Raw genomic sequence first — 57,671 nt, 5'->3', positions numbered from 1 at the left:
CCGCCCATCGCGATCTGCTTGCCACCCTGATCGATCGGGCCGAGATCGACGGGCTCGGCACCGAGGTCGCGGATCAGTGCGGCGACCGCGGCATTGGCCTCGGCATCGCTGCCGGCCAGGAACAGGACCTTGGCATCGTCCTGCGGCGGCAATGCCTTGTCGAACAGGAAGATCGGCTCATGGTTGAAGGCCTTGACCAGACGTGCGCCCGGAACGTGGTCCGCGACGATATCGCTCGACAGCGCATCGCCGATATCGATCACGTCCGCCGGCGTCGGCCCCAGCCGATTGTTGGTCGCGTCGATCACGATCCGGCCCTGCCACGACAGGCCGTCGGTCGCCGCGGCCAGCTGGGGCCAGCGGATCGCCAGCAGCACGATATCGGCCTGCGCGAGCATGTCCGCCGGAGTCGCCGCGACGACGTCGCCATCGATACCGTCGACCAGCGCCTTCAGCGTATCCGGTCCGCGCGAATTCGACAGGATCACCCGCCAGCCGGCCTTGGCGGCTTTGGGCGCCAGCATCTGTGCAAGACGGCCTGCACCTAGAAAACCGAGAGTCTTCACCGAACATATCCTTTGCGTGAGGGTCGGCGGCGACCTGTCCATCCGGGGCGCCGGCCAGCAATGGCCACGCCCCGGCCGTCCGGCTGGTGTACGGCGTCAGGCTGCGAGCCGCGCCCAGCCCGGTCCGCCGCCCGGACCGGGGGCGGCGCCGGGGATCAAGTCGCGCAGGCTTTCCTCCACCCGGTCCCGCGCCGCCATGAGCGGTCCGCCGAGCTGGTCGCGCGCCTCGTCGAACGTCAGTTCGGCGGCATGCCAGACGACGTTCATGCAGGCGACGACGTCGCCGCCGACGCGGACCGGCACCGCCATGCTCGCGCACCGGCGATGCGCGAGATCGTGGCAGATGACGAAGCCGTCACGCCGTCCGTCGCCAAGCGCGCGTTCGACCGTCGCCCGGTCCGCGAACGCATCCTCCGCCGTGGCGGTGGCATAGAGATCGTCGAGTATCGCGTCGCGCGCCGCATCGCCGCAATGGCTGAGATAGGCGAGGCCGAGCGGGCTGACGAGCATCGGCCGCGATTGCCCGATCATGCCGATATCGGCGGACATCGAGCTGATCCGGTGCGTCGATTCGACGATCAGCATGGCATGGTCCTGCGGCACGGCGATGTCCGAAGGCCAGACGACCTGCGAGGTCAGCGCGTGCATCGCCGGCCATGCCGCGTGGCGGATGAGACCGAACTGGTCGCGCGACTGCGCGAGCTCGCGCACCTTCGGCGACACGCGGAATTCGCGCGAGAACGGCCCCTGATAGATCAGGGTGAGCTCGCCGAGCGTTTCGAGGATGCGGTGGACGGTAGGGCGCGGCAGATCGAGGCTGCGGCAGATGTCGCTGGGATGCGCACCGTCGACGGTGTTCAGATAGCGCAAGACCTCGATGCCACGCGAGAGTGACCGGATATGCTTGTATGTCATAACCTCTCCAGGTTCTTTTATGGCGGAGAGACTAGCATGGCGACGGGCGGGCCACAAACGGCGGGCAACCCGCCGTCATCCGCACAATCAGCTTATGACGTTGTTTTAATTGGATAAGATCGATGTACACGGACCGGACGATCGGTCATTCGTCCGATCCGTGTCGCAGCGATGTCAGGCCGTGCCGAACTTGTCGGCGAGCCCCTTGAGCGCGCCGGCGATATCGCCCCCGATGCCCTTCTCGGCCATCTCCTTCATGGCATCGGGGATCTCGACCGCGATGCTGTAGTCGACCTGCGAGCTCTCGCCCGCCGCGTTGACCTTGAACGTCGCGAGGAACCCCTCGAGGCGCGGCACGCCGGGCGGCAGGATCTGGTCGGGCACCATCTCATAGGCGAGGATGCGCTGGTCGTCGTCCAGCGTCGCGATGCGATCGAGCACGGTGTTGCCGCGCGCCATCTTGACGACGCGCTCGCCATCCTTCTCGCCCTTTTCGGTGGAGACGATGTGCGGCTGCCATTCCTCGAAATTGTAGAAATCACGGACGTAGGTCCACACCGTATCGGCCGGCGCCGCGAGCTTGATCGACTGGGATATCTTCACGTCACTTCTCCTTTGGGGATTCGTTCAATCGCGGACCGACGCGGCCCGGGCCGGCGCCATCGGCGCGAACCGGGGCAGCGATGCCTCGTCGCCCGCGTCGTGGAACACGACCTGCACCCGCTGCCCGATCGCGACGTCGGCAGGGTCGATGTCGACGATGTTGGTCAGCACCCTCGGCCCCTCGTCGAGGTCGACGAGGGCGAGAACGAAACTGCCGGCTTCGCGATAGGCGCCCTCGCCGCGATGGACGTGGCTGTGGCTGTAGACGGTGGCGAGGCCCGACGCCTCGCGCCAATCGACATGCATCGACCCGCAGGCGCTGCAGAACGCCTTGGGATACCAGATCGCCACGCCGCATCCGGTGCAGAACGGCAAAACCAGACGGCCCGCCTTCGCCGCCGACCAGAACGGCCGGGTCTCGGGCGAGACATAGGGCGCCGGCGTCGGCAGGCCGGCGCGTGTCGTCGGATCGGCCATCATGCGTCCTCCCGTCCGAGTATCAGCGAGACGCTGGCTTGCCGCGACATGCCGCCGCCGGTGCCGTGCGCGATCGCCAGTTCGCAGTCGCGCACCTGCGTTTCGGCATGCGCCTCGCCGCGCAGTTGCCGCACCGCCTCGACGATCTTGACCATGCCGCCCTGATAGCCGGGATGGTTGTTGCACAGGCCGCCGCCGTCGGTGTTGACGGGAATGGCACCGTCGCGGCGCAGCGCGCCGCTGGCGACGAACGCCCCGCCCTCCCCCTTCTTGCAGAAGCCGAGGTCTTCCAGCGTCATGATGACGGTGATCGTGAAGGAATCGTAGATCGACGCATAATCGATGTCGGCCAGCGCGACGCCCGCCTCGGCCAAGGCGCTCGGCCCCGATATCGTCGCGCCGGTACTGGTGAAGTCGATGGCGCCGCGACCGCCATGCCGGATCGCCTCGCCATGGCCGAGGACCGTCACCGAACGGCGTTGGAGGCTGCGCGCAATCTCCGGCGCGACGACGACGATCGCGCCACCGCCATCCGTGACGACGCAGCAGTCGAGCCGGTGCAGCGGGTCGGCGATCATCGGCGAATGGACGACGTCGTCGACCGTCACCAGCTTTCTGAGCAGCGCGGCGGGATTGTGTTGCGCATATTCCGAGGCGGTGACCTTGGCGGCGGCGAGCTGCGCCGCGGTCGTGCCATAGTCGTGCATGTGGCGCCGCGCGGCGAGCGCATAGATGCCCGCATTGGTCTCGCCATATACCGTCTCGAACGGAAATTCTGGGGTGTCTGCGGTATGTTTGTTGCCACGGATGACGCCGCGCACCTTGGCGCCCTGGGTGATGAGCGCGACGCGGCATTTGCCCGCCGCGATCGCCGCCGCCGCATGGCCGACGTGCGACAGATAGGACGAGCCGCCGACGAACGTCGCATCGACATAGCGCGGCGCTAGGCCGAGATATTCGGTCAGCGAGACGCCGCCGAAGCCCAGTTGCCCGGTCGAGAAATAGCCGTCGACATCGCGGATCGACAGCCCGGCATCGGCCAGCGCGCCGATCGCGCATTCGGCATGGATCTGCTGCACCGAATGATCGGGCAGATCGCGCCCGGGATGTTCGAAGACCCCGGCGATATGGGCCTTGCCGCGAATGCTCATCGAAACTCCTCCAGGGGGCGGGTCATGCGGCGAGCCGGCCGAGCGACGGCAGCGGATCGCGGACGCCCGCCTCGCGCAGGCACCACCAGATCATCGCCTGATTGCTGGCCATCACCGGCATGCCGAGGTCGCGCTCGAGGTCGGTGATGATGCCGAAGACCCGGATCGCGGTGCAGCTGAGGAAGCACAGGTCCGCGCCGCTGCCGGCCTGGTCCATCGCCTGCCGATACCATTCGCCGGGCTCGACCGAGGACATCGCGCGCCCCTCCTTCAACCCCATGCCGGAGGCGTGGACGACCTCGACGCCGCAATGCCGGAGGAACGCCACCTCGCGCTCGACGACCGGCGCGATATAGGGCGAGATCATCATGACGCGGCGCGCTCCCAGCGCCCTGATCGCCGCGACGATGCCGTCGGCGGTGCTGATCGCCGGGCGTCCGGCGACCGCCTCCATGCGCAATCGCAACGCTTCTCCCATCTCCGGATCGAACGTCGAGACCGCGGTGCAGTTGAACAGCAGCCGATCGATCCCGGCGTCGCTCAGCAGGCCGACCGCCGCCTCGACGCCCTCGGTCATGCCGAGAAGGTCCTCGCGCGTGCTGCCCGCCAGCTTCAGCCGCGTCGTGTTGAGCGAGACGCCGGGGGGCAGGATGCGCGTGATCTCGGGCTCGGCGACCGGATTGCTCGACGGCAGCAACATGCCCAGCCGCAGCCGCCAGCCGAAGCCCTTGCCGCGCGAAGGGTCCGAGGCCCGCGAGGGGTCCAAGTTGGTCACGTCGCCCCTCCAATCGAGCCCGTCGTGCCGTGGTCCGGCACCTGTTCCTCGCTGTGCTGGCGCGCGTGCGGCAACGCCAATGCCTCCGCGGCGACGTCCGCCTGGTGTATCCCGGTTTCGTCTGGTCTCGGCTCGGGCGGAGGCTTACATCCGCGTGATGAACGAGAATATCCGCGCCCTGTTCAGGGGGATAAGCGCGCTGCGCATCGTCAGCGACACCGGCGGCACGACCTGCCAGCAGATCGCCAACGAACTCGGCCTGTCGCGTCCCACCGTCTACCGCATTCTCGAGACGCTGGTCGCCAGCGGTCTGGTCTCCGTCGACGGGGACAAGGTCTATCGCCCGACCTTCGCGGTGCGCGCACTGGAGAACGGCCTCACCGATCGCGCCTGGGCGCTGTGGACCGCGACGCCGACGCTGGCCGAGTTGCAGAAGGAAGTCGTCTGGACGTGCGAGATCGCGACGTTCGAGGATTATGCGATGGTCCGTCGCGACTCGATGCATCTCGAAAACCCGTTCCGCATCGACGTGCGCAACTTCGACGATCGACCGCGCTCGATGCTGACGAGCGCGCTGGGACGGGCTTATCTGGCGTTCGCGCCCGATCAGGAGACCGACCTGATCCTGCGCCATATCGAGCGGTTCGGCGATCCGGTCGATCCGGAGGCACGGGTGGGCACGCAGACGCGCGCGCAACTCGCGACGGTGCGCGAGAAGGGCTATGCGCTCGAACAGCGGCTGGCCTATCCGCACGTCACCTCGATCGCCGCCCCCGTCCGCTTCCGCGGTCGCGTGCTCGCCTGTATCGACGTCGCCTGGATCTCGCGCGCGATCAAGGTGCAGGAGGGGATCGACCAGTTCGTCCCCGCATTGATGCGCGCGCAGACCGAGATCGAACGCAACCTCGAACGCGACGCGCGCGACTGACGCCGCCGGATGGCCGCGGTTCACCCCGCGGACGCCATCCCGATGCGGATTTACGGCGCCCTCCCCGCCCGCCTAGCTCGCCGCGATCAGACGCACGTGCCGAGGGCATCTGCGCGCATCCGGAGGGTAGACGTCATGGAAGTTGGCCACGTCGGGCTTTACGTCAGCGATTTCGACCGCATGCTGACCTTCTACCGGAAGATCTTCGGTTTCGCGGTGACGGACGAGGCGCGCAGCGACAGCCGTTCGATCGCGTTCCTGACCGCCGACCCCACGTCGCACCACCAGCTCGTGCTCGTCACCGGGCGGCCCGACAGCGACCAGCATCTGATGAACCAGCTGTCGTTCCGTCTGCAGACGCTCGCCGAATTGCAGCGCGTGTACAAGAAGCTGGTCGACGAAGGCGTGCCGAACCTCGAACCATTGACCCACGGAATCGCCTGGTCGGTGTATTTCCCCGATCCCGACGGCAATCGCGTCGAGGCCTATGTCGACACGCCCTGGTACATCACCCAGCCGCATCGCACGACGATCGACCTCGCCGCGCCCGAAGACGAGATCGTCGCGCAGACGGAGGCGATGTGTCGCAAGGCACCCGGCTTCACGCCGATGCGGCAATGGAGCGCCGACGTCGCGCGCGACATCGCGACGCTCTGACGCCCTCGGATCGCCGCGGGGCAACGATGAACGCAATCTACGACGTCGCCGTCATCGGGTGCGGCCCGGTCGGCGCAACGCTGGCCAATCTGCTCGAGCGGCAGGGCCGGCGGGTGGTCCTGGTGGACCAGTTCGCCGAGGCCTATCCCCTGCCGCGCGCCACGCATATCGACGGCGAGGCTTTGCGCATCCTGCAGACCGCGGGCGTCGCCGACGCGCTGTCGCCGCATCTCGGCATCTATCGCCGCATGCGGTTCGAGGATGCCGATGGCGCAATGCTGATCGACTGGCCGCGCCCGGTCGAGCCGGGGATCCATGGCTGGCGCGACAGCAATCGCTTTCACCAGCCCGATCTCGAAGCCGCACTGCGCGCGCGTGCCGCGACCGTGGCGGGCATCGACCTGCGGCTCGGCTGGACGATCACCGGCATCGCCCAGGATGACGACGGCGTCACGCTCACCACGTCCGCCCCCGATGGCGCGCTCGCGCCTATCCGGGCACGTTATGCGGTCGGCTGCGACGGCGCCCGGTCGCGCGTGCGACAGGCGATCGGGGCGGAAACCCGGACGCTCGCCCCGTCCGAACGATGGCTCGTCGCCGACCTCATTCTCCGCCCGGATGCCCCCGATCTTCCCGAAGGCACGGTGCAATATTGCGATCCCGCCCGTCCCTTCACCTATATCGAGGCGGTGGGTCGACGCCGGCGCTGGGAGGTCATGCTGCTGCCCGGCGACGACCCCGCGGACTTCGCCCGGCCGGAAAACGTGCATGCACTGCTGGGCCGCTGGCTCGCGCCCGACGATGCCGCGCTGGAACGTGCGGTGGTCTATGCCTTCAATTCCGTCATCGCATCGCGATGGCGCAGCGGCCGGCTGCTGATCGCCGGCGACGCCGCGCATCAAACGCCCCCCTTTCTCGGCCAGGGCCTGTGCGCCGGTCTGCGTGACGCCGCCAATCTGTCGTGGAAGCTGGCCTGGGTGATCGACGGTCGCGCAACGCCGGCGCTGCTGGACACCTATCAGGCCGAACTCGCCCCCCACGTCACCCACTATATCGCCGAGGCCAACCGGATCGGCGCGATCATCCAGGAACGCGATCCCGATCGTGCCCGCGTGCGGGATGCGACGTTGCTGGCGCGACCGCAGGTGCTGGTGCCGATCCGACCGCGGCTCGGCGGCGACGCGGCGACGGCCGATCCGCTCGCCGGCACGCTCGCGCCCCAGCCGCGGCTGGGCAACGGCATGCTGCTCGACGATGCCGCACCGCTGCGCTTCGTGCTGCTCGCCCGTCCCGACATCGTCGACACCGTCGATCCGGCGACGCGCGCCATCTGGTCGAGGGCGGGCGTGGTGATCGTCACCGACGCGGCGCACGACTATCTCGCGACCATCGATGCCGCGGCGGTGCTGATCCGCCCGGACCATTATATTTTCGGCACGGCGCGCACTGCCGAGGCGCTCGACGCCCTGACGCGCACCATCCCGCTCGCCGGCGCCGGCTGACGCCGGCGATGCCTGCGCTGCTGGAACCCGCCGGCCGGATCGGGCGCGACCTGCGCCGGCCGGAATGCGTGCTCGTCGCCGCAGACGGCACGGTGTTCGTCTCCGACGCGCGCGGCGGGGTGACGCGGATCGACGCGATGGATCGCTGCACGCACCTTTCCTGTCCCGGCGGCGCCACCAACGGCGTGGCGCAACGGCGTGATGGCACGTTGATCCTCGCCGGCATCGACAGCGGCACGGTGCACGCCCTGCGGCCCGACGGCAGCAGCGTGCCGTTGATCGACCGGTTCGACGGCGAGCCGCTCGGCGCGGTGAACTTCCCCTATTGCGACCCGCGCGGCGATCTCTGGCTTACCGTCTCGACGCGAACCGTCCCGCGCTCGTGCGCGATCGATGCGCCGATCCCCGACGGTTATGTGTTGTCGCTGCGCGCCGACGGCCCGCGGCTGATGGCCGAGGGCCTGTGCTTCGCCAACGAGCTGCGCATCGATCCCGCGATGCGATGGGCCTATCTGGCCGAATCCGCGCGCGGCCGGGTCGTGCGGATGGCGATCGGCGCCGACGGCACGCTGGGCCCGGCCCTTCCGTTCGGACCCGACCCGCTGTTCGCGAACGCCATTGTCGATGGTCTCGCCTGGGATGTCGAGGGTGGGCTATGGGTGACGGAGGTCACGCGCAACGCCCTCTACCGGATCGCGCCGGACGGTGCCGCCCAATGCCTGTACGAGGATCCGGACGCGTCGTTGCTGGATTTCCCGGCGAGCATCGCCTTCGGCGGGCCGGACCGCCGCACGCTCTACGTCGGATCGATCCGGATGGACCATGTCCTGCGCTTCCGCAGCCCGGTCGCCGGCGCGCCGATGTGGCACCATCGGCGAGACGGGCGACGCTGACCGCCGCCCGCCGTGCCGTTTGATCAGACGGCTTCCGCCTTGATCGGGTTGCTGAGAACGCCGACCTCGGTGATCTCGACCTCGACCACGTCGCCGTCCTTCATGAACAACTTGGGCTCCCGCCGAACCCCGACACCGCCCGGCGTGCCGGTGACGATGACGTCGCCCGCTTCCAGCGGGATGAAGGTGGAGCAATATTCGATCAACTCGGGGATCTTGAAGATCATGTCGCTGCTCTTGGCATTCTGCACCTCCACCCCGTTCAGGCGGGTTTTCAGGTGCAGGTCCTGATCGTCGGCGATCTCGCCGCGCGTCGTCATCCACGGGCCGAACGCGCCGGTCTTGTACCAGTTCTTGCCCGGTCCCCACTGCGGCGTATGGCGCTGCCATTCGCGGATGCTGCCGTCGTTATACGGCGCGTAACCGGCGATATGGTCCCAGCAATCCGCCTGCGAAATGCGCCGTCCGGGCTTGCCGATGATGACCGCGATCTCGCCTTCATAATCGTAGGTCCCGGATTCGGGCGGCGCGATCATCGGCTCGCCGTGACCGACCTGGCTGATCGGGAAGCGCGCGAACACCATCGGCTTGGCGCTCGGATCGCGGCCGATCTCGTTGCGGTGCGTCTCGTAGTTCACGCCGATGCAGATGATCTTGGGCGGGTTCGGGATCACTGGCAAAAACTCGATGTCCGCCAGCGCGTGATCGCCGGTCGCGCCCGCGACGGCCCGGTCCAGTTCGCCCAGAGCGTCGGCCTTGAGCGCGTCGACGATGGTCGCGAAGCGGCCCTCGAACCGGCGGCCGAGATCGACGACCTCGTCGCCGACCACCGCGCCGAAGCTTTCGCGCCCGTCGATCTTGAAGCTCAACAGTTTCATCAGGATTCCTTTGCTGAAATGGAGGGGGACGGCAGCGGGAAGCGGTCGAGATAGCGGACGTATTCGGGCTCGAGATCGATCTCGATCGCCGCCATGACCCGGACGAGGCCGTTATATTCCCCGATCGCGACGAGCAGATCGACGAGCTGATCGGTGGGCAGCGCCGCCGCCAACGTGTCGAACAGCGGCTGGGGCAGGATTAGGTCGTCGGTCAGCGTTCGCGTCGCTGCCAGCACGGCCACCGCCAGCGGCTCCAGATGCGAGGTTTCCCCCGCGGTCTCGGTCGCGATCGCGCGGATATCGTCCTCGGTCACGCCGAACGACAGCGCGACGTCGACGTGATGCGCCCATTCGTAGGCGGAACGCGTCGAATAGCCGACCTGGAGGATCGCCAGTTCGCGCAATCGCGCGTCGAGCCCGCTGTCGTGGCGCAGGTACATGCCACGCCCCGCGACCAGCCGCGCGAGCTTCGGGCTGTGCGCGACGGCGCGCGTGATGTTCGACTTCATCCGCGGAATGTCCTGGAATTCCGGGGCGAGATCAGCGTTGTCGAGATAGCGGAGGCGCCCCATCGTCAGGCCGCCTCGGCCTGCGCCTGGCGCACGATCGAATAGGGATCGAGATTGGCCGAGGCGAAGTCGACGAGATCGCTGTGATAGCCTTCCTGCGAACAGGTGAGGAATTCGCCGCTGACCAGCCCGTCGACGAACGTCTGCGCGGCATGGTCGGCGGTCGCGGGCCGGGCGCGCCGCGCCGGCACGCCGCGACGGAAATCGTCGAGGGTGGGCGCGCCGACACCCGCCGGCGGCGGTCCGCCGGGGCGGTCCGATGTCGCGGTCAGGCCCGGACAGAAGACCGACAGCGTCACGCCCGTATCCTCGAGCGCATGCGCGAAGGCATAGCTCATCGCCAGCTGCGCGCCCTTGGAGGCGATGTACGGCCCCATGAAGCGCGTCGGCGGATCGGGCAGCAGCGCGAGACCCGACGCGGTGTTGACGATCCGCCCCGTGCCGCGCGCGACCATATGCGGCAGGAAGGCGCGGATCATCCGGACATAGCCCAGGACGTTGACGTCCAGGGCGTCGCGCCACACCTCGATATCGGTGTCGGCGAGCGGCCCGGTCACCGGCGGCTTGGCCGCATTGTTGACCAGGACGTCGACAGCGCCGCATTCGGCGAGCACGACGGCGCGCAGCGCGTCGACGTCGGCGTCGCTGCGCACGTCGCAGCGATAGCCGCGCGCATCGCCGGGCAGCGACGCGGCGGCCGCGACCGCGCCCTCGCCGTCCAGATCGACGATCACCAGACGCGCGCCGAGATCGGCCAGCTTGCGGGCGGTCGCGCGCCCGATCCCGGTCGCCGCGCCGGTGATCAGGATCGTCTGGCCATCGAAACTCGTCATTGCGTCGTCCTCACGTCGGCAGCGGTCATCTGGTCGTCGAGCAGATGCAGGAAGGATCGCCAGGATCGCCGGTCGGCGGCGGCGTCGTAGGCGAAGCCCGGCATGGTCGGTGCGTCGCGGTCGGTGAAGCCGTGGCCGACCCCGCCATAGACGCACAGCTGGTAATCGACCGGCACCCCGCGCACCGCGGCGCCGAATGCGGCAAGCTGGTCGGCCGGCACGAACGGATCGGCATCGCCGGTACAGACCAGCACGGACCGGCCGATCAGGCCGTCGACGCCGCGCGCGCTGGCGACCGAGCCGTGGAACGAGGTGACGCTGCCCGCCGCCGCGCCCGAGCGCGCCAGTTCGAGCGCGCACCAGCCGCCGAAACAATAGCCGGCAAGCACGACGCGTCGATCGTCGACACCGCATCTCGCGACCAGCGTGGCAAGCGCCGCTTCCATGCGCGCGATCAGGGTCGCGGGATCGGCCTTCAGCGCCTCGACCCAGCGGCGGGCCTCGTCATGCCCTTCGGCCAGTCGCCCCCTGCCGTGCAGGTCCGCGCCCAGCGCGGCATAACCGGCCGCGGCGAGCGCATCGACGCGCCGTCGCACATGGCCGCCGATGCCGGGCGCCTCGGGAAAGACCAGCACCGCACCACGGATGTCGCGCGTCGCCGGTTCGGCATAATAGCCCCGGGCGGACACGCCGCCGCCGGCATAAGCGAGGTCGCTTCCCATCGTCACGAATCCAGCTCGGTGAGATCGTTGATGATCGGCAGCGCGAAGACCATCGCATGGATGCCCATGCTGGAGATCAACCGCCCGACGTCGAGCACTTCCTCGACGCTCGCCCCGTGCGCGATCGCCGCGCGGGCGTGATGTCGCACCCCGGCCGCGTTCAGCTGCGTGCATTGCGCATGGACCGCGAGCGAGATGAGATGCGCCTCCTTGGCCGACAGTCCCGCTTTGGCGCCGCGCACCGGGGCGGCGACGAAGTCGAGCCAGTGAAGGTAGAAGTCCGGATCGACGCGAACCGCGACGTCCACGTCGTCCAGAACCTCGCCGAACAGCGCGGCATGCGCATCGAACGCCCGCTGGTTCGCATGCGGATCCGCCCCCGTCCCCGCCTCGGGCACCAGATCGGCCACCGCCTGTGCGGTGAGGAGATAGGAGTGGATCCCCATCGCGCTCACGGTCGCCGCCACCGACAGGAGTTCGTCGCGGGTGACGCCCAGCGCCAGCGCCTGACGCGCGTGATTGCGCAAGCCGCGATCGAACATATGTGTCGGCGTGCAATTTGTCGCGACGTACAGCAGTTCGATGAACCGCGGCGTCAGCGCGCCGCGCTCCGCCGCATAGACCGAGAAATCGAGATAGGCGGCGACATAGGCCGGCGAATAGGCGAGCATCGCCTCCCAATCGTCATGCCAATGACCACGGCGACGGCGGAATTCGTCGCGCACGTGATCGGGGTCCGGCGTGGCGCCGCCGGCGGTCGGATCCGATACGATGGCCACGGCTCAGAACGGCGTCAGCGGCGACAGGCCGAAATGCAGGCGGGCGGCGTTCACCGCAGTGCGCGAGCGCTGCTGGACGAAATGCGTCTTCTGCACGCTGGCGTCGCGATAGATGCGCGCCAACGTCGAATCGCGCTGGCCGATGCTGGTTCCCGCGGTGGTGAAGATGATCTCCAGCGCATCCCAGGCCATCTTACAGGCCTCCTGCGCGGCGGCGAACAGCCGGCGATCGGTTTCCTCGCTGAAGTCGCCACCGGTGACCGGATCGGCACTGCACGCCTCGACGTAGTGCTCGGTCACCTTGAGCAACAGCGCCTCGGCCGCATCCAATTTGGCTTGGGCGTCGCCGAAATATTGCTGAAACTCATGGCTTTCGTACAGGAACACCTTCGGCGGGAAGCGCATCGTCTTGGTGCGACAGATATCCTCGTACAGATCGAGTGCACCCTTGACGGTGCCGACGACGACCGCGCCCAGCTCGATGAGGAAGAACGAGCCCTTGCGGCCGTTGTACATCGGATTGGCGTGCGCGGCATTCTCGCCCCGCGCCAGCCACATCGCCATCGGCGCGGTGCGATAGCCGGGCACGAACACGTCCTTCACCACGACCTGCCGCGATCCGGTGCCCTGCATCCCCATCATGCGCCAATTGTCGACGATCGTATAGTCGGCGCGGTCGACCAGCATCAGGCGCGCGGTCATGCCGCCCTTGCCATCGGGGATCAGGCCGCTGACCATCGCATGCGTCGATATGTCGCAGCCTGAGGTATAGTCCCACGCGCCGCTGACGCGGAAGCCGTCCTTCTCCGGCTTGACCGGCACCGGCGAGCCGACCGACGGACAGCGATAGTCGCCGTTGTCGCCATAGGCCTCTTCCTGCGCGCGCTCGTCGAAATCGGCGAGCATGATCGGATGGCCCGACACCAGCGCGAGCACCCAGCCGCTCGACGGGCAACCGCGCGCGATCTCCATCATGACGCGGACATAGGTCGGCAGCCCGAATTCATAACCGCCGAAGCGGCGCGGCTGCACGATCCGGTAGAACCCCGCTTCCAGGAAGTCGCTGTTGGTCTCCTCGAGCAGGCGACCCGCCGCCTCCGCCTGGGCCTGCCGCCCGCGCAAAGTCGGAATCATCGCATGCGCACGCGCGATCATGGCCTCGGGCGTCAGTTCGGGTTCGGGCGGCACGAGGGCGCGAAGCGCGGGTGCAATTGCGGTAGCCATGGAAAACCTCATCCTACTGCCCGAGTATGTGCTCGGTCGTTGGCGTGATGGTAGGTCGATCCGGGGGGCGGCGACATCGGCAACCGGGTGGCGTCCGTATCGTGTACGCGCCGGTACCGAGCCGGCGGCCATCGGTTCAGAACGTCCGCTTCACCGAGAAGAACGCGGTCCGCGGCCGCGCCGGCGTCGCGCGGGTCGTTCCCGTCCCCTGATACGTGTCGTCGATGTTCACGAAATAATATTTGTCGGTGACGTTGGTGACCGCCATCGAGAACAGCCAGGCCGAATCCCGCGGCGCATAGCTCAGCTTGGCGTTGAGCACGGTGAACGCCTGCAATTTGTTGCGATCGTTGTTCACCGCCTGCGTGTAGAGCGAGGACTGGTAATTGACGTCGAGACGCGGCGTCAGCACCCCGAAGCGATCGAGGTCGACCGCATATTGCGCGCCGAGGCTCGCCTTCCACGACGGGGTGAACGGCGACACCATGTCCCTGGTCAGCCCCGAGGCGAGCGCATCGGCCGACAGGCGCGTGAAGTCGAACTTGATGTAGCTTACCGAACCGTCGAGCTGCAGCGCGCCGAACGGGCGCGCGTTCATTTCGAGCTCGACGCCCTTCAGCGTCGCATCGCCCGAATTGACCGGCACTGCCGAGATCGGGAAACCGCCGTAGCCGCTGGTGATCGTTTCCTGGATGTCGTTGTAGCGATCGTAGAACGCGCTGGCGTTCAACCGCAGCCGCCGGTCGAAGAGATCGGTCTTCATGCCGATCTCGTAATTCTTGAGGCGCTCCGGTCCGAATGGCACGACCTGGCTGGCCACGAACGGACGGGGATTGATGCCGCCGCCGCGGAAGCCGGTGGAGAAGGTCGCATAGGTCAGGATCTGGTTCGACCAGCGATAGTCGAGCGTCGCGCGGTAATCGTTGGAGTTGCCGCGGAACCGGCTCGTCGTGCCGTTGATCGACGCCGCCAGATCGGCCGCCGGGGTATTGGCGGTCCGGTTGAACGTATAGTCGCGCGCGTCGTGCGTGCGGCGATAGCCGAGCGTCAGGTTGAGTTTGTCGTTGAAGTGATACACGCCGTGGACGAAGCCCGCGAGGCTGCTCGCCGTGATGACGTCGTTCTGGTTGAAATCGGACAATTGCGCGAAGGGCGGAAACGGCACCCCGACGTAACCGACGTTCTGTCGCCCGGCCTGGACGCCGCGATCGGTGGAGTAGAAGCCGCCGAGCGTCCAGTCGAGCGACCCGAGCGACCCGTTCAACCGCAGTTCCTGCGTGAACGTCCGGTATTTGAGCTGGTTGTCCTGCTGCAGCGCGGTCAGCGGGCCGGCATCGCCGTCGCTGGTGAAGCGCGCGGTATAGGCGCGATAGGCCGAGATCGAGACCAGCGACAGCTTGTGCCCAAAATCGTAGCTGACCCGCGCCGACACGCCCCAGGGATCGGACTTCGCGACCGACGGCTGGCAATAGCCAAGTTCGGCGACGCAATTGGTCGCATAATTGACGAACCGCGTGTCGGTCAGGAATTGCGCGAAGTTCGTCTGCGGGATGTTCTGCGGATTGCGCGCATAGGTTAGCTTGGTCGCCGCCGGCTGGTCGTCGATCTTCGTATAATCGGCGCTGAGATCGACCTGCAGCGCAGCGGTCGGCGTCCAGCGCAGCTGGCCGCGGATGCCACGGTGATTGGTGCCGCCCTCCTTGCCCAGCACGCAATTCGATGCGGTCGTCGTCGCGGCTATCCCCGAATTGGGGAAGCGGCAGCCGTAATCGATGCGGGTGAGATAGCCGTCCTCGCGCGAGAAGGCGCCAGTGATCCGCAGCGCCAGCGTATCCTTGACGATGGGGATGTTGATCGCTCCGCGCAGGCGCACCGTATCGTAGGATCCATATCCGCCCTCGACGACGCCGCCGAAATCGTTGTCCGGAGCTTTCGAGAAGATCTTGATCGCACCGCCAACGGAATTCTTGCCCGAAAGCGTCCCCTGCGGCCCGCGCAGGACCTCGACGCGATCGATATCGACCAGATCCGACGCGGAACCGAACAACGTCGGCATATAGACATCGTCGAGATAGACGCCGACGGCGGGGCTCAGCGCGAAATTATAGTCGCCGGCACCGACGCCGCGAATGCTGATCGTCGGGGTCAGGCCATAGCCCGACCCGCCTTTCAGGATCGTGATGTTGGGCGCGTTGCCAGCGAGATCGACGACGCTCGTCTGGTTGCGCTTCTCGAGGTCGGCGGCGCTGATCGCGGTGATCGCCAGCGGCGTATCCTGCAGACGCTGCGAACGGAATTGTGCGGTGACGATGATATCGCTGTTGGCAGGTGCCGCGGTCTGCGACGAGGGCGCCGGGGCGGCGGCGGCCGTGCCCGACCGCGCCTGTGGCTGGACCTGTCCGTCCGTCGATACCGACGGCGTCGTGGCGGAGGGTACCGACGGGGTCGCGGACTGTGCGAACGCCACGTTGGGCGCGGCGATGCCAAGCAACAGAGCGCTCACGCTGACGCGCGCGAGCAGGCCTCCCACACAACGGGCCATCGAATATCCTCTCATGTTTTTGCACGCCGCTTCAAACACTTGCGGCCGTTTTATAGTTTTGTTCGCATCAAGCGGCGCAGAAACGGATTGGCGCCGGAGTTCAGTTTGGCCGCAAGCCGGACATTTCCCTGCGGAACCATCCAACTATTGGAGATGAACGGTTCGCTAGATCATAGTGGAAAGGCTATGCTCCGGCCTGCGGAACGGGAAGTGTCGACACATCATGGTCCGCTGCGTGTACCGCGACGATCGGCCGGCGCGCATCAGCCCTCGCCCAGCACGCCGACGGTGGCGGCGAAATCGAACCGCATCGGCGTCAGGCCGCGGATGTCCTCCCGGGTGAATCCGGGCGCCATCTCTTCGACGACGAAGCGACCGTCGCGCCACTGAAACAGCGCCAGATCGGTGACGATCGTCGTGACGCAGCCCGGCGCGGTCAGCGGATAGGCACAGTCGGCGACCAGCTTCGGGCGCCCCTTGCTGTCGGTATGCTCCATGACCACGATCACCGGCGCACCCGATGCGGCCAGATCCATCGCGCCGCCGATGCCGCCACCCTGCTGGCCCGGCGTCGCCCAATTGGCGAGGTCGGCGGCCTCGCTGACCTGATAGGCGCCGAGCATGATCGCGGACAGCTTGCCCGACCGCGCGATCTCGAACGACGCGACGCTTTCGAACACCGCGCCGCCGGACCGCAGCCGGATGAAATTGCCCGCCGCGTCGAAGAAGTCCGGGTCATAGTCCTCGGGATCGTCGAGCAGGTCATAGCCCAGCGCGCCGTTTTCGGCATGAAGGAAGATCTCGCGGCCGCGGATATGACCCGCCACCAGCGTCGGCAGACCCGAGCCGAGATTGATGTAGCTGCCATCGGGAACGAGCGCCGCGGCACGCCGCGCGATCGCCGATCGGGACAGCGCCGGCTTGCCGAGATAGTCGCGCCCGCTCTCGGGGGCACGCCGCCCCATCCGCCCTGCACTCGCCCCGATCGTGATCGTCGACTGGACCACGCGGTGAACGAATATGCCGGGCAGGTCGATCTGGTCGGGCGCGATGACGCCCGGTTCGACGATCTCCTGCACCTCGACGATCGCGAGCCGGGCAGCCTTGGCGAAGGATGCATGGAAATGCGCGCTGCTGCCCCGGAACTGGACGTTGCCGAAGCGGTCGGCCCGCCAGCCGCGGATCAGCGCGACATCGACGGGCAGGCTGCGCTCGAGCACATACGCCTTGCCGTCGAAATCGCGGACTTCCTTGCCATCGGCCAGCGGCGTGCCGACCGTGACGAGGCTATAGAAAGCGGGCAGCCCCGCCGCCGCGGCACGCAGGCGATCGACCAGAATGCCCTGCGGCACCATTTCGAGGTCGAGCTTGCCCTCGGCGACCAGCGCCTCCTCGGGCGAGGCGATGCCGGGACGGGCCGAGAACGACAGGACGACCGCGTCGACCTGGCCGTTCTCCACCAGGATCTGCGGCCGGTGCTGGCCGCCGCCGCCGAGCGAATTGGCGACGACGCGCAGATGCGTCGCCCCCTGATCGCGCAACGCGACGGTCAGGCTGTTGGGATAGCTGTGGCCGACTCCGAACCCGGCGATCGCGACGGTCGCGCCGTCCGCGATATCGGCGACGGCAGCGTCGGGGGAGTCGAATAGCTTGTTCATCGGGGTCTTTCCTGTTCCTGGCCATCGGTCGGCATCGCGCGATGGCTAGGAACCTGCATGCGGCGACGGTAGGTCGAATGCGTGCGCGTCCGCCGCGTGAACGACGCGCGGCGTGGCGCGTCAGGCGACCGCCGCGACCGCCGCGTGGACCGGCGGACGGGCGACCATCAGCACCGCCGCGCCGATGACGTTGAGCAGCACGATCGCGACGAGGATCGCGGTGTAATTGTGATTGGCGTCGAAATAGGCGCCGGCGATGATCGGCACGGCACCGCCGCCCGCGGTCTGGATCAGCAGGCCCAGCGCGGTCAGCGCAGGGAACAGCCGCGTGCTCCAGTAATGACCGAGGATCGCCATCGACCCAACTTGGCTCGCCCCGAATCCGATGCCCGCGATGATCGCGAAGGCATACAGCATCGGTGATCCGTGTACGTTGATGAGGATGAGCATGGCGATCGCCAGCGTGCCAAGTGCCGCGGCATAAGCGATGCGCGGCGAGGATTTGGCGGCGATCGGCCCGACGGCGAGATTGCCGCCCAATGTCGCCAGCGAGAACAGCGACACCGCCGATGCCGCACCGGTCGGCGAGAAACCGACGTCGCGCAGATACGCCTGGACGTGCGCCACGACGAACGCCGCCGCCGATGTCGAGGCGAGCATGCACAGACACACCGCCCACAGGAACGGCGAGCGCAGCGCCCCGCCGAGGGTGAGCGTCTCGTCCACCGAACGCGCCGCACCGCTGTCCGGCGCGATCGGCATGCCGGGACCGGCCATGGTGCCCGATGCGTCCAGCCGGTTGCGGATGACCAGCGTCGCGACGATGGCGCCCGCCGCCGCCGCCGCCGCGAAAATCCACCAGCCGGCACGCCAGTCGTGCGACGCCTCGATCGCGCGCGTCACGATCCACACCGAGGCGAAGCCGCCGACCCCCATCGCCGCGTAGAGCAGCGACAGCGCCGTGGTGCGCTGCTCGTCGAACCATTGCGCGACGCCGGTCTGGCAGGCGATGATCCCGGTCAGATTGCCGGCGATACCGAGGCCGAGGCCGAAGGCGAGGATCGCCTGCCACGGCGCGGTGACGATCGTCGCCAGCGCGGCGCTGACGAGCGCCATCAGCGTCGCACCGGCAATCAGCGCATGACGGACGCCGATCTTCTGCACGACGAACGCGCCGCCCGGGGCGAGCAGGCCATTGACGATCATGTTCGCACCGACCAGCAGCCCGAGCGTCTGCCGACTCCAGCCCATGTCGACGACCATCGACGTATTGATCACGCTGCCCGCATAGATGGGCAGCGCCATCCCGATAGAAAGCATATAGGCCAGGGCGACCAGGACGATCCAACGATTCTTCGTCATCTGCTATCCATTCCGTTACGGCCGGGTCCAGCACAGTCGCCGACCTGCACAATTCTCGAAATCATTGCTCGAGGTCGGAAAGGATCAGAGGAGTGTCGGCAGCGGCATCGCCGCGCCGGTCTGCAATACCGCCGCGCGGCGCCGCGAGCGCCAGCATGATTCGACGATCACCGCAGCGACCCGTTCACGACACCCTCTATCCTTCCGCCTATTGTCTGGCGTGCGACGATCATGCTGCAAGCAGGCAGCGCGATCAAATGCGAAGGGGTTCACCCAGCGGACGGCGGATCGAACGTCTCACGCGGGAATAGACGGCCCACACCCGCGATCACAAACCCAAGCTCCTTCGAGATCAACGCGGCGCGAACATGTCATGATCATCGGCGAAACCTTTGTCGGGCCAAGTATCCGATACGGGTCGCGAGACTATAGCGACCACCCGTTACAAACCGTTACATTCGCTTACGGACCATGTCTGTCTGCTATTGCCGGATCGGAATAGAGGGACTGACCTTCATCGGGGTCCTCCGCCATGTTCGCTTGCCATCCTTTCGCGTTTCTCTCCGGTTCGGGTGTCGATCGGGATGCAGGCGGTCGCGCGGCATGAAACCCGTCTCTCCATGTGTCGCGGCGTCTCTAGCGCTCGCGCTCACGCTCGCCGGCTGCGGCGGCGGTTCGAAGGGCGGCATGGCACCGCCGCCGCCCGCCGAGGTCGGCGTCGTCACGCTCACCACGTCGCCGGTCACCACGACGACGGTGCTGACCGGCCGCACCGCCGCGACGGCGATGTCCGAGGTGCGCCCGCAGGTCGACGGCATCATCAAGGCGCGGCTGTTCACCGAGGGCGCGCTGGTCCGCGCCGGCCAGCCGCTCTACCAGATCGATCCGCGCCTCTATCGCGCCACCCGCGACGAGGCGGCGGCGCAGGTCGCCAGCGCCGAGGCGCAGGCGGCGACCGCGCAGGCCAAGGTCGCGCGCTACGGCCGGTTGCAGAGCGCAGACGCGGTCGCGCGGCAGGACGTCGACGATGCGGTCGCCACCGCACGCCAGGCGCGGGCGAGTATCGCGCAATATCGCGCGACGCTGCGCACCGCGAACGTGCAGCTCGGTTTCACGCGCGTCTATGCGCCGATCTCGGGGCGGATCGGCCGCTCGACCTATACGCAGGGCGCCCTGGTGTCCGCCGCGCAGACGACCGCGCTGGCGACGATCGCGCAGCTCGACCCGATCTTCGTCGATATCCAACAGTCGAGCAGCGACGTCTTCGACCTGCGCCAGAGCCTCGCCAGCGGTTCGGCGCTGCCGGCGAGCACCACCGTCCGCCTGACGCTCGACAACGACCGCGCCTATCCGCAGGCGGGACGGATCGAGTTCGGCGAGGCGACGGTCGACGCCACCACCGGCACCGTCACGCTGCGCGCGCGCTTCCCCAATCCGCAGGGGCTGCTGCTGCCCGGCATGTTCGTTCGCGTCACCGTGCCGCAGACGGTGGTGCGCAACGGCATCCTCGCACCGCAGCGGGGCATCACCCGCGACGCCAAGGGCAATGCCACCGCATTGGTGGTCGGCGCCGACGACAAGGTGGTGCAACGCCAGATCACCACCGGCGAGGCGATCGGCAGCAACTGGCTGGTCACCGCCGGGCTGAAGGCGGGCGACCGGCTGATCGTCGAGGGCACCGACAAGGCGCAGCCGGGCGCGACGGTCAAGCCCGTCGCCGTGAAGCAGGAGCGCTGACATGGGGATCAGCCGCTTCTTCGTCGAACGCCCCATCTTCGCCTGGGTGATCGCGATCTGCATCATGCTCGGCGGCGTCGCCGGGCTGCGGTCGCTGCCGATCGCGCAATATCCCGACGTCGCGCCGCCGACGATCGCGATCAGCGCCACCTATCCCGGCGCTTCCGCCGAGACGCTGGAGACCAGCGTGACGCAGGTGATCGAGCAGCAGCTCACCGGCATCGACGGGCTGCAATATTTCCAGTCGAGCTCCAATTCCGCGGGCTCGGCGTCGATCACCGTCACCTTCGCCAAGGGTACCGACCCCGATACCGCGCAGGTGCAGGTGCAGAACAAGGTGCAGCAGGCGAGCGCGCGGCTGCCCTCGGCGGTGACGTCGCAGGGCGTGACCGTGACCAAGTCGAACAGCGACTTCCTGATGATCGTCGCGCTCTACGACAAGAGCGACAAGGCATCGGCGAGCGACATCGCCGATTATCTGGTCAGCAATTTCCAGGACGACCTCGCCCGCGTCGACGGCGTCGGCCAGAGCCAGGTGTTCGGCGCGCAATATGCGATGCGCATCTGGCTCGATCCGACCAAGCTCGCCGCGGTGCAATTGATGCCCTCCGACGTGCAGAGCGCAATCGAGGCGCAGAACGTCGACGTCGCCGCCGGCCAGATCGGCGCGCTGCCCGCGGTGAAGGGGCAGATGCTCAACGCCACCGTCCGCGCCAAGTCGCGGCTGAGCACGCCCGCGCAATTTGGCGCGATCGTGCTCAAGACCACCACGGAGGGCGCAATCGTCCGCCTGTCCGACGTCGCACGCGTCGAACTGGGGCAGGACAGCTACACCACCTCCGCCGAGCTCAACGGCCATCCCGCCGCGGGCATGGCGATCCAGCTCGCGACCGGCGCCGACGCGCTGGAGACCGCGACCGCGGTCAAGGCGCGGATGGCCGCGCTCGCGACCGACCTGCCGGCGGGCTATGCGATCGCCTATCCGCGCGACACCACCACCTTCGTCAAACTGTCGGTCGAGGAAGTGGTCGAGACGCTGGCCATCGCGATCGTCCTCGTCATCATCGTCATGTTCGTCTTCCTGCAGAATTGGCGCGCGACGCTGATCCCGGCGATCGCGGTGCCGGTGGTGCTGCTCGGCACGTTCGGCGTGCTCGCGGTCTGCGGCTATTCGATCAACACGCTGACGCTGTTCGCGATGGTGCTGGCGATCGGCCTGCTGGTCGACGACGCGATCGTCGTGGTCGAGAATGTCGAGCGGGTGATGACCGAGGAGGCGCTCGATCCCAAAGCGGCGACGATCCGCTCGATGGGCGAGATCGGCTCGGCGCTGGTCGGCATCGCGCTGGTGTTGTCGGCGGTGTTCCTGCCGATGGCGTTCTTCGGCGGCTCGACCGGGGTGATCTACCGCCAGTTCTCGATCACCATCGTGTCGTCGATGCTGCTGTCGGTGCTGGTCGCGCTGGTGCTCAGCCCGGCGCTGACCGCGACGCTGCTCAAGCCGACGCATGGCGATCCGCTGGCGCGGCGCGGCCTGTTCGGCCGGTTCAACCGCTGGTTCGACCGGACCACCAATCGCTACGTCGCGGCGACGCGCGGCGTCATCGGCCGGCGCTGGCTGCATCTGGCGGTGGTCGCGGCGATCACCGTCGTGCTCGCGGTGCTGTTCGTCCGGCTGCCGACCAGCTTCCTGCCGGTCGAGGATCAGGGGCAGGTGATGGTGATGTACACGCTACCCGCCGGCGCCACCGACGAGCGGACCGAGGCGGTGCGCGACCGCGTCCAGAGCTATTATTCGAGGCACGAGAAGGCGACGATCGAAAATGTGTTCAGCATCACCGGCTTCGGCTTCAGCGGCTCGGGGCAGAAATGCCGGCATGGCCTTTGCCAGCCTCACGCCGTTCGACGAGCGCAAGGACGCCAGCCAGAGCGCCTCGGCGATCAACGCGCGCGCGATCCGGAATTTCGGCACGATCCGCGACGCGACCGTCATCCCGCTGACGCCGCCAGCGATCTCCGGCCTTGGCCAGTCGAACGGCTTCACCTTCGAGCTGACCAATACCGGCGGCCTTGGCCGCGACGCCTTCGTCGCGCTGCGCGACAAACTGATCGCCGCCGCCAACAAGGATCCGAAACTGGCGCAGGTCCGTGCCTCGACATTGCCCGATACGCCGCAACTGCGCGTGACGCTCGACGACGCCAAGCTCGCCGTGCTCGGCCTGACCGAGGCCGACGTCACCAACACGCTGTCGAACGCCTGGGGCGGCGTCTACGTCAACGACTTCGTCGATCGCGGCCGGGTGAAGCGCGTCTATATGCAGGCGGACGCGCCCTATCGCATGCTGCCCGGCGACCTCAGCGGCTGGTTCGCGCGCACCGCGAGTGGCACGATGGTCCCCTTCTCGTCGATCGCGACCTTGTCGTGGGAGAAAGGTCCGAACAGCGTGTCGCGGTTCAACGGCCGCTCCTCCTACGAAATCCAGGGCGAACCCGCCGAGGGCGGCAGTTCGGGCGCGGCGATGGCCGAGATGGTCAAGCTGCAACACCAGCTCGCGCCGGGCACCGGCTATGCCTGGGCCGGCCTGTCGTTTCAGGAGAATGAGGCGAGCGGGCAGGCGCCGATGCTCTACGGCCTGTCGGTCCTGATCGTCTTCCTGTGCCTCGCGGCGCTGTACGAAAGCTGGTCGGTGCCGATCGCGGTGCTGCTGGTGCTGCCGCTCGGCGTGATCGGCGCGGTGCTCGCGGTGACGCTGCGCGGGCTCGACAACGACATCTATTTTCAGGTCGGGCTCATCACCACGATCGGCCTCGCCGCCAAGAATGCGATCCTGATCGTCGAATTCGCCGAGGAGGCGCGCCGCGCGGGCAAGGACGTGGTCGACGCCGCGCTGGAGGCGGCGCGGACGCGGCTGCGGCCGATCCTGATGACCAGCCTCGCCTTCATCTTCGGCGTCTTCCCGCTGGCGGTCGCCACCGGCGCGGGCGCCAACAGCCGGATCGCGATCGGCACCGCGGTGGTCGGCGGCATGCTGACCGCCACCGCGCTGGCGATCTTCTACGTGCCGATGTTCTTCGTCGTCGTCGCGCGGCTGTTCCACGGACGCAGGGAGCGTGCGGCATGATCCGTTTGCGCATCGCGATGCTGCTGCTCGGGGCGAGCGCGCTCGCCGCCTGCGATCTGGCGCCGCACGAGGTCCGCACCGCGGCGGATGCGGTGCCGCAGTCATGGCCCGCGGGCGCCGCCTACGCCCCCGCCGCGGCGGGCAAGGCGGGGATGCCGTGGCGGTCGCTGGTCACCGACGCGACCTTGCGCATCGTCATCGAACGCGCGCTGGCGGCGAACCAGGATCTCGCCGCGGCGGTCGCCAACGTCGCCTCGGCGCGCGCGCAATATCGCGTGCAGCGGTCCTATCGCCTGCCGACCGTCTCCGCCGATGCGGGGGCGTCGATCGCGCGCGCGGTCACCGGCGGCGGCACCGCGACCGCGGGGTCGAGCGACCTGTTCTCGGCGAGCGCCGGGGTCAGCAATTTCGAACTCGACCTGTTCGGTCGGCAGAAGAACCTGTCGCGCGCGGCGTTCGAGACCTATCTGTCGACGCAGAGCGGCGCCCGCTCGACGCGCTTCGCCGTCGTCGCCGAGACCGCGACCGCCTATGTCACGCTCGCCGCGGACCGGGACCTGCTCAAGGTGTCGCAGGAGCAGGTGCGCAGCAGCGCGCGGACGGTCGGCCTCAACGCCGAACTCCACGACGCCGGGCTGGTCAGCGGCTCGGACCTCGCCGATGCGCGCACGCTGCTGGCACAGGCGCAGGCGGACGTCGCCGATCGTACGACGCAGGTCGCGCAGGATCGCAATGCGCTCGACCTGCTCGTCGGCGCGCACGTCGAGGATGCGTTGCTGCCCGCCAGCCTGACCGCGCTCGACGCCGGCATCACCACCGTCCCCGCCGGCCTGTCGTCGGCGGTGCTGCTCGACCGGCCCGACGTGGTCGAGGCCGAGCATCAATTGCGCAGCGCGAACGCCAATGTCGGCGCGGCGCGTGCCGCCTTCTTCCCGCAGATCTCGCTGACCAGCGTGCTCGGCCTCGCCAGCAGCGCGCTGACCGGGCTGTTCTCCGGCTCGACCTGGACGACGACACCGTCGGTCAGCGTGCCGATCCTCGGCGGCACCAATAGCGGCAATCTCGATTATGCGCGCGCGCAGGTGGACTATTATCTCGCCACCTATCGCAAGGCGGCGCAGACCGCCTATCGCGAGGTCGCCGACGGTCTCGCCCGCCGCGGCACGATCGCGCGGCAGCGCCAGGCGCAGGCCGATCTCGTCGCCGCCGCGCAGGCGAGCTATGCGATCGGCGAGGCGCGCTATCGCGAGGGCAGCGACAGTTTCCTCACCGCGCTGGTCGCGCAGCGGACGCTGTACAGCGCGCAGCAGACCGCGATCTCGGCGGCGCTCACCGACCTCGCCAACCGGGTGACGCTGTATCAGGCGATCGGATCGGACGACACGCTGTGACCGGGCGATGGCTGGGCAGCCGCCGCCCGCCCGGCTATGCCCGCTGCCTGGCGGCCGGCTGCCGCCGCCGCAGCGGAGGGACGACGATATGATGCCCGGTGCCGCGGCGGACCGTCCGCATCTGCTGATCGCCGACGACGATCCCGACATCCGCGACCTGGTCGCGGCGCAGCTCGCGCGCGAGGGCTATCGGCTGAGCGCGGCGGGCGACGTCGCCGGCATCCGCGCGGCGCTGGCGGCGGCGGCGATCGACCTCGTCGTGCTCGACCTCGGCCTGCCGGACGGCGACGGGCTGATGCTGTGCCGCGAACTGCGCGCCGAGGGCTATGGCGGCGCGATCATCATGGTCACCGCGCGCGACAGCGCGATCGACCGCGTGCTCGGGCTCGAACTCGGCGCCGACGACTATCTGACCAAGCCGTTCGAGCCGCGCGAACTGACCGCACGGATCCGCAACCTGCTGCGCCGCGGCACGGGCACGCCGGCGCGCATCGCCACATTCGGCCGCTGGCGGCTCGATCTGGTGAAGCGTCGCCTGCTCGCCCCCGGCGACAATGTCGTGATGCTGTCGACCGCCGAATTCGACATGCTCTCGCGCCTCGTCCACGCCGCCGGGCGGCCGCTGTCGCGCGAGGCGCTGGTGCCGACGCGCGCCGCCACCGCCGCGTTCGACCGGACAATCGACAATCAGATCAGCCGGTTGCGCCAGAAGCTCAAACCCGATGGCGACGATCTGATCCTCACCGTACGCGGCCAGGGCTATATGCTCGCGGCGACGACCACGTTCGCATGAAGCGCGTCGCCGCCCGGCCGATGCGCTTTCTCGGATCGCTGGCGGGCCGGATCGCGCTGATCCTCGTCGTCGGCATCTCGATCGCGTCGCTCGCCGCGCTGTTCCTCGCCGAACAGGGGCGGCGGGCCGAGTTCCGGCGGGTGCGCGACGAGCGCGTCATCGCGAGCGCGCTCGACGTCATCGATCGGCTGCACCGCGACCCCGCCGGTGCGCTCGTCAGCCTGCGCGACGGTCGGTTGTTGGGCGCGCATCTCGCGGGCGAAGGGATCAGGCCGATCCCGCCGCGCGACGACGACCTCACCGCAACGCTCGCAAGGCGCACCGCGCCGGCGATACAGGCCGTGCTCGCGCACGTGCCCACCGGTGTCTGCCAGCTTCACGACCCATTCCGCTCCCGTGCGCGCGCGGCAGGACTGAAACCGCTGATGCTGCCCGATTGCTGGCTGCTGACGCTGCGCGTGGGCGGGCACCCCGTCGCGGTGGCGATCGACCTGCCGCGGCTGCCCGCCCCACCGGGCTGGACGACCGACCGCTTGTTCCTGCTGCTCGTCGTCGTCGCGGCGATCGCGCTGTCGTTGATCGTGGCGAGGCTGGCGACCGCGCCGCTCCGGCGCCTTTCCGCGGCGGCGGACGCCTTTGCCCGATCGATCGACGCCGAGCCGGTGGTCGAAACCGGCCCCGGCGACGTGCGCGCCGCATTGGCGACCTTCAACCTGATGCAGGCGCGCGTCCGCGCCGGTCTTCGCGAGCGGACGCGGATGCTCGCGGCGATCAGCCACGACCTCCAGACGCCGCTGACGCGGCTGCGGCTGCGGCTCGAACAGGTCGAGGATGAGGCGTTGCGCGAACGGCTGGTCGCCGACCTATCGGCGACGCTGGCGATGGTGAAACGCGGCCTCGACCTCGCCCGCAGCGGCGAGAGCGCCGAGGATTGGTCGACGGTCGATCTCGACTCGCTCCTGTCCAGCCTTGCCGATGATGCCGCCGAATTCGGCCATGCGGTGCGCTTCACCCAAGGCTGCGGCGCGCTGGTGCGGGTGCGACCCGATGCCTTGGCGCGCTGCCTGTCGAACCTCATCGACAATGCGATCAAATATGGCGGCGGCGCCGACATCGCCGCGCACCGCGCCGGCACGTCGGTGATCGTCACGGTGCAGGATTCCGGCCCGGGCATGGACGAGGCGCTACTGGCCCGCGCATTCGATCCCTTCGTACGCGCCGACCGGTCCCGATCGAGCGGCGACGGCACCGGCATAGGATTGACGATCGCGCTGGCGCAGGCGGCGGCGATCGGGGCGGACCTGTCCCTTGCCAACCGTCCCGCCGGCGGGCTGGAGGCCACGCTTCGGCTCGGTATGAAAAACCACTGATGTGGACGTCTGCGCTTGCAGGACGTTCACACGAATGTCCGCAGCGACCCAGACCTGGCGGAGGTCAGTGGCTCACGGACTCATGAACCCCGATGCCGGTTTCGGACCGCAATCGCTGGTTCGGATAGCCCGCCCTGTCGATCGCGGCACGTGGAGATCGGTCGAGCGTCGAGATGAGCCAGATCGCCAAAAACCCGGCGGGGACCGAAAACAACGCAGGCGAACTGTACGGAAATATCGCACGTTCAAAACCGAAAACCGCCACCCATATCACCGGCGAGACGAGCGTCAGCCCAAATGCCGCCAGCAACCCGATCGCCCCGCCCCACGCCGCCCCCTTGGTGGTGCAGCCCTTCCAGAGCAGCGACATCACCAGCACAGGGAAGTTGCCCGACGCGGCGAGAGCAAAAGCGAGGCTGACCATAAAGGCGACGTTCTGTTTCTCGAACACGATGCCCAAAATGATCGCCGCAATGCCAAGCAGGATCGTGGTGATGCGCGACACGCGCAGTTCCTTCCCGGGATCGGCATCCCCCTTACGAATGACGCTGGCATATACGTCGTGGCTGATCGCCGAGGCCGCGGACAGCGTTAGCCCTGCGACCACCGCGAGGATCGTCGCGAACGCGACCGCCGAGATGAAGCCGAGGAACAGGTTGCCGCCGATCGCATGCGCCAAGTGCATCACCGCCATGTTGTTGCCGCCCCGCAGCGCGCCGGCCGCATCGACATAATCGGGATTGAACGAGATCATCACGATCGCGCCGAAGCCGAGGACGAAGGTCAGTGCATAGAAATAGCCGATCCACACCGTCGCCCACATGATCGATTTGCGCGCTTCGCGGGCGTCGGGAACGGTGAAGAAGCGCATCAGGATGTGCGGCAGCCCCGCGGTGCCGAGCATCAGCGCGAAGCCGAACGACAAGGCCGAGATCGGATCCTTGATGAAGCCGCCCGGCCCCATAATCGCCCGGCCCTTCGCCGCCGCGTCGCCCGGTGCAAGGCCAGAATCGAGCGCAAGCTTCGTCTTCACCGCGACGGCCCTGGCGAACAGGGCCTCGAATGAGAAGCCGACATGCGCCATCACGCCGAGGACCAGGAATGTCGCGCCGCACAGCAGCATCACCGCCTTGATGATCTGCACCCACGATGTCGCGCGCATCCCGCCGAACAGGACATAGACCATCATCAGCCCACCGACGACGACGATCGCATAGAGATAGGGAAGCCCGAACAGCAACTGGACCAGCTGCCCCGCGCCGACCATCTGCGCGATCAGGTAGAATGACACGACGAGCAATGTGCTGATCGCCGAGAAGCTGCGCACCGGCCCCTGCAGGAACCGGTACGAGGCGACGTCGGCGAAGGTGAAGCGGCCGAGGTTGCGCAGCTTTTCCGCGATCAGGAACAGCACGATCGGCCAGCCGACGAGGAATCCGATTGCGTAGATCAGCCCGTCGTAGCCGTCGTTGAAGATCTGCGAGGTAATGCCGAGGAAGGATGCCGCCGAGCAATAGTCGCCCGCCATCGCCAGCCCGTTCTGGAAGCCCGTGATGCCACCACCGGTGTAGAAATCCGAAACAGTGCGCGTCCGCCGTGCCGCCGCACCGGTGATCCACAGCGTGATCCCGACAAAGGCACCGAACATCAGGATCGCGGTCCAGTTGGTAGGCTGACGCTGGACCGCGCCCGCGATCGCGGCGTTCGCGCCACTCGTCCAGCCGAGCAGCGTCAGGAGCGAAGCGTATCGCAGGATGCGGGTCACCGACGTGCGCTCGCCAGCAACTCGCTCAGCCGCACATCAAATTCGCCATTGGCGCGCCGCACATAGACCGCGCAAATCGCCACCGTTCCGACCAGCATCGCCGCGCCGAGCACCACCGCCAGGCTTACCGTGCCGCCGCCGATGGGGCGTGCCATCAGCGGCTTGTCGAACGCGATGAGCGAGATGAAGCTGCTGTAGACCAGCACGGTGATCGCGGTCAGCGTCCATGAAAAACGCTGCCGGTCGCGCACCAGCGCCTGGTATCGCGGGTCGGCAGCGATACCCTCCTCGAGGGGAGGATCGGGGTCGATCGGGGTCTGCATGGCGCATCATCGGCGCGGAGGCGGCGCTTGGCAATGTACCACAGCTAAATCATTCCAAGTGCCGCGGGCGATACATAGCAAACCGCGAGCTTACCCATTTACGGACGGTCAGGCGCGTTCCGGCAGTTCCCGAAAGCAGACGCCGAAGAAAGGACAGCGGCGCGTAGCGCCGATCGCTGCCGCCGTGCCCCAGACTTGCGGAATCACCGATCAGTTGTGATCTCGCTCCATCTTCGTGATCGCACCCGAACGCGGATCGACGTGGAATTCATATCGCACATTGGCCTTGCGCGCTTCGCCTTCCCAATGGCCGTCGTCGGCTTCCAACTTGGTGACCTGATAGCCGCGCTTCGCGAGGATGGTCTTGACCTTCGCGTCGCTGATCCAGCCTTTGCCGGGCGTGTCGGCGAAAGCGGGTGAACCAAGGCTTGCGGCCGCAACGACAGCCATGAGTAACGTCTTGATCATGATCAACTCCTTTGCTGCGAGGTAAGCGCGCGGCTGGGCTGCGCGTTCCGTTTACCGATGCTTCGACGGCAACCTATGTATGACGCGGCAGCGGTCGGGCCTGCCGGCAGCGTGAACGGTCCTCGGCCGAGTTAGATTAACGCGCCAGCCTGATCGGATGGGCTGCTGGCGTGACGCCGAAGGTGCGACGGAAAAGCGCGATGAAACCGCTGATGCTATTGTATCCGAGGTCGATCGCGATCGTCGTGACGGGCGTTCCTTCCGCGAGCATCTCGAGCGCTCGCATCAGCCGCGCCCGCTGCCGCCAATCGACGAAGCTCAGCCCGGTTTCTTGAGGAAAGCGACGACTGAGCGTTCGTGCCGTGGTGACCGCCCAAGCCGCCCACTGATCGATCGAACGGCCATCGGCCGGTTGCTCCAGGAGCGCGCGGGCGATCCGCCGGAGCCGGGGGTCGCGCGGAACCGGCAACCCGAGCGCCTCGGCGGGGAGCATGCCGATCTCGTGAACGATGAGGTCGGCGATCCGTTGGCGCGGCTCGTCCATGGCTTCGTCCGGCCATGACGCCGCACGCAGGATCGCCTCGCGCAGCAGCGGCGGTATGGCGACGGTACGCGGCGCGGACGGGAGCGCCTGACAGGTGCTTTGCGCCAAATAGAGACTCCAGCCGGCACCGGGTCCGAAGCTCTGGCCACCGTGCACCTGATAGGGCGGCAGCCAGATCGCATGACCGGCCGGAACGACCCATGAGCCGGCATCGGTGGCGATCGTCACGACTCCCCTGCTGCAGCCGATCATCTGCCCGCGGGCATGTCTGTGGGGCGGCGTCGCGAACTCTGTCCGCAGTTCCACGGTAAAGGCGACGACCGACGGCCCCTCCGCATCGTTGCCGATCTGATCGGGTGGGCGACGGTCAATCATGGCGTGAAACTGCTACCGAATGGAATGAGTGGCTTAGTGCCGCCAAGGCGGAACCGCTACAAGGGCAAGTGCATCAGGGAGTCAGGCGTTATGTCGAATGTCACCGGCGACGATCTCGATCGTCTCTACGCACAGCCTGCCGAGGCCATCCAGCGCGCCGTGCTACCGTATCTGCTGCCGTTCCACGAGGCATATGTCGCCGCCGCGACCTTCTTCTGCCTCGCGAGTGGCTGCGCACTCGGCCTCGATGCTTCTCCGCGCGGGGGGCCAGCGGGATTCGTGAAGGTGCTGGATCCGCATCACGTCGCCTTTGCCGATTGGCCCGGCAACAATCGCATCGAGACGATGCGCAATCTGGTCGAGGATTCCAGGCTCGCCATGTTGTTCCTGTTTCCGGGATTGGAGGTGTTCCTCCGCATCAACGGTCAGGCTCGCATCTCCAGCGATGTCGATCTGCTGGAATCGTTGAAGGAGGGCCAGAAGGCTCCGAAGACGGCGATCGTGCTGGCGATCGATCAAGTTCTCTTCCACTGCGGCAAGGCGATAAACCGGGCGCGGCTGTGGCAGCCGGAGGCACGTCTCGACCGCAAAAGTCTGCCCTCGGTCGGTCAGATGAAGGTCGCGATGGCCGGCGGGTCGCCCGCCGATGCCGAGGCGGTCGATACTCACTATCGGAACAGCGTGAGGAACGATCTTTACTGAGGTCGATCCCGGCGCATTCCGCCTTGGAGCAGTCCAGCCCCTCGAGGCGCCGGACCTGACCGCTAGCCGACCTCCTCCACATAGTCGAAACGGGCGAAATCGGCGTGGCGGCCGGTGCCGGCCATGTCCTGGCAGGCCATGCCGACGAAGGCGCCCGTGAAGTTGGGAAGTCCGGGCAGCGTCGCCTCATCCGACAGCAGGCTGGCGTCGAACGACGCAGGCATCCATCGCCAGTCGGCGTCCTGCCCCGTCCGGAAGGCGAAACGCAGGCGCTCGTGATCCACCTGCGCGCACAGCTCGACCGGCCCCGCATCGAGCAGGATCGGATCGCCGAGCAGGCTCTGCCCCTCGCCTTCCGGCGTCACCGAAAGCACCTGGATCTGGCGCTCGCCGGCGTCACCGGCGGTGACGTGGAGGAAGAAATATTTGGTGCTGTTGTAATAGCAGACCAGACCGGCCGCCTGCTGGAAATGCGCCGGATCGAAGTCGAGCAGCGTCCGGGCGTCATAGCGGAACGCCGTCTGCCGGCGCGCGACCAACGCCTGTTCGAAATGGCTGCCGATCGTCTCGCGACCGAAGAGCCTGAGATGCCCCGGTCGATCGGTCAGGCTGAACAGGCGTTCGGGGTGCGGCGTACGAAGCCACTGGAAGGCGGGCGGCAGCGTCGGCTGGTCGAACCGGTCCAGCGCGCGGACCGGCTCGGCGCGGCCGTCGCCCACACCGTGATCCGCACAGGGGTCGGCCCGGCGCAGCCAGCCGTCCTCGCCCCACGCCATCCGCTGGATCGCCGTTTCGCGGCCGAGCACGCAGCGGTCGCTGGCGGGAAGCGGCCGGCCGCAGAGATAGACCATCCAGGTCGCGCCGTCCGGCCCCTCGACGAGATCGCCGTGGCCGGTCCGTTGCAGCGGCGCATCGGGCCGGTTGCGCGCGGTGAGGACCGGGCCGTCGGGATGCGGTTCGTAGGGCCCGGCCAGCGATCGCGACCGCGCCATGACGACGGCATGCCCGCGTTCGGTCCCGCCCTCGGCGACGAGCAGATGATACCAGCCATCGCGCTTGTAGAGATGGGGGCCTTCGGTGAAGCCCAGCGCCGTGCCTTCGAAGATGCGCCGGCGCTCGCCGAGCAACCGGCCGGTGGATAGATCGATCTCCTGCACGACGATGCCGGCGAACCTGCGCCGGTTGGGCCGATGGTCCCACAGCATGTTGAGCAGCCAGCTTCGCCCGTCGTCGTCATGGAACAAGGCGGGGTCGAACCCGCTGCTGTTGAGGTGGACCGGGTCGGACCAGTCGCCGTCGATCCGGTCGCTCCACACCCAGTAATTGTGGAAATCGCGCAGCGACGCGCCTCTCGCGCCGTCCACCGTGGTCCGGCCGTAGCGTTTCACGTCGGTGAAGAGCAGATGGAAACGACCATCCTTGTAGCTGAGATCGGGCGCCCAGACTCCACAGGAATCCGGATTGCCCCGCATGTCGAGCTGGGATGGCCGCGTCAGCGGCCGGCCGACCAGCCGCCAGGTCGCCAGGTCGCGACTGTGATGGATGCGGACGCCGGGAAACCATTCGAAGGTCGACGTAGCCACGTAGAAATCGTCCCCGACCCGCACGATCGACGGGTCCGGATTGAAGCCGGGCAGGATGGGATTGGAAGGGGTCATACGGCTTTCCGTATCAGGGTCCAGAGCAGCGCCGCGCCCACCAGATCAAGCAGGCCGAGCACGAGGAAGAAGGGCTGATAGCCGATCTGGTCGACCATCGAGCCGAGCGAAAGCGTAAAGATCAGCACGCCAAGATTGGCGGCGGTGCCCGAGACGCCGGTGGCGGTCGCCACCTGATCGTGCGGGAAGAGGTCGGAGCATAAGGTGATCACCGTGACCGACAGCGTCTGATGCGCGAATCCGCCGAGGCACAGCAGCGCGATCGCCGCCGCCGGGCTGGTCACCGTGCCGACGAACATCATGCCGGTCATCAGCACCGCGCCGAGCGTGAAGGCGCCGCGCCGGGCGTCGATCAGGCCGACGCCGCGGCGCTGGAGGAAGGCGACCACCGCCGGGCCGAACAGGCAGCCGAGATCGGCGGCGAGGAACGGCAGCCACGCGAACAACGCGATCTGGCCGAGATCGAAATGCCGGGCCTGCACCAGATAGAGCGGCATCCAGAGCGACAGCATGCCCCAGACCGGATCGGCAAGGAACCGCGCCGCCGCGATCGTCCAGAGATTGCGTTTGCGCAGCAATTCGCCGAGCGGCGGGCGGCGGCGATGCTTCACCAGCGCGGCCTCCTGCCCCGCCACGATCAGCGTCCGTTCGCCATCCGACAGCCGCCGGTGGCGCTGCGGCGGGGCATACCAGGCCAGCCATGCGACGACCCATGCGAGCCCGAGCCCCCCCGCGACGAAGAAGGCGGCACGCCAGCTATGGTTGAACACCGCCCAGGCGACCAGCGGCGGCGCGAATACGGCACCGAAAGAGGCGCCGATCTGGTAGATCCCGCCGGCGACCCCGCGTTCGCGCGCCGGGAACCACTCCGCCACCAGCTTCATCCCCGCCGGTTGCGCCGATCCCTCGACCAGGCCGAGCGCACCGCGCAGGCCGGCGAAGCCCATCCAGCCGTTGGCGAAGCCATGGCCGAGCGTGATGCACGACCAGATCGCGACGAACAGCGTGAAGCCGACCTTCAGCCCGATCAGGTCGAGCAGGTATCCGGCGAGCGGCTGGAACATGATGCCGAACTGGAAGGCGCCGGTGATCCAGGAATATTGCGCGGAGGAGATGTGCTGCTCCGCCATGATCGCGGGCGCGGCGACCCCGAGGATGCTGCGCGTCAGATAATTGATGATCATCGCAACCACGAACAGCGCGATGATCGTCCAGCGTATATATGGGAAACGCCTCACGTCGCCGCTCCTCGATAACGTTACCATGCAGGGTTAGGTGTTGACGGTACGGGATGGCAAGCGTTCCGATCGCGGCTTGCGTACCGAAGCGGCGCAGGACGGCACGACCCCATTGACCTGCACGCCCGGCACGATGCACGTCGATGCCGAACAGCCGGGCGTCCACGCGCCCGATGATAGGACGCTAGACAGTTGACCCGTTCCAGAGGCCGCTCGCGTGGCGTCACGATCATCGACGTCGCGAAACATGCCGGCGTGTCGCCGATGACGGTGTCGCGCGTCATCAACGGCGACCCGGGGGTGCGCGACGAAGTGCGTGCCCGCGTCGGCGAGATCATCAGCGCGTTGAACTATACGCCCAATCTGACCGCCCGCAGCCTGGTGACGTCGCGCGAGATCCGGATCGGCGTGATCTATTCCAATCCCAGCGCGGCGTTCATGAGCGACCTGCTCGCCGGCGTCTTCGAGGAGGCGTCGGCCCGCGCCGCCCAATTGATCCTGCTGAAGGGAGAGAATGGCAAGCCGCCGAGCCGCGAGGCGATCCAGGGGCTGATCGATTCGCGGGTAGCGGGCATGATCCTTGCGCCGCCCCTCGGCGAATCCGAGGTGGTCGGTCAGATCCTGCGTGCCGCGAAGCTGCCGGTCGCGGTGGTGGGCGGGGCGGCGCGCGGCGCGATCTGCGTCGGAATCGACAATCGCCGTGCCGCCTATGACATGACGCGGCACCTGATCGCGCTGGGACACCGGCGCCTCGGCTTCATCCTCGGCAATCCCGACCAGTCCGCCAGCGCGGAACGGCTCGCCGGCTTCAAGGCGGCCGTCGACGAGGAAGGCGACCTCGACGTCCAGATCGTCCAGGGCGACTACAGCTATGCCTCGGGACTGGTCGCCGGCGAGGCGCTGCTCGCCGGCGCGCATCCACCCACGGCGATATTCGCGAGCAACGACGATATGGCCGCGGCCGTCGTATCGGTGGCGCATCGCCGTCATCTCGACGTTCCCGCCGATCTCACCGTGACCGGATTCGACGACAGCACCGCCGCCACCACGCTCTGGCCGCCGCTCACCACCATCCACCAACCGGTGCGCGCGCTCGCTGCGGCGGCGCTGCAATTGCTGATCCAGGACATTCGTGCCGGCCCGGTGACGGACGACGATGCGCGCGCAACCGTCCTCGACCACCAGTTGATCGAACGCGAGTCCACCGCGACGCCGCGGTCGAACCCCCTGCCCCATCCGGTCCGGACCATGCCGTAGGCGATCACCGCGTCGGGGCGGTGACGCCGGCATCGGTTTGCACGACGGGGATCATCGTGCCGTCCGCTTTGTAGCGCAGCGGCTCGACGGTCACCGCCCGCCGTCCGATCGCCCCGTTCAGGTCGCCGATCGTCAGCGCTGCATTGTGCAGGAACAGATACCACGCGCCTTTGAACCGGGCGATGCCGGGATGGATCGTGAAACTGTATTTGCCCGATCCGGTGAGTTCGCCGCGATACGTCCACGGCCCCTTCAGCGACGGCGCGGTCGAATAGGACACGCGCTCGTCACGATGCGTCGCGCGATCCAGCGAGGCATAGGTCAGATAGTAAAGCCCGCCGCGCTTGTGCAGCCACGGGCCCTCTTCGAAATGCGGGGGCGTGATCTCGACGATCGGCCCGTCGATCTCCACCATATTGGGCTTCAGTCGGGCGATGTAGCATTGCCGGTTGCCCCATGCGATCCAGGTCGTGCCGTCGTCGTCGGTCAGTACGGTGGGATCGATATCCTCCCAGCTGTGCGTGCCCTTCGGCGTCATGCCATTGGTGATGAGCGCCGACCCCTTGGCATCGACGAACGGCCCCGTCGGGCGATCGGACACCGCGACCGCGATCGCCTTTCCGGGATGCGTGTCGTCATGCTCGACCGCGGCATAGAACCAGTATCTGCCGTTCTTGAAGATCGTCTGCGACGCCCAGGCGTCCTTCTTCGCCCATGTGAAGTCGGACACCTTCATGATCGGCCCGTGGCGGGTCCAATGCCGCATGTCCGTCGTGGAATAGACCAGCCATTCCTTCATGTTGAACATCTCGTCGCGCTGCGCCTCGTCATGCCCGACGTAGAGGTACAGCCGGTCGCCGACTACCAGAGGCGCCGGATCGGCAGTGAACGCGTCGCGGATGATCGGATTGGCGCCGGGCCGGACGTCGGGCGCCGCGCTCGCGACGGCGGAGGCCAGCAGCAGCATTGCGGTCAGGCGGGAAGCGCGCACCATGGAATATCCAAAAATGTGGTCCGGAAGCGCTGCTCCCGGACCACAGAGGGGGGACGGTTCAGAACTTGAAACGGACGCCGGCGCGGTAGACGCGGCCGAGCACGTCGTAGAGCGCGGGATTGACGAAATACGGCGAGCGCGCCGGATCGCGGTTGAACACGTTGTCGACCTTGAAATAGGCGGTCATCGCCGAGGTGAGATTGTAGGTCCCGCCGACGTCCATGTAGAAGGCACCGGGGATGAAATTGGTGTCGATCGTCGGACGGTTGTTGGTCGAGACCGGGCAGCCGGTCGTGCACTCGACATATTGATGGCCGAGCACACCGTCGCTGAACCAGCGCTCCTGCACCAGCAGCGAGAAATCGTCGGTGGCATAGGTCTGCACCGCGAGCCACTTCCAGTCGGGCGTGTTGCCGATGTTGGCGCCGGCGCTGTCGACCGGGATCGTACCGGGCAGGCCGGTATCGGTGACGAAGCTGCGGATGTTCGTCGCCAGCGCCCGCAACGTCAGGCTGCCGGGCAGTCCCAGCGGCCGTTGCCAGCGATAGCTCGCCTCGATGTCGAAGCCGTCGGTCTCGATCGATGCGAGATTGAAGGCCTGGACGTTGATGAAGTTCGGACCCGCATTGTTGTTCAGGTTGAAGGCGCCGCAGGTTTCCGGCGCGATGTTCTGGAAGCACAGGTTGACGATGTCCGCCGCGCCCAGGCTGGATATGACGTCGGTGATCTTGATCTTGTAGTAATCGACCGACAGGCTGAGCCCCGGCAGCGCCTTCGAGCCCGAGAAGGCGATCCCCAAGGTGGTGTTGCGGGCGATCTCCGGCGTCAGGTTGCGGTTGCCGATGGTGTTCTGGATCGCCAGCACGTTGACGTTGCGGAAGGGATCGAAAAAGCCCGGCAGCGTGGTCGTCACCGGCGCGGCGAACAATTCGGACAGATTGGGCGCACGCACGTCGCGCGAGGTGACGCCGCGCACCCGCAGGCCGTCCAGCGGCAGGTCCCAAGTGCCGCCGATCTTCCACGCCCATACCGTTCCGGAGGTGCTGTAGTCGGTGACGCGCACCGCGCCGTTGACGTTGGCGCGCCCGGCCAGATCGGAGTTTATCAGCGGCAAATCGGCCTCGACGAAGGCTTCCTTGACGCTGTAGGCGCCGTTGCCGTTCTTGTAATTGCCCGCATACCAGTTGTTGCCGCCCGCGAGCAGCGTCGGATCGGCGGGATAGGCCGCATCGGCGGGCGTGTTGGCGAAGCCGGCGCCATAAGGATCGGCCCGCACGGTGTAGAATTCGTGCCGGAATTCGCCGCCGAACGCGACCGAGACCGGTCCCGCCCACGACGAGAAGGGCGATCCCGAGAAGTTGAGGCTGATGACGTCCTGCGTCTGCCGCGTCCGCTGCCGCGGCCCGTTCTCGGGCATGATGTACGACAGCGCCGCCTGGGACGGATTGCCGCCGAAGATGTTGAGCGGCTGACAGCCGTTGGCGCGCGCCACCGCATTGGCGCATACGATCGCGCCGTTCAGCGTCGTCGCGTTGATCGCCTGGTTGAAGCGGTTGGACAGCAGGATGTTGTTGACGTCGATGTTCGAATAATTGGTGCCATGTTCGTAATAGATGTCGTAGCTCCACTCCGAGCCGGCGACGGGCTGGCGGCCTTTCGCGCCGGCGACGAACCGGTATTGCCGGCGGTCGGTGAACACCTGCGTGCTGCCGAGCGCCGCGTTGCTAGTGCCATATTGGAAATTGGTGACCCCGGCGGTGGCGCAGGCGGCCTGCACCAGCGCGGGTACGAAGGGATTGGCGCACTGGATGGTGAGATTGGGGCGATTCTGCCCGCCCACCGGCTGGTTGCTGGTCTTCACCTGACCGATGTTGGCGGTGGCGTAGATCTCGCCGTTGGGCGCGAAGTCGAAGCCGATCCGGCCGTAGCTGTTGACCCGCTGGATCTTCGACTGGAGCGTCCGTCCCGCGTCGACGTTGCCGGACAGATCGCCGCCCAGACAGAAGCCGGGGTAACAGCCGTTGACGTTGCCGGCCGCGTCGCGCGCCGGAACGCCGTTCGAGCCATAGTTGAACTGGAACGGATTGCCGCCCTGATCGAAGGCGATACCCTGTAACGGCCCCGCCGTGATCAGCCCGTATTTGGTGTAATTGTACGGCTGGGCGAAGTCGCGGAACAGATATTGCGGCGAACCGTCATTGACGACGTTGCGGTTGATGAGCGTCGACTGGCGGAACCAGTCGCGCCCGCCCGCCAAGCCGATGCCGAAGTCGCCGCCGCCGACGCCCTCCTCATGCGCATATTCGGTGCTGGCGATCAGGTGCAACCGATCGTTCAGCGCGCTAGTGCCGGCCGCGAGCTGGACGAGCACCTGCTCGTCGTCGCCATACGTGGTGATGCCGCCCTGAACGTTGCCGCGGATGCCCTTGAACCGGGTGTCGGTGATGAAATTGACCACCCCGCCGACCGCATCCGAACCGTAGGAGGCGGACGCACCGCCGTTGACGACGTCGACGCGCTTGATGAGCAGTTGCGGGAACAGGCTGATGTCGGGAACGCCGGTCACGTTCGCGCCGACCACGCGCTGGCCGTCGAGCAAGGTCAGCGTGCGGATCGCGCCGACGCCGCGCAGCGAGAAGGAGCTGAGCCCCTGCTGCCCGCTCGAGGTGCTGAACGTGCCGACCGACGTGCCGGTCGAGCCTTGCAGCGAGGGCAATTGCGCGATCGTGGTGAAGACGTTGGGCTGTGCGTTCGCGGCGATCGCGGCCGAATCGATTATCGTGGTGGGCGTCGGCGCGGTGAAGCCGCCGGTGGTGATGCGCGATCCGGTGATCACGATATCCTCGGCCGGCGCATCCTGGCCGGCGGCTGCCGCGGACTGCGGGTCCGCCTGGGTGATCGTGCCCCCCGCCGCATCCGGCGATTGACCGCCGGGGTCCGTCTGGACCGGCGTGGCGCGCTGGACGTCGACCGGGGCCGGCGTCTGCTGCGCCGCTGCCGGCGTGCAGACGAGCCCGATGGCGATGGCGGCGACGCTCGCCGAGCCGATCCCTTTCATTCGCGAACGCGATCCGCCAGCACGGTTCAACATGGCCTCTCCCTTCCTGTCCAGATATATCTGGTAACGTTACCATCACGTGTCGTGCGATTTGGGCCGGCTGTCAATACTCCCACATTACAAATGATTTCCCGGCCCGATGGCGATCGTGCGGAGGGTCGGCAGGCGACGCATAGGTCATTGACAATAGGGCGATATTAGATGCGGATATGCGCCTTTAAGGGAGGATGTCTGGTGAAGATCGCTCTTGCTGCGATGCTGGCCGCGGCCATGATCGCTCCTACAGCTCTGGCGCAAACCGCCGTGCCCGCGGTGGTCGAGGATTTCAGGCCCTCGACGCTGAACCAGCCCGGGCAGAGCTATCCCCAGGTCAATTCGCAGGGCTTCGTCCGCTTCAAGATCACTGCGCCCGAAGCGAGGAGCGTCAAGGTCAGCCTCGGCCTCGGCGGGCGCGGCGGCACGGTGCTCGCCAAGGCGGCGGACGGATCGTGGACGGGCACGTCGGAAGGCCCGCTCGACCCGGGGTTCCATTATTACCACCTGACCGTCGATGGCGGGACGTTCAACGATCCGGGCACGCTCAACTTCTACGGATCGACGCGGTGGGAGAGCGGCATCGAGATACCGGCCGACGATGCCGATTTCTACGCCCTGAAGGCCGTCCCGCACGGCCACGTCGAACAGATCCTGTTCCCGTCGCCGAGCACGCGGACGCAGCGTCGCGCGTTCGTCTACACGCCGCCCGGCTACGACGCCGGCAAACCGACGCGCTATCCGGTGCTCTACCTCCAGCATGGCTGGGGCGAGGACGAGACCGCCTGGTCCAATCAGGGGCACGCCAATCTGATCATGGACAATCTGATCGCGTCCGGCCGAACGCGGCCCTTCATCATCGTCATGACCTACGGCATGACCAACGACATCCGGCCGGGCAGTCCCGGCGGCCTCGCGCGCTTCGACATCAAGCCGTTCCAGACCGTGCTGGTCAACGAGCTGATCCCTTACGTCGATACGCACTTCCGCACCCTCGCCGACCAGCGCCACCGTGCCATGGCCGGGCTGTCGATGGGCGGTTTCGAGACCAAGCTGATCGCGCCGAAGCACCTCGACACCTTCGCCTATATCGGTCTGCTGAGCGGCGGAACCATGTCGCTGGACGACGTCGACAAGACGCCGGGATATCGGGAGCGCGTCAAGCTGACCTTCGTCAGCTTCGGCAGCCGCGAGCTGGACGGGGGGCGCACCGGTCCGCCCGGCGGCCCACGCGTCGATCCGCGCGCGAATGCCGATGCGCTGAAGAAGGCCGGCATCAACAGCGTGTTCTACGTCTCGCCCGGCACCGGTCACGAATTCCTGTCGTGGCGACGGAGCTTGCGCGAGATGGCACCCCTGCTGTTCAAGGACTGAAGCCGATCCGACCTTCCGAAAATACCAATGAATCTACGACCTTACGACGGATTGCGCGCCCCTGCCGCGCCGCATAACCCAGTCCGCGAACGGATCGGTCCCGGGAGAGCATGAGTTGAAAGCCTTCGTGATGCTGGGCGTCGCCCTGGCGAGCATCGCCGGTCCCGCCTATGGGGCGTCCTCGTCGGTGTACGTCACCCGTCCGGACGAGCCACGGGCGATCACGGTGAACGGCGTCGGCGATGGCGTCGCCGACGATGCCGCGGCGATCCAGCAGGCGATCGATGCCGCGGCGAGGACCGGCGGGGCCAAGGGCGGCATCGTCTTCCTGCCGTCGGGACGCTATCGGGTCGGCCGCACCATCCTGATCCGTTCCGCGGTGCGGGTGTTCGGCATCGGCAGGACGCGCCCGGTGATCGTGCTCGGCGACAACACGCCGGGCTTTGCGGACGGTATCGCCGCGGTGGTGAGCTTCACCGGCGACGATCAATACCGGTCGGGCAAGCCACCGATCCCGCCGCCCACCACCCGCCCGTTCGACCCCGCCGTGTTCGACGCGACCCAGACGACCTTCTATTCCGCCCTCTCGAACGTCGACTTCGCGCTCGGCCAGGGCAATGCCGGCGCCGTCGCCATCCGCTTCCGCGTGGCGCAACATGCCTTCGTGCGGCACGCCGACTTCCAGCTCGGATCCGGCCTCGCCGGCATCTACCAGGCCGGCAACGAATGCGAGGACCTGCGCTTCTTCGGCGGTCGCTACGGCATCATCAGCGAAAAGACGTCGCCCGCCTGGCCGTTCACGCTCATCGATTCCGAATTCGAGGGGCAGCGCGACGCCGCGATCCGCGAACACGAACTGGGCCTGACGCTGGTCAATGTCGCGATCCGCAACACGCCGGTCGGAATCGAGATCGATCGCGGCTATTCGGATTCCCTGTGGGGCAAGGACGTCCGCTTCGAGAACGTGTCGCGCGCCGCCGTGCTGATCTCCGAAGAGAAAAGCGTCTTCACCCAGATCGGCTTCGACCATGCGATCGGCATCAACACGCCGACGTTCGCGCTGTTTCGCGACAGCGGCAGGACGCTGGCAGGCCAGGGCAGCCGCTGGCTGGTCAAGGACTTCTCCTACGGGCTGAAACTACCCGGACTCGGTGCCGTCGGCGACCATGCGACCGACCTCAGCATGAGCCCGCTGCCCCGGGTGCCGGCACGGCGCGCGCCGGCGATCCGCGCGCTGCCGCCGGTGCGCGAATGGGCCAACGTGCGCGACGCCGGCGCGCGGGGCGACGACAGCACCGACGATACCGCCGCGCTTCAGCGCGCGATCACCGCGCATCGCGTCGTCTACCTGCCGATCGGCCGCTACCGGATCACCAATACGCTGAAGCTGCGGCCGGACAGCGTGGTCATCGCGCTGCATCCCGATCTGACCCAGATCACGCTGGCGAGCCAGACGGAAGGCTATGCGGGTGCGGGCGCCGCCAAGGCGATGGTGGAAAGCGCCCGCGGCGGCGATGCGATCGTTTCGGGGCTCGGCCTGTGGGCGGGGGCGATCAACCCGCGTGCGACGGCGCTGATCTGGAAGGCCGGCGAGGCATCGCTGGTCAACGACGTCCGCATCCACGGCCCGGTCGTCCTGGCGGGCGGCAAGCCGACCGGCGTCAACGAACCCGGCGCACGGATGGATTCGCAACATGCCAGCATCTGGGTGACCGATGGCGGCGGCGGCACCTTCGCCGCGATCTGGACCCCCAACGGACTCGCGTCAAGCGGCTTCATGGTGTCCGACACCAAGACGCCGGGCTATGTCTACGAGCTGTCGGCGGAGCATCACCTCAAGAACGAGATCGTGCTGCGCAATGTCGAAAACTGGCAGTTCCTGGGGCCGCAGACCGAGCAGGAGGTCACCGACGGGGTCAATGCGGTGTCGACCGAGTTCCACCATTCGCGCAACATCTTGTTCGCGAATTACCACAGCTATCGGGTGACGCGGTCGGCCAAGCCGATGGACACGGCGGTGCGGCTGTTCGATTCGGGCGACATCCGGTTCCGCAACGTCCACGTCAACGCGGACAACAGCTTCGCGCATTGCGACGCAAAGGGTTGCGGCACGTTCTCGCGCGCCAGCAAATATCCGTTCGAGAATGCGATCAAGGATTACACGCGCCGGCAGGAGGTGCGCGAGCGCGAGTTCGCCAAGCTGGACGTCCCCGCAACCGCGGCAGCCGCGGCCACTGAGTCCGGCGTCGCGGTGACGCCGGGCATCCGGAAACTGGCGGAAGGCTTCTATTCGATCGCCGGCGGCGCGGTCGATGCCAGCGGCAAGCTCTACTTCATCGACCGCTTTCACCACCGCATCCATGGCTGGTCGCAGGAGGAGGGATTGTCGCTGCTGACGGATACGCCGCTCGACCCGGTGAACCTGGCGGTCGCCCGCTCCGGCGACCTGATGGTGCTCTCGTCGGCGGGGACGGACGCCAGCGTGTACAGCATCGATCCCGCGCATCCCGAGCAGGTCCGCACGATCCCCGCCACCCCGGCGCGCAGAAACAGCGACGCGGCGACGCTGTTGCCGGTCAACGTCTATGCCAATGGCGAGTTCGCTGATCGGCTCGATCCCAAGACCTACGCCTTCCCGCCCCTGTCCGCATTCTTCGTGGACAAGATGGCCGAGGCCAAGCCGCAGGAATATGTCTCCCCCGACGGGTCGCTGGTGCTGCCGGCGTTTCGCGTTTGGAACCAGAGCACGGCGGACACCCTCGGCTGGCGCTGGTCGGACTCGCTCGACGCTTATGGATTCGTGGCGGCGAAACAGGGTGAGCGCGTGGTCCTGGCGAATGCATCGGAAAACCGGACGTACAGCGGACTGGTCGGCATCGGCGGACAATTGACCGACCTGAAGGTGGTAGCAGACCGTGGCGGCGAAAGCGTCGCGCGCGATGACGCCGGGACCCTCTACGTCGCCAACGGGCAGGTGTTCGTTTACGGCAGGGACGGAAAGCTCGAGCGCCGGATCGACACCCCCGAGCGGCCGTTGCAGCTATTGATCGGGGGGAAGGACAAACGCACGCTGTTCATCCTGACCCATCACGCGCTCTACGCCATGCCGCTTTGATGGCGACGGCCTGATCGATCGATGCGTCTAGGAAGAACGATCTTGATTGGCTGACGCCTGCGGGGCTGATCGCAGGCGTGGACCTGAACTTGCCGCTCATCGCAAGAAGATTGGACATTCCGAACCGCTCGGCGAGCCTTTCGATCATCGGCGCGCTTTCGCCTAGCGCATCAAGGTCAGCGACGACGAGGCCGGCATCATGGGACCAAAGCGACCTGCTCAGGACGCTCGTAACGGCGCAGGGGGGAGAAATCTGTGCCGATCGGCGTGCCCGATCAGGTACTGGAGTGGCGGAGCTGTCAGTTTAATGCGGACGCGTCTCGGCAGGTTGAAGCTGGTCTTTTGAGGGCAAGCCTCAGCTGACAAGCGCCTGCCACTCCGCCAGCGCGGCGGAGCGTCGCTCTCGATAGGTCTGTCTTTCGATGAGGTGACGTTCCAAGCTGAAGTGGTTGTGGACATTGGCGTGCACTGAGGCGAATTTCTGCAGCGTCTTCATCTGCCGAAACCTGAGCATCGCTCGCTCTCGTCGTCGGAAGGTCAGGTGGCTGTTCTCGACCCGGTTGTTGGCCCAGCGACCCACCTCCTGACGATCACGGCAGCCCAGCTCATTCATCGCCGCGCCGTAGCTGCGCAGGCCGTCGGTGGTGATCTTATCTGGCGAACCATGACGCTTGAGCGCCTTCCTCATGAAGGTCAGCGCTGCCGCCTTGTCACGGGATTTGGTAACGAAGCTTTCCAGCACCTCACCTTCATGATCGACCGCCCGCCACAGGTAGACCATCTCGCCATTCAGCTTCACGTACATCTCGTCCAGATGCCAACGCCAGTGGCGAAAGCCACGCATCCGGCTCACCCGCCGTTGGCGGATATCGCGGGCAAAGAGCGGGCCAAACCTGTTCCACCAAAACCGCACCGTCTCGTGACAGATGTCGATCCCCCGCTCGGACAGCAGGTCCTCTACGTTCCGCAACGAAAGCGGGAAGCGCACGTACATCAGCACGACCAACCGGATCACCTCAGGTGACGAGTTGAAGTAGCGAAACGGGCTGGCGGGCTTGCGCGGGCGGGGCATACCGCCGCCTACCCTCTTCAGATTACCAGCCGGTGCATTTGATTTGACGGAGCCCTCCAGCGGATTGGACGTTTGCGCGATCATTCGGAAACGCTGGGTGGACGCAATCGTCGTGTTCGTCACGGCGAACCCGCTCAAGATTCCTGCGGACTTCGCCGGAGGACATGGCGTGATCCCAAAGCCGTTTTCCCGCACCGGGCTTATCTCCGCAATGCGATACATCGAGGAAGGGGTATGCGATCCCCCGCCCCTGTCGCCCCAGCCCGCCAGCTCTATCGCCGCGCCGGCCTTCGCTGCGCTATGGTCGTGACGAAGACGCATGGCATAGAAGAGCGTCTGCCATCCCCACGGGCGACGCGCGCGCAGCCATGGCATATGCTGTGCAAGATTGCTCGATCAGCGCCTTACCGCTAGGCCGTTCCTATTTTGGATCGCAAGCCGCTTCCTTTCGCGCCAAGCAAACCGTTCGATGCCCCACCTGCGGTGCGCCGGGCATTGGAAGCGTTCACGCGCCGGGTAGATGGCAGTGATCCGTTCGTTGCGGCGTTCGATCATTGCATTACGCCAATGGTCGTCAGTGACCCCACCTTACCTGACAACCCGCTGGTCTACGTCAACCAGGCGTTCGAGCAGCTGACCGGCTTTTCGGCGGCAGAGGTGGTGGGCCGGAACTGCCGTTTCATGCAGGGCCCGCTGACTGACCTAACTGACGTGGATAGCTTGCGTCTTGCGATCGCCCGCCGCGAACGCATCGACATCGATTTGCTTAATCACCGTCGTGACGGTACGCCATTCTGGAACCGGCTGATGGTCGCCCCGGTATTCGATACCGGCGGCATCCTGCGCTATTTCGTTGCGTCGCAGCTCGACGTCACGCTGGAAAGACACCAGTTGCAGCAACTGGAACGCGACCGCGATAACCTGAGTGCCGAAGTCGTCCGACGAGAAGTGGCGCTTGCGGAACGAGAAGCGCGGCTGGCACTCGCCTTGGACGCCGGCGGTCTCGGCACCTGGACGATCGACTTACCGGAGTGGCGGCTCAGCTATTCGACAAGTTGCCTCGCTAACTTCGGGCGGCCCGCCAGCGACGTCCTGTCGATCAACGACGTGCTGGCCTGTGTGCACCCGGACGACCGCGACCTGATGAAGTCATCGCTGAACGCCGCAATTGAACAAGACATTAGATACGATATCGAATACCGCATTCTGACGCCCGAGGGCGAGCAGCGCTGGATCCATTCGCAAGGATCACTGCAGCGGCGGGCCGATGGATCGCCGCTGGCGATATCGGGCTTCTCCAGCAATATCTCGGCACGCAAGTTCGCGGAGGAACAGCGCAGCGTCCTGGCACAGGAGTTGACCCACCGGGTGAAGAACACGCTGGCGACAGTTAGCGCGGTGGTCGGTTAAACACTTCGCGATGCTGAGTCTCTCGAAGGGGCACGCGATGCAGTGTCTGGCAGAATAGCGAGTTTGGCGTCAGCCCACGAGTTGCTGCTAAAGGACGAGATCGAAGGGGCCGTGATCGGTGATATCGTGGGTCGCGTGTTGAGCCCGTTCATGGATCGCGGCGGCAAACGCTTTTCGGCTGACGGTCCTACGATCCGGCTGACGCCCGAGGTGACACTGGCACTTTCCATGGCACTGCATGAACTGGCGACCAATGCGATCAAATATGGCGCCTTGTCGGTGCCCGATGGCCACGTCGAGATACGTTGGGCAATCAATGGTAGCGCGGCGGAACGTCGGTTCGGCTTCACTTGGGTTGAGGTGGACGGTCCGCCGGTCATACAACCCACCCGCGTAGGATTCGGTACGCGGATGATCGAACGGGTGCTTTCACGGCATGTGAACGGCAAGGCTGAGATTAGATATCTGTCGGAAGGGGTACGCTTTGAAATTGAAGCTCCGATTTAATCTATCCCCGCTTGCGCAGAATAATGGCAGCCAACGGACACATCGGTTGATCCCACTGGTTGAAAGGTAAATTACCCGGGATCACCATCATGTGCCATGTGCTCGTCATCGAGGACGATTTCCTCATCGCCGACCACATCATCCAGTTGATCGGAACGGCGGGCGCGACGTCTTTCGCGCAAGCGGGTTCGCAGGATGAGGCGATCGCCGCGGCACGTTTGTGTCCCCCCGCCTTCATCATGTCAGACGTCATCCTGACCGCCGGCACCGGTCCGGACGCCGTGCGCATGATCATCGCCGAACATGGCGTGACACCGGTCATCTTCGTGACGGGAACGCCGGCAGCGTGTCACCCTTGCCCCGCGCCGATGGTGATCCTGGAGAAGCCGATCAACGAACGTATCCTGAAGGACACGTTCCGTCGCCTCGCACCACATTGAGCTTCACCCGCTACCGACGGTTACCGCGTCATCGAGTGCCTCGGTCATGCTCGTCATCCCAGGCACTTCCGCAAGCTGTCGTAGATCGCTGAACCCGCCGCGCTCTTCGCGATAGCGCACGATCTCGAACCCATGACCCTTGAGAGCGGGCACGGCGTTCAGCTCGTCGGCACTGGCGGTATTGATGTCGACACGGCGTTGGTCGGTCACAGGTTTGCCTGCTCCTCAAGAGGAAGGTCCGCATCGGGGCCATAGTAGAGCGTGGCGCATTCCTCGGCCAGGCAACCGCCCTCGATCACGATGTCGTCGCGATAGGCGTCGGCGATGAACGACACTGTGTCGACGTGCTTCGCCTCGAAGTACATCGGATGCACGTCGCCGCGGCCAGCGCCGTAAACCACCCGGCCGACCTTGGACCAGATCGATGCCATCGTGCACATGCCGCATGGCTGCAACGTCGAGTAGAGCGTGGCGCCGCGAAGCTCGAGTTGGCCGATCCCTTCGCAGGCCCGCCGGATCGCCATCATTTCAGCATGCGCGGTCGCATCAGGCAGTTCGTGCGTCTGATTCCGTTCAGCCGCTACCACCTTGCCATCGAGTACGATCACGCACCCGAGCGGAGAAGTAGAGGGATCCGACCCCTTCGACCGCGCGACTGCGATCGCCTTGCGCATCCATGCCTCGTCCTCTTCTCTCGCCATCGATCTCTCCGTTACGCCAGCTCAACGCAGGATACGGGCGGAAAGACGCGTGCAGATCGTGAAGATCGACGCGTGACAAGGTCGACGCCCGACGCTTCTTTGTTCCGGCCAACCGGCGCGCAATCACAGCAATGCAGATCAATCATAAATATTAAGCGGTCGCAATCGCGGACCATGAACAAGCCGCCTGAATGGACGTTCATCCGGTATAACCCAAGATAAGGCTTGCCGGTATGCTTGACACGATCTCCGTCGTCGCTGAACCATCGTATTCGCCCGCCGCCTTGGGCCATGTGCTGCCGCGATATGGCGGAGTCGCCGCACTCGTCGATCCTGGCGGCCCCTGGGGTCACGAGCATGATCGGTCATCGCGCGATCGGCTGCTCGAACGGATCGCCGCCTATCTCGACACGGACCATCTTCCCGCCAGCGAGGGCGACGCATCGGCATATGGGGTGCTGCTTGTGCCGGGCGACACGCTCGACCAGTCGCAGAGCCGCTACACCACAGAGGGTGTCGAGATATTGGGTGGCGTAGTCCCAGCCATGTTCATCGGCACCAAGGCGATCACGCATCCACTGGTCGACGACGAGGCGGATCGCCCCGCCGCCTGGTCGAGCGTCATGGCCGACATGATGGGCGACGCCGCGCTGACCGGTTTCACCGCGTTCAGCATCCGTGACGCCGCACGGGCCGGCCGCCTGCTTCTTGCCGACGGCCCCGTCAGGCTGAAGGACGTCTGCGGCAAGGCGGGCCTCGGCCAGACGGTTGTGAATGACGCAACGTCGCTCGATGAAATGCTGATGCAGGAAGATGCCGCGGCATTGGCGCAGTGCGGAATCGTCCTGGAAGCCAATCTGACCGATGTGATCACCTACAGCGTCGGATCGGTGCAGCTGGGCGAGGACAGCATCAGTTATTGGGGCAGCCAGACCCTCACCGTCGATCATCAGGGTCGCGAGGTCTATGGCGGCTCCGACCTATGCGCAGTCCGCGGCAGCTTCGACGCGCTTGCCGCGCTTGACCTGCCCGCCTCGGTTGTCCGCGCGATCGAATGCGCCGCCACGTTCGATCGTTCCGCGCACCTCGCCTATCCTGACATCCGACTGACGCGGCGTAATTACGACGTCATCGAGGGCACCGATCACGCAGGACTACGCCGTATCGGGGTCCTGGAACAATCCTGGCGCGTCGGCGGCGCGAGCGGTGCAGAGATCGCGGCGTTCGAGGCACTGCGGGACGAACCCGATACGACGTCGGTTCGATGCTCGACCGTCGAGGTCTATGACCTCGTCACTCCACCGGTGGGTGCGATCCTATATTATCAGGGCGACGACCCCGCCGTCGGCCCGATGACCAAATATGCGGTGAGGCTGGCGTGAGCGATCCGGCCAAGATCGATGAAGGCAAGGTATCGTTGCAGGTCGGCGGTCAAACGGTCGCGGGAACTCTGCTGAGCCCGGAGGCTCCGGTACCGGGTTTCCTGTTCATCCACGGCTGGGGTGGCGATCAGGCAGAAGACCTGGGCCATGCCGAAGAACTGGCGCGGCTCGGATGCATTTGCTTCACCTTCGACCTGCGCGGTCATGCCGAAAGCGGCGCAGACAAGGAGCGGATCACGCGGCAGGACAGCCTCGACGACGTGCTCGCCGCCTACGACTATCTGGCCGCCCAACCGCTGATCGATGGTGCTTCGATCGGCGTCGTCGGCACCAGCTACGGCGGTTATCTGGCGATGCTCTTGACGGCACTGCGTCCCGTTCGGTGGCTCGCGATGCGCGTTCCCGCGCTGTATCCCGACGAACATTGGGACACGCCGAAGGCAAAGCTCGATAAGCAGATCGTCCGGACGTATCGGCAGCAGCCGCATGGCGCGGGCGGTGACCGCGCGCTGACCGCCTGCGCCGAGTTCCGCGGTGACGTGCTCATCGTGGAGTCGGAAAGGGACGAACAAATCCCGCGTGAGGCGCTGCTGTCGATGCAGGCGGCGTTTCGCCAGACGAACTCGCTCAGCCATCGGATCATACAGGGCGCGACGCACGCCATGCGAGATGTCCAGCATCAGCGGGTCTATTCCACGCTGCTGACCGGATGGATCGGAGAGATGGTCCGTGCGAGCCGGCTGACCTACCGTTGATCCATCGAAGCCGCGGCCTGCCAGGGATGGCGCACGCAAGCGTCCCTTCATCCGCCGGACGACCGCCGCATCCGCAAGGCCTCATGCCAGTCCTGCCCACTTTCCTCGGAGAACGATATTGAACGAGCGCAATTGCGATGTGGCGATCATCGGGGCGGGCACTGCCGGACTGAAAGCCTATAAGGCCGCAGTCGCACGTGGCGGTGATGTGGTGATCGTGGAGCGTGGCGCCGGCGGCTCGACCTGTACCCGGGTCGGCTGCATGCCGTCCAAGTTGCTGCTCGCGGCGGGCCGGGTCGCGCATCAGGCCCGGAATGCTGCCGAATTTGGCATCATCACCGGCCCCGTCGTCGTGGACGCCGGAAAGCTATGGGAACGCGTCCGCCGCGAGCGCGATCGGTTCGTCGCCTCCGTACTGGAGGAATATCATGCCATACCCGCAGACTGCGTGGTTCACGGCAGCGCGCGGTTCGACGGTCCCGACGCGATCGTCGCGGGCGAGATGCGCATCACCGCTGCCAAGGGCATCATCGTCGCTACCGGCGGACATCCGATCATACCCGAGCCGCTCGGCCCCGTGGGCCACCTCGTCCACACGCACGAGACCATCTTCGAGCTGGACGGCTTGCCAAAGGCGATGGCGGTCCTGGGAGCTGGTCCGCTTGGGCTGGAACTCGCGCAGGCCTTCGCCCGCCTTGGCGTCGACATGACCGTCATCGATGACAGCGACATGATCGGCGGACTGCACGATCCCACGACGAACAAAGCGGCGATCGAGGCCCTGTCGAAGGACATGACGCTTGTGCTTGGCGTCGAAGCTTCGGCGACGCTCGATGAGGATGGCAGGGCTCATCTCGGCTGGCCGGGGGGCTCGGTGACCGTGGATTGCATCCTTGCCGCAACCGGCCGCCCGCCCGCGCTGGAAGGCCTGGATCTCGAAAGCACCGGCCTGACGCTCGACGATCATGGCACGCCGCTGTTCGACCAAGCCACCAGACGATGCGGCGACAGCAATATCTTCCTTGCAGGAGATGCCACCGCTTGGCGCCCGGTCCTGCACGAAGCGGCACGGGGCGGACGCGTCGCGGGCGAGGTGGCCATGGGCGGCGGGGCGGCCAAGCCGCTTCCCGCCTTCGCCGTCGCCTTTACCGAGCCAAATCTGGTGGAGGTTGGCGGGCCTTTCGACGCACTTCCGGAGGGCGCACAGATTGGCGAAGCCGCAGTTGCCGACAACGGCAGGGCCGCAGCCGATGGCGACCACTTCGGAATCGTTCGCCTTTATGCCGATGTCGACGGCATGCTGCTCGGCGCATCGATCGTCTCGCCCGACGGCGAACACCTTGGCCATCTGGTCGCCTTGGCGATCGAACAGGGGATGGATGTGACAGCGTTCGAAGATCAGGCTTGGTATCATCCCACCTTGGAGGAACTCCTGCAAACTGCCGCACGGGACATGCTTCGGTCAAAAAGATGAGTTGACCCAGATGCGGTTATCCCAGCCCTCCTGCCCGCTTCCCCACTTTAGACATGCGTTCATGACGTCCTCGGGGCGGCATGAGTTGGCTTGAGGATCGGGATGCTGCAGATGATTTGAAGCGAGTTCTCCTCTTTTGGGACAAAGGGTGCCATATAATATTGAAGGCCCCGATCAGTATGGACTGACCGGGGCTTTTCATTGTCAGGCGACGCCAGCACCACCAGTGACGCCATACACCTCCCCGCTAATGTAGCTGCCTTCCTGGCTCGCCAGCAGCACATAAACAGGCGCGATCTCGACAGGCTGACCCGGGCGGCCATACTGGCTTTCCGAACCGAACTTCATCACCGCTTCAGGCGGCTGACCACCGGATGCCTGGAGCGGCGTCCAGAACGGGCCAGGAGCCACGACATTGGCGCGGATGCCCTTCTCCAGCAGCTGCTTGGCGAGCGCCTTGGTGTAGGCGACGATCCCAGCCTTGGTCGTGGCGTAGTCGAGCAGGATCGCGGACGGCTTATAGGCCTGCACCGAGGCGGTGGTGATGACCGAGCCGCCTGCCGGCAGGTGCGGCACGGCCGCCTGTGCGATCCAGTGCATCGCGTAGAGGTTTGTCTTCATGGTCTTGTCGAAATCCTCCGACGTGACCTTCGAGATGTCCTCACGGTTCTGCTGCCGTCCGGCGTTGATGACGAGGATGTCGAGCCCGCCAAGCTTTTCGACAGCCTGCGCCACGAGTGTCTTGCACCACTCCTCGTCGGTGATGTCACCGGGCAGGTCGACGGCGGTGCGCCCCTCTGCCTCGATCAGCTGGATGACCTCGGCCGCGTCGTTCTTCTCGGACTCGAGATACGACAGGGCAACGTCGGCGCCCTCACGTGCGAACGCGATAGCAGCCGCGCGACCGATGCCGCTGTCCGCGCCTGTGATGAGCGCCTTGCGCCCGGCAAGCTTGCCTGAGCCCTTATAGCTCGTTTCGCCATGGTCGGGCACGGGATCCATCTTCGACGCTTCGCCGGGGACGGGCTGCGGCTGTCGCGGGAAAGGCGGCTGCGGGTACTGCGAGCGAGGATCCTGCATAGTCAGACGGTCGGTCATGCTTATCTCCATTGCGATAGAATCAGAGTCAGTTGCAGGCGCTGCCTCGTCCAGGACGGACAGCGCCATGATGTGCGCTAGGTGGCTGAGACCTTGAGGAAGGTTGCCAAGGAACGCGCCACTCGCCGGATCGATCATCTCGGCAAGGATGCCGTGTCCGTGAGACAATGCTTTGTTCAACCTATCGAACCGCTGGCGCGCTTCAGGCCGTTGACCAAGTTCCGCCCGGGCCTCTACCATCCAGAAGGAACAGGCGAGGAAGCACCCTTCTTCCTTTTCCATGCCGGTATAGCGGTAGTGAAAAGCACCGCTGCCGAGCTCACGATCGATCGCATCCATCGTCGCCAGCAGGCGATCATGACCATCAAAGCCGAAGCGGACAGCAAGCGCCAGCGAGGCATCGAGCTTGTCGGTACCCGGGTACATGACGAAGGCCTGCTTCTTCTCCGACCAGCATTCGCCTTCGATCCAGTCCTTGATGCGGTCGCGTTCGCGCGACCAGCGTTCCCGGCACGTGGTCGGTAGCTGACCTTGGTCCGCCAGTTCCACGGCGCGGGCCAGAGCCTGCCAGCAGCTGACCTTGGACATTGTGTAATGCTGCGCCTCCTCCAGCTCCCACATGCCTGCATCGGGCAGACGCCAACGATCAGCACATTCGTCGGCAAGGTGCGAAAGCAGTTCCGCACTCGCGGGGTCGAGGATATTGCCGCAGCCAACGAAGCAGGCGGCCGTCTCGAAAATGTCGCCGTAGACGCCGTGCTGACTTTGATCGGTAGCCTGATTGCCGGTACGAACCGGGGTCGATCCGCGATACCCTGGCATGGCCCATTCCGACACCCCGGGCACGACCTTGCCATCGAGTGTATAAACCACGCGTGTGCCGACGCTGCGAAGCTGATCGAGCAGCCAGCTGAACGCAGCCTTCGCCTCGGCTTCAAGGCCTGCCGTCAGGAACGCCTTGATCGTGTAGCCGGCATCCCTGATCCAGGCGTAGCGATAGTCATAATTCTTGGCTCCGCCGATACCTTCCGGAATCGATGTCGTTGCCGCAGCCGCGATGGCGCCAGATGGTGAATAGAGCAGGAGTTTCAGCGCCAACGCACTGCGCAAGAACGCGTCGCGGTCCTCACCGGTGTAGGCGACGTGCTCGCTCCAGTCCCGCCATTCCTGGTCCGATATATCGATGCGTGCATCAATCTGCTCAATCGTTGGGGCCACCAGCGGCTCGTCACGTCCAGCCACGACCGCGACGGTCTGACGTTCGCCAGCAGCCACCGTTACTTCACCAGTGATGCCTTCGTCGGCCCAGTCACAATGTACCGTGCCGCTGTGAACGAAGAGACCAAGGACGCGCTCGACATGGAAAACCGTATGGCCACCGATCTTCGAGTGGTACGGACTGACCGTATCGCCTCGCCGACCGGGCTTCATAGTCAGGTTAAAGCGGACAGTGCCATCCAGCCCATCGACCCGCCGCGCCAGCTCGGCCCATGGCAGACGCCCCGCCGTGCCACTGTTGAGAGACTCCGTCAGTTTGGCTCGCCCACTCGGCGTCGTAAAGATCGTCTCAAGTACGTTACTACCTGGGCGATACTGGCGCTCGACGGTGAAGGGGCGATCGGGCTGTAGCGTAAAGCACCCACCATTCTCGCCATCGAGTAATCGGTCGAACAATGGAGGCGAGTCCATGTTCGGCACGCACCACCAGTCGATCGATCCATCGGCACCGGACAGTGCGACGGATCGGCCATCCCCAAGCGCGCCATATTGCTCAAGCGGCAGATAGCCGTCCTTGCGAACGCCGAGTTCGATACGCTCATGATGCTGCGGCAGCAGCCGCGCTAGCACCCCGGTCAACGAGAAAGACGCGGCAGCGCGCGTGACGCACCAGCGCCCATTAAAGCCCCCGCACCCAGCAGACCACCCACTACGCCTACCTTCAGCATATCGCGCTGACGGCTCGTGAAGAACTCGCGGCGGCTGCCCTTCGCCCGGTCGGTACTATTTCCGTCGATCTGCGCCGGTCCCGGAACCGCCTCGTCAAGATTGCCAGCGCGATCGGGCATCGGATCGCCCTGCTGCTTGTCGAGCATTCCGGCTGCCTCACGATCGGAGAAGCCTGGTGCGACCGACTGCCCGAGCGCCATCATCAGTGTCGAACGCCCAACCCAGAACTCACGTTGAGGATAGTGCGCTGCGGTCCAAATCGCTTCGGCGCAAAGGCGCGGGTCGAAGAGTGGATCGGGAATGATTTGCTCACGGCCAGTGTGAGTGCGTGCCCAGCTCGTCTGCGGCGTATTAACACCGGGCAGATACACAACGCTGAGCGTAATCTTTGATTTGTCCGAGATCAGCTCCGAGCGCAGCGAGTCCGTAAAGCCGCCCACCGCAGCCTTTGCGCCACAATACGCGGCCTGCAAGGGAGCGGCCCGGATCGCGAGGCCGGACGACACCTGGATGATTGCCCCCTGATCCCGCGTACGCATGTGACGCAGTGCGGCAAGCGTTCCGTAGACCTGCGACAGGTAGGTTGTCCCGGTGACGCGGGCATATTCGTCTGACGTTATGTCGTGCGCGCGAGCAACCACCGTCGACATGGCGTTGTTGACCCAGGCGTCGATCGCGCCAAATTCGGCGACCACCTTATCGGCGGCCTCGTCGACGGCTTTCGCATCGGCAACGTCGACTGAGATCGCCAGCACTTTACCGCCATGCTGCTCAAGCATCGTCTTGGCTTCGCCGAGACGTGTCGGGTCCCTTGCGATGATCGCCACCTGCCATCCGCTACGCGCAAAGCGATCCGCAGTTGCGAGGCCGATGCCGGCGCTCGCGCCTGTTACCACAACCGTCTTCATAAGGTTGGTCTCGTTCCTAATTTGAAGCTTGCTCGATCGCTAAACGCCCAAGTGGCGAACTGGTCGCCGCCTTCTGCTTTGCTCTTCAGTTAAATGCGCAGGCTTCGCGATCTTGGATGGATGGACCGACAAGCGGGCGACCGTTGAGTGATCAGGCCGATGAACCAGCCGCCGGTTTTGAGCTGAAACTCAGTCGAACCTCGGACGGTTGCCGCGACCCAGTTCCAGCCATTCGTGGCTGACTTTTGCATCCCCGCATTCCGCCATTCGTTCACCCTGTGGGATTCCGATGACGGCTTGGGGAATCGTCGCCTCGTCTCGCGGCTGGCCTTTAATTGCCAGCAAAGTCTGGCTTACGCAGCTGCGCGTCCAGTCAGATCGTCAGAACGATCTTGCCGCCCCCGCCCTTCTCTAGACGCTCGTGTACGCTCCTAATTTCATTGAGAGGCAGTCGCACGTTAACCCGTATAGTGAAGCGGCCGTTGCGTACGTCGTCGGCGAACTCGCGGAACTTTGACCGCGACTCGGCCTACTCTACCAAGAGCGCCTGTGGCGATGACCGTCTGTGCGGCGGTCACGCCGGTCGGGAGCCGGACAAGCTGCTCGCTAATCATTAGGGTGCCACCACAGTTGGTTTGCTTCGCGGGAATGGTACGTCGAAGTTCGCCAGCTATGGGCGGTTACCTTCCAAGCTGCTCCCCGCTGCCGACGATGTAGCATCCAAATCGATGTTCCACAGGATGAGCCCAGTTTCGTCAGTGACGGTGACACTCCAGGGTCGCGAGCCCCAAAAAGCTGCGGGGCGCGTCGCGCATCATTTGGCCGCACATGGCAATTGCCTGAGCCTTCGCCTCGTCTGGTGCATCAAACTCCATACCTTCCACGTCGTTCGAACGGCTGTCAGTGTCAGTGTGGAAAAAGAACTTCATTCTACAATCCGAAAGTCGGGCAACATCGCCAGTGGTATCAACCGGTTTCGAACCCGATTGTTGCAACTCTGGATGCGTAGCCGCAACGGTGCCGGCCGCTGTTTGCAGACGACCGGCGCCGGATCGCAGCCGAGCGGATAGCGCGATAACTCAGTCTCCCACGCCGGACTGCGGATATCAACCGCGTCTCGCCCGGATACGGGTCAATTCGAGCCCGCACGAAAAGCGCGCTCGTGGCAGGAGGCAGCCCGCCGCTTGATGGCCTCTAATAGCTTGAATGGATGTCATACTAAGCTGAGTTCTTGCTTCCAAGTATTACATCTCCGGCCCAATCCGTGGCTTCCATGAAACCCAGTTCCGAACATTCCTGCGCTCCGTCGTTGTTCCCAACTTTGGACATCTGTTCATCTCTAATTCGCCTCGTATGGGACATGGCGCACACGGAGATTACGTGTGCGCCACCCGCTGAGGCTTATGCGTTGGGACGCACCAGCTCGGTTGCCGCAAGATGTTCGGCCAAGAACCAGACTTGCGGCTCGCCGGTGCGAATGATGTTGCTGACCAGCAGATCGTTCGTGCCGTCGTCGCCGGACTCGTCCGCGGCTTCCGCACCTTCATGTGCCTGACGCAGGATGATCTCGTGCGCTTCGAGTAGACGCGCGAGCTGTGAGGGAACATCTTCGCGTCCCTTGGGAGG

The 57,671-nt window shown here is 66.1% G+C and carries 47 protein-coding genes and 3 pseudogenes (1 of these 50 running past the window's edge); 19 read left to right on the top strand and 31 right to left on the bottom strand.

What is annotated here, in order from left to right; translation table 11 throughout:
* The 6 genes from AC07UH_RS13245 to AC07UH_RS13220 form a co-directional block, all read right to left on the bottom strand.
* On the bottom strand, nucleotides 1-566 hold the 5' portion of the coding sequence (locus AC07UH_RS13245; protein ID WP_495181500.1) for an NADPH-dependent F420 reductase. Its footprint begins 67 nt before the window's first position; the window shows 566 of its 633 coding nt (coding positions 1-566); it begins with the start codon at nucleotides 564-566; its stop codon lies beyond the left edge, outside the window.
* A 96-nt stretch (nucleotides 567-662) separates the two neighbouring features.
* Complete coding sequence (locus tag AC07UH_RS13240) at nucleotides 663-1,481, bottom strand: helix-turn-helix domain-containing protein (RefSeq protein WP_495181499.1); 819 nt, start codon at nucleotides 1,479-1,481, stop codon at nucleotides 663-665.
* A gap of 174 nt (nucleotides 1,482-1,655) precedes the next feature.
* Nucleotides 1,656-2,084, bottom strand: coding sequence for an SRPBCC family protein (locus AC07UH_RS13235; protein WP_038665553.1), 429 nt, complete (start codon nucleotides 2,082-2,084; stop codon nucleotides 1,656-1,658).
* Between the two features lie 24 nt (nucleotides 2,085-2,108).
* Nucleotides 2,109-2,564 carry a Zn-ribbon domain-containing OB-fold protein gene (locus tag AC07UH_RS13230; RefSeq protein ID WP_495181498.1) on the bottom strand — a complete coding sequence of 152 codons (456 nt, stop codon included), beginning with the start codon at nucleotides 2,562-2,564 and terminating at the stop codon, nucleotides 2,109-2,111.
* Nucleotides 2,561-3,712: a thiolase domain-containing protein gene (locus AC07UH_RS13225; protein ID WP_038665546.1), complete on the bottom strand. Its 1,152-nt coding sequence runs from the start codon at nucleotides 3,710-3,712 to the stop codon at nucleotides 2,561-2,563. The genes AC07UH_RS13230 and AC07UH_RS13225 overlap by 4 nt, the downstream gene beginning before the upstream one ends.
* Before the next feature lie 22 nt (nucleotides 3,713-3,734).
* The gene (locus AC07UH_RS13220) at nucleotides 3,735-4,487 is read right to left on the bottom strand and encodes a maleate cis-trans isomerase family protein (RefSeq protein WP_495181497.1); all 753 of its coding nucleotides are present in this window, start codon (nucleotides 4,485-4,487) and stop codon (nucleotides 3,735-3,737) included.
* Between the two features lie 157 nt (nucleotides 4,488-4,644).
* On the opposite strand from AC07UH_RS13220, the gene AC07UH_RS13215 reads away from it, so the two are divergent.
* From AC07UH_RS13215 to AC07UH_RS13200, 4 genes are all read left to right on the top strand, one after another.
* On the top strand, nucleotides 4,645-5,415 hold the full coding sequence (locus tag AC07UH_RS13215; RefSeq protein WP_495181496.1) for a helix-turn-helix domain-containing protein: 771 nt from the start codon (nucleotides 4,645-4,647) through the stop codon (nucleotides 5,413-5,415).
* Between the two features lie 135 nt (nucleotides 5,416-5,550).
* The gene (locus AC07UH_RS13210; protein ID WP_038665540.1) at nucleotides 5,551-6,072 is read left to right on the top strand and encodes a VOC family protein; all 522 of its coding nucleotides are present in this window, start codon (nucleotides 5,551-5,553) and stop codon (nucleotides 6,070-6,072) included.
* Between the two features lie 26 nt (nucleotides 6,073-6,098).
* Nucleotides 6,099-7,574: a bifunctional 3-(3-hydroxy-phenyl)propionate/3-hydroxycinnamic acid hydroxylase MhpA gene (mhpA, locus tag AC07UH_RS13205; protein ID WP_495181495.1), complete on the top strand. Its 1,476-nt coding sequence runs from the start codon at nucleotides 6,099-6,101 to the stop codon at nucleotides 7,572-7,574.
* A gap of 8 nt (nucleotides 7,575-7,582) precedes the next feature.
* Nucleotides 7,583-8,467 carry an SMP-30/gluconolactonase/LRE family protein gene (locus AC07UH_RS13200; RefSeq protein ID WP_495181494.1) on the top strand — a complete coding sequence of 295 codons (885 nt, stop codon included), beginning with the start codon at nucleotides 7,583-7,585 and terminating at the stop codon, nucleotides 8,465-8,467.
* A gap of 23 nt (nucleotides 8,468-8,490) precedes the next feature.
* Here the strand turns inward: AC07UH_RS13200 and AC07UH_RS13195 are convergent, their stop codons facing one another.
* From AC07UH_RS13195 to AC07UH_RS13155, 9 genes are all read right to left on the bottom strand, one after another.
* Nucleotides 8,491-9,345: a fumarylacetoacetate hydrolase family protein gene (locus tag AC07UH_RS13195; protein ID WP_495181493.1), complete on the bottom strand. Its 855-nt coding sequence runs from the start codon at nucleotides 9,343-9,345 to the stop codon at nucleotides 8,491-8,493.
* Nucleotides 9,345-9,917 carry a carboxymuconolactone decarboxylase family protein gene (locus AC07UH_RS13190; RefSeq protein WP_495181492.1) on the bottom strand — a complete coding sequence of 191 codons (573 nt, stop codon included), beginning with the start codon at nucleotides 9,915-9,917 and terminating at the stop codon, nucleotides 9,345-9,347. The genes AC07UH_RS13195 and AC07UH_RS13190 overlap by 1 nt, the downstream gene beginning before the upstream one ends.
* 2 nt (nucleotides 9,918-9,919) lie before the next feature.
* Nucleotides 9,920-10,747, bottom strand: a complete 828-nt coding sequence (locus AC07UH_RS13185) for an SDR family NAD(P)-dependent oxidoreductase (RefSeq protein WP_495181491.1) — start codon at nucleotides 10,745-10,747, stop codon at nucleotides 9,920-9,922.
* Complete coding sequence (locus AC07UH_RS13180) at nucleotides 10,744-11,469, bottom strand: dienelactone hydrolase family protein (RefSeq protein ID WP_495181570.1); 726 nt, start codon at nucleotides 11,467-11,469, stop codon at nucleotides 10,744-10,746. The genes AC07UH_RS13185 and AC07UH_RS13180 overlap by 4 nt, the downstream gene beginning before the upstream one ends.
* A 2-nt stretch (nucleotides 11,470-11,471) precedes the next feature.
* The gene (locus tag AC07UH_RS13175) at nucleotides 11,472-12,248 is read right to left on the bottom strand and encodes a carboxymuconolactone decarboxylase family protein (protein ID WP_495181490.1); all 777 of its coding nucleotides are present in this window, start codon (nucleotides 12,246-12,248) and stop codon (nucleotides 11,472-11,474) included.
* Between the two features lie 3 nt (nucleotides 12,249-12,251).
* Nucleotides 12,252-13,472, bottom strand: a complete 1,221-nt coding sequence (locus AC07UH_RS13170) for an acyl-CoA dehydrogenase family protein (RefSeq protein WP_495181489.1) — start codon at nucleotides 13,470-13,472, stop codon at nucleotides 12,252-12,254.
* Nucleotides 13,473-13,608: 136 nt separating this feature from the next.
* The gene (locus AC07UH_RS13165) at nucleotides 13,609-16,014 is read right to left on the bottom strand and encodes a TonB-dependent receptor (RefSeq protein ID WP_495181488.1); all 2,406 of its coding nucleotides are present in this window, start codon (nucleotides 16,012-16,014) and stop codon (nucleotides 13,609-13,611) included.
* Nucleotides 16,015-16,277: 263 nt separating this feature from the next.
* Nucleotides 16,278-17,672: a 3-oxoacid CoA-transferase gene (locus AC07UH_RS13160; RefSeq protein WP_495181487.1), complete on the bottom strand. Its 1,395-nt coding sequence runs from the start codon at nucleotides 17,670-17,672 to the stop codon at nucleotides 16,278-16,280.
* 120 nt (nucleotides 17,673-17,792) lie between these two features.
* Nucleotides 17,793-19,034 carry an MFS transporter gene (locus AC07UH_RS13155; protein ID WP_495181486.1) on the bottom strand — a complete coding sequence of 414 codons (1,242 nt, stop codon included), beginning with the start codon at nucleotides 19,032-19,034 and terminating at the stop codon, nucleotides 17,793-17,795.
* Nucleotides 19,035-19,637: 603 nt separating this feature from the next.
* On the opposite strand from AC07UH_RS13155, the gene AC07UH_RS13150 reads away from it, so the two are divergent.
* The 5 genes and pseudogenes from AC07UH_RS13150 (at nucleotide 19,638) to AC07UH_RS13130 (ending at nucleotide 27,447) form a co-directional block, all read left to right on the top strand.
* On the top strand, nucleotides 19,638-20,771 hold the full coding sequence (locus AC07UH_RS13150; protein ID WP_495181485.1) for an efflux RND transporter periplasmic adaptor subunit: 1,134 nt from the start codon (nucleotides 19,638-19,640) through the stop codon (nucleotides 20,769-20,771).
* 1 nt (nucleotide 20,772) lies between these two features.
* Nucleotides 20,773-23,893 (top strand): annotated as a pseudogene (locus AC07UH_RS13145) (efflux RND transporter permease subunit).
* Complete coding sequence (locus AC07UH_RS13140; RefSeq protein WP_495181484.1) at nucleotides 23,890-25,284, top strand: efflux transporter outer membrane subunit; 1,395 nt, start codon at nucleotides 23,890-23,892, stop codon at nucleotides 25,282-25,284. Before AC07UH_RS13145 ends, AC07UH_RS13140 begins: the two are co-directional and overlap by 4 nt.
* Nucleotides 25,285-25,375: 91 nt before the next feature.
* The gene (locus AC07UH_RS13135; protein ID WP_495181569.1) at nucleotides 25,376-26,077 is read left to right on the top strand and encodes a response regulator transcription factor; all 702 of its coding nucleotides are present in this window, start codon (nucleotides 25,376-25,378) and stop codon (nucleotides 26,075-26,077) included.
* Nucleotides 26,074-27,447 (top strand): ATP-binding protein, encoded by a 1,374-nt coding sequence (locus AC07UH_RS13130; RefSeq protein WP_495181483.1) that lies wholly within the window; start codon nucleotides 26,074-26,076, stop codon nucleotides 27,445-27,447. The genes AC07UH_RS13135 and AC07UH_RS13130 overlap by 4 nt, the downstream gene beginning before the upstream one ends.
* Before the next feature lie 64 nt (nucleotides 27,448-27,511).
* Here the strand turns inward: AC07UH_RS13130 and AC07UH_RS13125 are convergent, their stop codons facing one another.
* The 4 genes from AC07UH_RS13125 to AC07UH_RS13110 all read right to left on the bottom strand — a co-directional run bounded on the left by AC07UH_RS13125 (nucleotide 27,512) and on the right by AC07UH_RS13110 (nucleotide 30,922).
* The gene (locus tag AC07UH_RS13125) at nucleotides 27,512-29,203 is read right to left on the bottom strand and encodes a cation acetate symporter (protein WP_495181568.1); all 1,692 of its coding nucleotides are present in this window, start codon (nucleotides 29,201-29,203) and stop codon (nucleotides 27,512-27,514) included.
* A 5-nt stretch (nucleotides 29,204-29,208) separates the two neighbouring features.
* Nucleotides 29,209-29,535 (bottom strand): DUF485 domain-containing protein, encoded by a 327-nt coding sequence (locus AC07UH_RS13120; RefSeq protein ID WP_495181482.1) that lies wholly within the window; start codon nucleotides 29,533-29,535, stop codon nucleotides 29,209-29,211.
* Between the two features lie 210 nt (nucleotides 29,536-29,745).
* The gene (locus tag AC07UH_RS13115) at nucleotides 29,746-30,003 is read right to left on the bottom strand and encodes a PepSY domain-containing protein (protein ID WP_137898006.1); all 258 of its coding nucleotides are present in this window, start codon (nucleotides 30,001-30,003) and stop codon (nucleotides 29,746-29,748) included.
* A 136-nt stretch (nucleotides 30,004-30,139) separates the two neighbouring features.
* The gene (locus tag AC07UH_RS13110) at nucleotides 30,140-30,922 is read right to left on the bottom strand and encodes an AraC family transcriptional regulator (RefSeq protein WP_495181481.1); all 783 of its coding nucleotides are present in this window, start codon (nucleotides 30,920-30,922) and stop codon (nucleotides 30,140-30,142) included.
* Nucleotides 30,923-31,012: 90 nt separating this feature from the next.
* On the opposite strand from AC07UH_RS13110, the gene AC07UH_RS13105 reads away from it, so the two are divergent.
* Nucleotides 31,013-31,624, top strand: a complete 612-nt coding sequence (locus AC07UH_RS13105; protein ID WP_137898008.1) for an MSMEG_1061 family FMN-dependent PPOX-type flavoprotein — start codon at nucleotides 31,013-31,015, stop codon at nucleotides 31,622-31,624.
* A gap of 62 nt (nucleotides 31,625-31,686) precedes the next feature.
* On the opposite strand, the gene AC07UH_RS13100 is transcribed toward AC07UH_RS13105, so the two are convergent.
* Nucleotides 31,687-33,282 (bottom strand): glycoside hydrolase family 43 protein, encoded by a 1,596-nt coding sequence (locus AC07UH_RS13100; protein WP_495181480.1) that lies wholly within the window; start codon nucleotides 33,280-33,282, stop codon nucleotides 31,687-31,689.
* A complete protein-coding gene (locus AC07UH_RS13095; RefSeq protein ID WP_495181479.1) occupies nucleotides 33,279-34,520 on the bottom strand; it encodes an MFS transporter in 1,242 nt (413 codons plus the stop codon). Before AC07UH_RS13095 ends, AC07UH_RS13100 begins: the two co-directional genes overlap by 4 nt.
* A gap of 192 nt (nucleotides 34,521-34,712) precedes the next feature.
* On the opposite strand from AC07UH_RS13095, the gene AC07UH_RS13090 reads away from it, so the two are divergent.
* Nucleotides 34,713-35,777: a LacI family DNA-binding transcriptional regulator gene (locus AC07UH_RS13090; RefSeq protein ID WP_495181478.1), complete on the top strand. Its 1,065-nt coding sequence runs from the start codon at nucleotides 34,713-34,715 to the stop codon at nucleotides 35,775-35,777.
* 4 nt (nucleotides 35,778-35,781) lie between these two features.
* Here AC07UH_RS13090 and AC07UH_RS13085 read toward each other — a convergent pair whose 3' ends face one another.
* Entirely contained in the window at nucleotides 35,782-36,771 is a 990-nt protein-coding gene (locus tag AC07UH_RS13085) for a glycoside hydrolase family 43 protein (RefSeq protein ID WP_495181477.1), read from the bottom strand.
* 58 nt (nucleotides 36,772-36,829) lie between these two features.
* A complete protein-coding gene (locus AC07UH_RS13080) occupies nucleotides 36,830-39,862 on the bottom strand; it encodes a TonB-dependent receptor plug domain-containing protein (RefSeq protein WP_495189898.1) in 3,033 nt (1,010 codons plus the stop codon).
* A gap of 201 nt (nucleotides 39,863-40,063) precedes the next feature.
* On the opposite strand from AC07UH_RS13080, the gene AC07UH_RS13075 reads away from it, so the two are divergent.
* Together AC07UH_RS13075 and AC07UH_RS13070 are read left to right on the top strand one after the other, a co-directional pair.
* Nucleotides 40,064-41,236: an alpha/beta hydrolase gene (locus AC07UH_RS13075; RefSeq protein ID WP_495181475.1), complete on the top strand. Its 1,173-nt coding sequence runs from the start codon at nucleotides 40,064-40,066 to the stop codon at nucleotides 41,234-41,236.
* Nucleotides 41,237-41,366: 130 nt separating this feature from the next.
* Complete coding sequence (locus AC07UH_RS13070; RefSeq protein WP_495181474.1) at nucleotides 41,367-44,351, top strand: glycosyl hydrolase family 28-related protein; 2,985 nt, start codon at nucleotides 41,367-41,369, stop codon at nucleotides 44,349-44,351.
* 355 nt (nucleotides 44,352-44,706) lie between these two features.
* Here the strand turns inward: AC07UH_RS13070 and AC07UH_RS13065 are convergent, their stop codons facing one another.
* Nucleotides 44,707-45,423: an IS6 family transposase gene (locus AC07UH_RS13065; protein WP_495181567.1), complete on the bottom strand. Its 717-nt coding sequence runs from the start codon at nucleotides 45,421-45,423 to the stop codon at nucleotides 44,707-44,709.
* Nucleotides 45,424-45,849: 426 nt separating this feature from the next.
* On the opposite strand from AC07UH_RS13065, the gene AC07UH_RS13060 reads away from it, so the two are divergent.
* From AC07UH_RS13060 to AC07UH_RS13050, 3 genes and pseudogenes are all read left to right on the top strand, one after another.
* On the top strand, nucleotides 45,850-46,833 hold the full coding sequence (locus AC07UH_RS13060) for a PAS domain-containing protein (RefSeq protein WP_495181473.1): 984 nt from the start codon (nucleotides 45,850-45,852) through the stop codon (nucleotides 46,831-46,833).
* A 12-nt stretch (nucleotides 46,834-46,845) separates the two neighbouring features.
* Nucleotides 46,846-47,340 (top strand): annotated as a pseudogene (locus AC07UH_RS13055) (HWE histidine kinase domain-containing protein); the annotation flags it as partial.
* An 89-nt stretch (nucleotides 47,341-47,429) separates the two neighbouring features.
* Entirely contained in the window at nucleotides 47,430-47,780 is a 351-nt protein-coding gene (locus tag AC07UH_RS13050) for a response regulator (protein ID WP_495181472.1), read from the top strand.
* A gap of 3 nt (nucleotides 47,781-47,783) precedes the next feature.
* Here the strand turns inward: AC07UH_RS13050 and AC07UH_RS13045 are convergent, their stop codons facing one another.
* Together AC07UH_RS13045 and AC07UH_RS13040 are read right to left on the bottom strand one after the other, a co-directional pair.
* Nucleotides 47,784-47,990, bottom strand: a complete 207-nt coding sequence (locus AC07UH_RS13045; protein WP_493160801.1) for a helix-hairpin-helix domain-containing protein — start codon at nucleotides 47,988-47,990, stop codon at nucleotides 47,784-47,786.
* Nucleotides 47,987-48,481, bottom strand: coding sequence for a nucleoside deaminase (locus AC07UH_RS13040; RefSeq protein ID WP_495181471.1), 495 nt, complete (start codon nucleotides 48,479-48,481; stop codon nucleotides 47,987-47,989). Before AC07UH_RS13040 ends, AC07UH_RS13045 begins: the two co-directional genes overlap by 4 nt.
* Before the next feature lie 233 nt (nucleotides 48,482-48,714).
* Between AC07UH_RS13040 and AC07UH_RS13035 the strand changes: the two genes are divergently transcribed.
* From AC07UH_RS13035 to AC07UH_RS13025, 3 genes are all read left to right on the top strand, one after another.
* A complete protein-coding gene (locus tag AC07UH_RS13035) occupies nucleotides 48,715-49,863 on the top strand; it encodes a DUF3182 family protein (RefSeq protein WP_495181470.1) in 1,149 nt (382 codons plus the stop codon).
* A complete protein-coding gene (locus tag AC07UH_RS13030) occupies nucleotides 49,860-50,618 on the top strand; it encodes an alpha/beta hydrolase family protein (RefSeq protein ID WP_495181469.1) in 759 nt (252 codons plus the stop codon). Before AC07UH_RS13035 ends, AC07UH_RS13030 begins: the two co-directional genes overlap by 4 nt.
* Nucleotides 50,619-50,736: 118 nt before the next feature.
* Nucleotides 50,737-52,092, top strand: coding sequence for a dihydrolipoyl dehydrogenase (locus AC07UH_RS13025; RefSeq protein ID WP_495181468.1), 1,356 nt, complete (start codon nucleotides 50,737-50,739; stop codon nucleotides 52,090-52,092).
* 204 nt (nucleotides 52,093-52,296) lie between these two features.
* Here AC07UH_RS13025 and AC07UH_RS13020 read toward each other — a convergent pair whose 3' ends face one another.
* From AC07UH_RS13020 to AC07UH_RS13000, 5 genes and pseudogenes are all read right to left on the bottom strand, one after another.
* Nucleotides 52,297-54,621 carry an SDR family oxidoreductase gene (locus tag AC07UH_RS13020; protein WP_495181566.1) on the bottom strand — a complete coding sequence of 775 codons (2,325 nt, stop codon included), beginning with the start codon at nucleotides 54,619-54,621 and terminating at the stop codon, nucleotides 52,297-52,299.
* A gap of 135 nt (nucleotides 54,622-54,756) precedes the next feature.
* Nucleotides 54,757-55,038: pseudogene (locus AC07UH_RS13015) on the bottom strand (trehalase-like domain-containing protein); the annotation flags it as partial.
* A gap of 5 nt (nucleotides 55,039-55,043) precedes the next feature.
* The gene (locus AC07UH_RS13010; protein WP_495181467.1) at nucleotides 55,044-56,045 is read right to left on the bottom strand and encodes an SDR family oxidoreductase; all 1,002 of its coding nucleotides are present in this window, start codon (nucleotides 56,043-56,045) and stop codon (nucleotides 55,044-55,046) included.
* Nucleotides 56,046-56,800: 755 nt separating this feature from the next.
* The gene (locus tag AC07UH_RS13005) at nucleotides 56,801-56,974 is read right to left on the bottom strand and encodes a DUF6894 family protein (RefSeq protein ID WP_495181466.1); all 174 of its coding nucleotides are present in this window, start codon (nucleotides 56,972-56,974) and stop codon (nucleotides 56,801-56,803) included.
* Between the two features lie 472 nt (nucleotides 56,975-57,446).
* On the bottom strand, nucleotides 57,447-57,671 hold a 225-nt coding region (locus AC07UH_RS13000), incomplete at its 5' end, for a ferritin-like domain-containing protein (protein WP_495181465.1).

The sequence above is a fragment of the Sphingomonas sp. GW821-FHT04B01 genome (assembly GCF_059420425.1).
This window is presented reverse-complemented; position numbering and strand designations above follow the sequence as displayed.

What these genes read in the sequence shown, in the direction of transcription:
- AC07UH_RS13240 (WP_495181499.1), bottom strand. Translation starts at nt 1,481, where the DNA reads ATGACATACAAGCATATCCGGTCACTCTCGCGTGGCATCGAGGTCTTG.
- AC07UH_RS13230 (WP_495181498.1), bottom strand. Translation starts at nt 2,564, where the DNA reads ATGATGGCCGATCCGACGACACGCGCCGGCCTGCCGACGCCGGCGCCC.
- AC07UH_RS13225 (WP_038665546.1), bottom strand. Translation starts at nt 3,712, where the DNA reads ATGAGCATTCGCGGCAAGGCCCATATCGCCGGGGTCTTCGAACATCCC.
- AC07UH_RS13215 (WP_495181496.1), top strand. Translation starts at nt 4,645, where the DNA reads ATGAACGAGAATATCCGCGCCCTGTTCAGGGGGATAAGCGCGCTGCGC.
- AC07UH_RS13210 (WP_038665540.1), top strand. Translation starts at nt 5,551, where the DNA reads ATGGAAGTTGGCCACGTCGGGCTTTACGTCAGCGATTTCGACCGCATG.
- mhpA (WP_495181495.1), top strand. Translation starts at nt 6,099, where the DNA reads ATGAACGCAATCTACGACGTCGCCGTCATCGGGTGCGGCCCGGTCGGC.
- AC07UH_RS13200 (WP_495181494.1), top strand. Translation starts at nt 7,583, where the DNA reads ATGCCTGCGCTGCTGGAACCCGCCGGCCGGATCGGGCGCGACCTGCGC.
- AC07UH_RS13195 (WP_495181493.1), bottom strand. Translation starts at nt 9,345, where the DNA reads ATGAAACTGTTGAGCTTCAAGATCGACGGGCGCGAAAGCTTCGGCGCG.
- AC07UH_RS13190 (WP_495181492.1), bottom strand. Translation starts at nt 9,917, where the DNA reads ATGGGGCGCCTCCGCTATCTCGACAACGCTGATCTCGCCCCGGAATTC.
- AC07UH_RS13185 (WP_495181491.1), bottom strand. Translation starts at nt 10,747, where the DNA reads ATGACGAGTTTCGATGGCCAGACGATCCTGATCACCGGCGCGGCGACC.
- AC07UH_RS13180 (WP_495181570.1), bottom strand. Translation starts at nt 11,469, where the DNA reads ATGGGAAGCGACCTCGCTTATGCCGGCGGCGGCGTGTCCGCCCGGGGC.
- AC07UH_RS13170 (WP_495181489.1), bottom strand. Translation starts at nt 13,472, where the DNA reads ATGGCTACCGCAATTGCACCCGCGCTTCGCGCCCTCGTGCCGCCCGAA.
- AC07UH_RS13165 (WP_495181488.1), bottom strand. Translation starts at nt 16,014, where the DNA reads ATGGCCCGTTGTGTGGGAGGCCTGCTCGCGCGCGTCAGCGTGAGCGCT.
- AC07UH_RS13160 (WP_495181487.1), bottom strand. Translation starts at nt 17,672, where the DNA reads ATGAACAAGCTATTCGACTCCCCCGACGCTGCCGTCGCCGATATCGCG.
- AC07UH_RS13155 (WP_495181486.1), bottom strand. Translation starts at nt 19,034, where the DNA reads ATGACGAAGAATCGTTGGATCGTCCTGGTCGCCCTGGCCTATATGCTT.
- AC07UH_RS13150 (WP_495181485.1), top strand. Translation starts at nt 19,638, where the DNA reads ATGAAACCCGTCTCTCCATGTGTCGCGGCGTCTCTAGCGCTCGCGCTC.
- AC07UH_RS13140 (WP_495181484.1), top strand. Translation starts at nt 23,890, where the DNA reads ATGATCCGTTTGCGCATCGCGATGCTGCTGCTCGGGGCGAGCGCGCTC.
- AC07UH_RS13135 (WP_495181569.1), top strand. Translation starts at nt 25,376, where the DNA reads ATGCCCGGTGCCGCGGCGGACCGTCCGCATCTGCTGATCGCCGACGAC.
- AC07UH_RS13130 (WP_495181483.1), top strand. Translation starts at nt 26,074, where the DNA reads ATGAAGCGCGTCGCCGCCCGGCCGATGCGCTTTCTCGGATCGCTGGCG.
- AC07UH_RS13120 (WP_495181482.1), bottom strand. Translation starts at nt 29,535, where the DNA reads ATGCAGACCCCGATCGACCCCGATCCTCCCCTCGAGGAGGGTATCGCT.
- AC07UH_RS13115 (WP_137898006.1), bottom strand. Translation starts at nt 30,003, where the DNA reads ATGATCAAGACGTTACTCATGGCTGTCGTTGCGGCCGCAAGCCTTGGT.
- AC07UH_RS13110 (WP_495181481.1), bottom strand. Translation starts at nt 30,922, where the DNA reads ATGATTGACCGTCGCCCACCCGATCAGATCGGCAACGATGCGGAGGGG.
- AC07UH_RS13105 (WP_137898008.1), top strand. Translation starts at nt 31,013, where the DNA reads ATGTCGAATGTCACCGGCGACGATCTCGATCGTCTCTACGCACAGCCT.
- AC07UH_RS13100 (WP_495181480.1), bottom strand. Translation starts at nt 33,282, where the DNA reads ATGACCCCTTCCAATCCCATCCTGCCCGGCTTCAATCCGGACCCGTCG.
- AC07UH_RS13085 (WP_495181477.1), bottom strand. Translation starts at nt 36,771, where the DNA reads ATGGTGCGCGCTTCCCGCCTGACCGCAATGCTGCTGCTGGCCTCCGCC.
- AC07UH_RS13080 (WP_495189898.1), bottom strand. Translation starts at nt 39,862, where the DNA reads ATGTTGAACCGTGCTGGCGGATCGCGTTCGCGAATGAAAGGGATCGGC.
- AC07UH_RS13070 (WP_495181474.1), top strand. Translation starts at nt 41,367, where the DNA reads ATGCTGGGCGTCGCCCTGGCGAGCATCGCCGGTCCCGCCTATGGGGCG.
- AC07UH_RS13065 (WP_495181567.1), bottom strand. Translation starts at nt 45,423, where the DNA reads ATGCCCCGCCCGCGCAAGCCCGCCAGCCCGTTTCGCTACTTCAACTCG.
- AC07UH_RS13050 (WP_495181472.1), top strand. Translation starts at nt 47,430, where the DNA reads ATGTGCCATGTGCTCGTCATCGAGGACGATTTCCTCATCGCCGACCAC.
- AC07UH_RS13040 (WP_495181471.1), bottom strand. Translation starts at nt 48,481, where the DNA reads ATGGCGAGAGAAGAGGACGAGGCATGGATGCGCAAGGCGATCGCAGTC.
- AC07UH_RS13035 (WP_495181470.1), top strand. Translation starts at nt 48,715, where the DNA reads ATGCTTGACACGATCTCCGTCGTCGCTGAACCATCGTATTCGCCCGCC.
- AC07UH_RS13020 (WP_495181566.1), bottom strand. Translation starts at nt 54,621, where the DNA reads ATGAAGCCCGGTCGGCGAGGCGATACGGTCAGTCCGTACCACTCGAAG.
- AC07UH_RS13010 (WP_495181467.1), bottom strand. Translation starts at nt 56,045, where the DNA reads ATGAAGACGGTTGTGGTAACAGGCGCGAGCGCCGGCATCGGCCTCGCA.
- AC07UH_RS13005 (WP_495181466.1), bottom strand. Translation starts at nt 56,974, where the DNA reads ATGAAGTTCTTTTTCCACACTGACACTGACAGCCGTTCGAACGACGTG.